The sequence below is a fragment of the Pseudoalteromonas sp. SG41-1 genome (assembly GCF_014164575.1).
Lineage (GTDB): Bacteria > Pseudomonadota > Gammaproteobacteria > Enterobacterales > Alteromonadaceae > Pseudoalteromonas > Pseudoalteromonas rhizosphaerae.
The window spans coordinates 1-57,671 of record NZ_JACJFL010000025.1 but is presented as its reverse complement, the minus strand read 5'-3'; the positions used below and the strand labels follow the sequence as shown (position 1 = coordinate 57,671).

General features: G+C 40.9%; 49 protein-coding genes. 15 read left to right on the top strand and 34 right to left on the bottom strand.

Annotated elements, in window-relative coordinates; translation table 11 throughout:
- Nucleotides 1-80 precede the first annotated feature (80 nt).
- From H5203_RS14125 to H5203_RS14105, 5 genes are read right to left on the bottom strand one after another with little or no spacing between them, the layout of a single operon-like run.
- Nucleotides 81-302, bottom strand: a complete 222-nt coding sequence (locus tag H5203_RS14125) for a DUF3955 domain-containing protein (protein WP_145238621.1) — start codon at nt 300-302, stop codon at nt 81-83.
- An 11-nt stretch (nt 303-313) separates the two neighbouring features.
- On the bottom strand, nt 314-1,216 hold the full coding sequence (locus tag H5203_RS14120; RefSeq protein WP_310736488.1) for a polysaccharide deacetylase family protein: 903 nt from the start codon (nt 1,214-1,216) through the stop codon (nt 314-316).
- Between the two features lie 48 nt (nt 1,217-1,264).
- Entirely contained in the window at nt 1,265-1,804 is a 540-nt protein-coding gene (locus H5203_RS14115) for a YbhB/YbcL family Raf kinase inhibitor-like protein (protein WP_145238615.1), read from the bottom strand.
- A 31-nt stretch (nt 1,805-1,835) separates the two neighbouring features.
- A complete protein-coding gene (locus H5203_RS14110; RefSeq protein WP_145238611.1) occupies nt 1,836-2,936 on the bottom strand; it encodes an alkene reductase in 1,101 nt (366 codons plus the stop codon).
- 39 nt (nt 2,937-2,975) lie between these two features.
- Nucleotides 2,976-3,380, bottom strand: a complete 405-nt coding sequence (locus H5203_RS14105) for a lactoylglutathione lyase (RefSeq protein ID WP_182819882.1) — start codon at nt 3,378-3,380, stop codon at nt 2,976-2,978.
- A 115-nt stretch (nt 3,381-3,495) separates the two neighbouring features.
- On the opposite strand from H5203_RS14105, the gene H5203_RS14100 reads away from it, so the two are divergent.
- The gene (locus tag H5203_RS14100) at nt 3,496-4,386 is read left to right on the top strand and encodes a LysR family transcriptional regulator (RefSeq protein ID WP_054202525.1); all 891 of its coding nucleotides are present in this window, start codon (nt 3,496-3,498) and stop codon (nt 4,384-4,386) included.
- An 86-nt stretch (nt 4,387-4,472) separates the two neighbouring features.
- Here the strand turns inward: H5203_RS14100 and tldD are convergent, their stop codons facing one another.
- The 9 genes from tldD to H5203_RS14055 all read right to left on the bottom strand — a co-directional run bounded on the left by tldD (nt 4,473) and on the right by H5203_RS14055 (nt 17,141).
- Nucleotides 4,473-5,912, bottom strand: a complete 1,440-nt coding sequence (gene tldD, locus H5203_RS14095; protein WP_182757934.1) for a metalloprotease TldD — start codon at nt 5,910-5,912, stop codon at nt 4,473-4,475.
- Nucleotides 5,909-6,718 (bottom strand): carbon-nitrogen hydrolase family protein, encoded by an 810-nt coding sequence (locus tag H5203_RS14090; protein WP_145238760.1) that lies wholly within the window; start codon nt 6,716-6,718, stop codon nt 5,909-5,911. The genes tldD and H5203_RS14090 overlap by 4 nt, the downstream gene beginning before the upstream one ends.
- A gap of 20 nt (nt 6,719-6,738) precedes the next feature.
- Nucleotides 6,739-10,584, bottom strand: coding sequence for a YhdP family protein (locus H5203_RS14085; RefSeq protein ID WP_182819881.1), 3,846 nt, complete (start codon nt 10,582-10,584; stop codon nt 6,739-6,741).
- A complete protein-coding gene (rng, locus tag H5203_RS14080; protein ID WP_145238597.1) occupies nt 10,584-12,056 on the bottom strand; it encodes a ribonuclease G in 1,473 nt (490 codons plus the stop codon). The genes H5203_RS14085 and rng overlap by 1 nt, the downstream gene beginning before the upstream one ends.
- A 1-nt stretch (nt 12,057) precedes the next feature.
- Nucleotides 12,058-12,627, bottom strand: a complete 570-nt coding sequence (locus tag H5203_RS14075) for a nucleoside triphosphate pyrophosphatase (RefSeq protein WP_145238593.1) — start codon at nt 12,625-12,627, stop codon at nt 12,058-12,060.
- Nucleotides 12,627-13,106: a rod shape-determining protein MreD gene (gene mreD, locus H5203_RS14070; RefSeq protein ID WP_145238590.1), complete on the bottom strand. Its 480-nt coding sequence runs from the start codon at nt 13,104-13,106 to the stop codon at nt 12,627-12,629. Before mreD ends, H5203_RS14075 begins: the two co-directional genes overlap by 1 nt.
- Complete coding sequence (gene mreC / locus H5203_RS14065; protein ID WP_182717725.1) at nt 13,099-13,941, bottom strand: rod shape-determining protein MreC; 843 nt, start codon at nt 13,939-13,941, stop codon at nt 13,099-13,101. Before mreC ends, mreD begins: the two co-directional genes overlap by 8 nt.
- The gene (locus H5203_RS14060; RefSeq protein ID WP_145238587.1) at nt 13,941-14,984 is read right to left on the bottom strand and encodes a rod shape-determining protein; all 1,044 of its coding nucleotides are present in this window, start codon (nt 14,982-14,984) and stop codon (nt 13,941-13,943) included. Before H5203_RS14060 ends, mreC begins: the two co-directional genes overlap by 1 nt.
- Before the next feature lie 138 nt (nt 14,985-15,122).
- Nucleotides 15,123-17,141, bottom strand: coding sequence for a formylglycine-generating enzyme family protein (locus H5203_RS14055; protein WP_145238584.1), 2,019 nt, complete (start codon nt 17,139-17,141; stop codon nt 15,123-15,125).
- Nucleotides 17,142-17,421: 280 nt separating this feature from the next.
- On the opposite strand from H5203_RS14055, the gene H5203_RS14050 reads away from it, so the two are divergent.
- Entirely contained in the window at nt 17,422-18,276 is an 855-nt protein-coding gene (locus H5203_RS14050) for a 1-aminocyclopropane-1-carboxylate deaminase/D-cysteine desulfhydrase (RefSeq protein WP_182757987.1), read from the top strand.
- Here the strand turns inward: H5203_RS14050 and H5203_RS23140 are convergent.
- The 3 genes from H5203_RS23140 to H5203_RS14035 all read right to left on the bottom strand — a co-directional run bounded on the left by H5203_RS23140 (nt 18,273) and on the right by H5203_RS14035 (nt 22,503).
- Nucleotides 18,273-20,087, bottom strand: a complete 1,815-nt coding sequence (locus tag H5203_RS23140; protein WP_182819880.1) for an EAL domain-containing protein — start codon at nt 20,085-20,087, stop codon at nt 18,273-18,275. The two genes, H5203_RS14050 and H5203_RS23140, sit on opposite strands and share 4 nt — an antisense overlap.
- Before the next feature lie 302 nt (nt 20,088-20,389).
- Nucleotides 20,390-21,115: a single-stranded DNA-binding protein gene (gene ssb, locus H5203_RS14040; RefSeq protein ID WP_182735083.1), complete on the bottom strand. Its 726-nt coding sequence runs from the start codon at nt 21,113-21,115 to the stop codon at nt 20,390-20,392.
- Between the two features lie 20 nt (nt 21,116-21,135).
- Nucleotides 21,136-22,503, bottom strand: coding sequence for an MFS transporter (locus tag H5203_RS14035; RefSeq protein WP_182757931.1), 1,368 nt, complete (start codon nt 22,501-22,503; stop codon nt 21,136-21,138).
- Between the two features lie 164 nt (nt 22,504-22,667).
- Here H5203_RS14035 and uvrA point away from each other — a divergent pair, with 164 nt between their 5' ends.
- The 3 genes from uvrA (at nt 22,668) to H5203_RS14020 (ending at nt 27,568) form a co-directional block, all read left to right on the top strand.
- Nucleotides 22,668-25,493: an excinuclease ABC subunit UvrA gene (uvrA, locus tag H5203_RS14030; protein ID WP_145238566.1), complete on the top strand. Its 2,826-nt coding sequence runs from the start codon at nt 22,668-22,670 to the stop codon at nt 25,491-25,493.
- A gap of 30 nt (nt 25,494-25,523) precedes the next feature.
- The gene (locus H5203_RS14025) at nt 25,524-26,582 is read left to right on the top strand and encodes a hypothetical protein (protein ID WP_182819879.1); all 1,059 of its coding nucleotides are present in this window, start codon (nt 25,524-25,526) and stop codon (nt 26,580-26,582) included.
- 713 nt (nt 26,583-27,295) lie between these two features.
- Nucleotides 27,296-27,568 (top strand): hypothetical protein, encoded by a 273-nt coding sequence (locus tag H5203_RS14020; protein ID WP_182759957.1) that lies wholly within the window; start codon nt 27,296-27,298, stop codon nt 27,566-27,568.
- Nucleotides 27,569-27,817: 249 nt separating this feature from the next.
- Here the strand turns inward: H5203_RS14020 and H5203_RS14015 are convergent, their stop codons facing one another.
- Entirely contained in the window at nt 27,818-29,959 is a 2,142-nt protein-coding gene (locus H5203_RS14015) for a winged helix-turn-helix domain-containing protein (RefSeq protein WP_182757928.1), read from the bottom strand.
- A gap of 283 nt (nt 29,960-30,242) precedes the next feature.
- On the opposite strand from H5203_RS14015, the gene H5203_RS14010 reads away from it, so the two are divergent.
- Together H5203_RS14010 and H5203_RS14005 are read left to right on the top strand one after the other, a co-directional pair.
- On the top strand, nt 30,243-30,593 hold the full coding sequence (locus H5203_RS14010; protein WP_182819878.1) for a hypothetical protein: 351 nt from the start codon (nt 30,243-30,245) through the stop codon (nt 30,591-30,593).
- Nucleotides 30,594-30,628: 35 nt separating this feature from the next.
- Nucleotides 30,629-31,549: a TraB/GumN family protein gene (locus H5203_RS14005; RefSeq protein WP_182819877.1), complete on the top strand. Its 921-nt coding sequence runs from the start codon at nt 30,629-30,631 to the stop codon at nt 31,547-31,549.
- 125 nt (nt 31,550-31,674) lie between these two features.
- Here H5203_RS14005 and trpS read toward each other — a convergent pair whose 3' ends face one another.
- The 3 genes from trpS to rpe are packed head-to-tail and all read right to left on the bottom strand — an operon-like array spanning nt 31,675 to nt 34,078.
- Nucleotides 31,675-32,679, bottom strand: coding sequence for a tryptophan--tRNA ligase (gene trpS, locus H5203_RS14000; protein WP_145238557.1), 1,005 nt, complete (start codon nt 32,677-32,679; stop codon nt 31,675-31,677).
- 50 nt (nt 32,680-32,729) lie between these two features.
- A complete protein-coding gene (locus H5203_RS13995; protein WP_182819876.1) occupies nt 32,730-33,395 on the bottom strand; it encodes an HAD-IA family hydrolase in 666 nt (221 codons plus the stop codon).
- Nucleotides 33,395-34,078 carry a ribulose-phosphate 3-epimerase gene (rpe, locus tag H5203_RS13990; RefSeq protein ID WP_182819875.1) on the bottom strand — a complete coding sequence of 228 codons (684 nt, stop codon included), beginning with the start codon at nt 34,076-34,078 and terminating at the stop codon, nt 33,395-33,397. Before rpe ends, H5203_RS13995 begins: the two co-directional genes overlap by 1 nt.
- Nucleotides 34,079-34,362: 284 nt before the next feature.
- On the opposite strand from rpe, the gene H5203_RS13985 reads away from it, so the two are divergent.
- A complete protein-coding gene (locus H5203_RS13985; protein WP_145238548.1) occupies nt 34,363-34,656 on the top strand; it encodes a hypothetical protein in 294 nt (97 codons plus the stop codon).
- Between the two features lie 4 nt (nt 34,657-34,660).
- Complete coding sequence (locus tag H5203_RS13980; protein ID WP_145238545.1) at nt 34,661-34,846, top strand: DUF2970 domain-containing protein; 186 nt, start codon at nt 34,661-34,663, stop codon at nt 34,844-34,846.
- Here H5203_RS13980 and H5203_RS13975 read toward each other — a convergent pair.
- The 9 genes from H5203_RS13975 to H5203_RS13935 form a co-directional block, all read right to left on the bottom strand.
- Nucleotides 34,809-35,660 carry a Dam family site-specific DNA-(adenine-N6)-methyltransferase gene (locus H5203_RS13975; RefSeq protein ID WP_149982636.1) on the bottom strand — a complete coding sequence of 284 codons (852 nt, stop codon included), beginning with the start codon at nt 35,658-35,660 and terminating at the stop codon, nt 34,809-34,811. The two genes, H5203_RS13980 and H5203_RS13975, sit on opposite strands and share 38 nt — an antisense overlap.
- Before the next feature lie 53 nt (nt 35,661-35,713).
- Complete coding sequence (locus H5203_RS13970; RefSeq protein ID WP_182735075.1) at nt 35,714-37,054, bottom strand: AAA family ATPase; 1,341 nt, start codon at nt 37,052-37,054, stop codon at nt 35,714-35,716.
- Complete coding sequence (aroB, locus tag H5203_RS13965) at nt 37,054-38,124, bottom strand: 3-dehydroquinate synthase (RefSeq protein ID WP_182819874.1); 1,071 nt, start codon at nt 38,122-38,124, stop codon at nt 37,054-37,056. Before aroB ends, H5203_RS13970 begins: the two co-directional genes overlap by 1 nt.
- 25 nt (nt 38,125-38,149) lie before the next feature.
- Nucleotides 38,150-38,668: a shikimate kinase AroK gene (gene aroK / locus H5203_RS13960; RefSeq protein WP_008466255.1), complete on the bottom strand. Its 519-nt coding sequence runs from the start codon at nt 38,666-38,668 to the stop codon at nt 38,150-38,152.
- A 184-nt stretch (nt 38,669-38,852) separates the two neighbouring features.
- On the bottom strand, nt 38,853-40,937 hold the full coding sequence (locus tag H5203_RS13955; protein WP_182731698.1) for a type IV pilus secretin PilQ: 2,085 nt from the start codon (nt 40,935-40,937) through the stop codon (nt 38,853-38,855).
- Nucleotides 40,924-41,460, bottom strand: a complete 537-nt coding sequence (locus tag H5203_RS13950; protein ID WP_145238529.1) for a pilus assembly protein PilP — start codon at nt 41,458-41,460, stop codon at nt 40,924-40,926. The genes H5203_RS13955 and H5203_RS13950 overlap by 14 nt, the downstream gene beginning before the upstream one ends.
- A complete protein-coding gene (locus H5203_RS13945) occupies nt 41,457-42,077 on the bottom strand; it encodes a type 4a pilus biogenesis protein PilO (RefSeq protein ID WP_145238526.1) in 621 nt (206 codons plus the stop codon). The genes H5203_RS13950 and H5203_RS13945 overlap by 4 nt, the downstream gene beginning before the upstream one ends.
- Nucleotides 42,077-42,640 carry a PilN domain-containing protein gene (locus H5203_RS13940; RefSeq protein ID WP_145238523.1) on the bottom strand — a complete coding sequence of 188 codons (564 nt, stop codon included), beginning with the start codon at nt 42,638-42,640 and terminating at the stop codon, nt 42,077-42,079. Before H5203_RS13940 ends, H5203_RS13945 begins: the two co-directional genes overlap by 1 nt.
- Nucleotides 42,628-43,707, bottom strand: coding sequence for a pilus assembly protein PilM (locus H5203_RS13935; RefSeq protein WP_145238520.1), 1,080 nt, complete (start codon nt 43,705-43,707; stop codon nt 42,628-42,630). Before H5203_RS13935 ends, H5203_RS13940 begins: the two co-directional genes overlap by 13 nt.
- Before the next feature lie 132 nt (nt 43,708-43,839).
- Between H5203_RS13935 and H5203_RS13930 the strand changes: the two genes are divergently transcribed.
- On the top strand, nt 43,840-46,335 hold the full coding sequence (locus H5203_RS13930; RefSeq protein ID WP_182757924.1) for a penicillin-binding protein 1A: 2,496 nt from the start codon (nt 43,840-43,842) through the stop codon (nt 46,333-46,335).
- A gap of 81 nt (nt 46,336-46,416) precedes the next feature.
- On the opposite strand, the gene metL is transcribed toward H5203_RS13930, so the two are convergent.
- The gene (gene metL, locus H5203_RS13925; protein ID WP_145238514.1) at nt 46,417-48,762 is read right to left on the bottom strand and encodes a bifunctional aspartate kinase/homoserine dehydrogenase II; all 2,346 of its coding nucleotides are present in this window, start codon (nt 48,760-48,762) and stop codon (nt 46,417-46,419) included.
- 6 nt (nt 48,763-48,768) lie between these two features.
- Entirely contained in the window at nt 48,769-50,031 is a 1,263-nt protein-coding gene (metB, locus tag H5203_RS13920) for a cystathionine gamma-synthase (protein ID WP_145238511.1), read from the bottom strand.
- Between the two features lie 235 nt (nt 50,032-50,266).
- Here metB and metJ point away from each other — a divergent pair, with 235 nt between their 5' ends.
- Nucleotides 50,267-50,587, top strand: coding sequence for a met regulon transcriptional regulator MetJ (gene metJ / locus H5203_RS13915; RefSeq protein WP_016709540.1), 321 nt, complete (start codon nt 50,267-50,269; stop codon nt 50,585-50,587).
- A 109-nt stretch (nt 50,588-50,696) separates the two neighbouring features.
- Here metJ and H5203_RS13910 read toward each other — a convergent pair whose 3' ends face one another.
- Nucleotides 50,697-51,938: a malic enzyme-like NAD(P)-binding protein gene (locus H5203_RS13910; RefSeq protein WP_145238508.1), complete on the bottom strand. Its 1,242-nt coding sequence runs from the start codon at nt 51,936-51,938 to the stop codon at nt 50,697-50,699.
- A 564-nt stretch (nt 51,939-52,502) separates the two neighbouring features.
- A complete protein-coding gene (rpmE, locus tag H5203_RS13905; protein WP_145238505.1) occupies nt 52,503-52,715 on the bottom strand; it encodes a 50S ribosomal protein L31 in 213 nt (70 codons plus the stop codon).
- Nucleotides 52,716-52,948: 233 nt separating this feature from the next.
- Between rpmE and priA the strand changes: the two genes are divergently transcribed.
- From priA to hslU, 4 genes are all read left to right on the top strand, one after another.
- A complete protein-coding gene (gene priA, locus H5203_RS13900) occupies nt 52,949-55,135 on the top strand; it encodes a primosomal protein N' (protein WP_182819873.1) in 2,187 nt (728 codons plus the stop codon).
- Between the two features lie 21 nt (nt 55,136-55,156).
- Nucleotides 55,157-55,687, top strand: coding sequence for an SPOR domain-containing protein (locus tag H5203_RS13895; protein ID WP_149982624.1), 531 nt, complete (start codon nt 55,157-55,159; stop codon nt 55,685-55,687).
- An 80-nt stretch (nt 55,688-55,767) separates the two neighbouring features.
- Nucleotides 55,768-56,286, top strand: coding sequence for an ATP-dependent protease subunit HslV (gene hslV / locus H5203_RS13890; protein ID WP_145238496.1), 519 nt, complete (start codon nt 55,768-55,770; stop codon nt 56,284-56,286).
- A gap of 11 nt (nt 56,287-56,297) precedes the next feature.
- Nucleotides 56,298-57,626, top strand: coding sequence for an HslU--HslV peptidase ATPase subunit (gene hslU, locus H5203_RS13885; RefSeq protein ID WP_145238493.1), 1,329 nt, complete (start codon nt 56,298-56,300; stop codon nt 57,624-57,626).
- Nucleotides 57,627-57,671: the final 45 nt, after the last annotated feature.

The following is a 57,671-nucleotide window of genomic DNA, read 5'->3' as shown; positions in this document are numbered from 1 at the left end:
TAAAGTATCAGGGGTTATTCAAGTACCTACTTTGTAGCACTTTTTAAATAAAGTGAACAATATAAGTGTAACTAGATGTTTTACCTTTTAATTATCACTTTCCTTCCTTGTAACTTCATGATTAAAAATACAATTACAGAAAGTACAAAAAAAAGCCAAGATAATGGTATTAAGAAAAACGCTTCCACTAACATGCCATTCTCATCAATGTAACCACCTTGTAAATAGAAACTAATAGCGCACAATAGACTCAAAAACAAACAACCAACCACATATTTATAACGTTTAATAAATGACCACATATCAGGCTCCTCTATTTAAATGTACGTGCTGGATTAGTAGGCACATTATTTTGCTTCATTATCCAACGGGCTATGTTATCTTTTCGCATGAACTTAACACCAGTATGCTGTTTTGCATACTGGATAAAATCATCAAGCGCTTTTACTCGTGCAGGCGTTCCTGCAATACGGTCATGAGCACTAATCGACATCATTCGTCTTCTGTGTTTTCCTTCAGCGTATAACACGTCAAACTCATCTTTTAACTCTTGTAAGTAGGCTTGGGCCGTCATTGCAGTGCTTCCTGAATAGCGCACAATGTCGTTATTACGAAAAGTATAAGGTACAACCACAAAAGGCTTATTATTTACTGGTGTAAAAGAAGGCTCATCACGCGATAGATCATCAATATGATAAATAAACCCCAGCTCTTGCAAAAGCGTAAGTGTATTTTTTGAGTGTCTCATCCAAAATGCATTAAAGCCAACCGGCCGCATGCCTGTCACTTTTTCGATAATATCTGCACTTTTAATATATGAAGCGCGCTCTTGTTCAACACTCATAGAATATTGTGGTGTCCATGTTTGGCCGTGACCCGATGCTTCATGCCCTCGTGAAACCACTTCTTTAGCAAGTGCTGGATTTAATTCCACAGCCCTACCCACCATATGAGAAGTAACTTTAATATTATGTTTATCCCATAGATCAAGTAATCGTGGGATCCCTTCATTCATCCCATACTGATACCAAGTAGGCGAAATCGTATCGTGATAACCCTGCTCTATTTGAGGAAACGGCCCTGCATCAGAGCTATCTTGTGCTGTTGCTTCAAATTGCATTGAAATAGAAATCACTAATTGTGCATCATCAGGCCAATAACCTGATTTATCAGATAATGGGGCCGCATTTAACAACTTACTGCTGCACAGTGCCATTAAAAGAGTGAGTAAAGGTAAAGCCTTCATTTTTATCTCCTTAACTAATTAACGCGGTCCTGCCGTTACTGTGATCTCGGCTGTTTGCAAAGAATGCTGGTGTAAGAAAAACCCTGTAAGTGCACTTGTTGCCCCTTGTGGAACAGCTAATTTTTCTACATCCAATGCATACACTTTATAGGTGTAGCTATGCTTGCGCCCTTCTGGTGGACATGGCCCAAGGTATCCGGGCTTCCCCATATCTGTATTACCTTCAATGGCTCCTTTGGGCAAAGTCGTTGAAGATAGTGAGTTACTAGTAAGAGGAATATCATGTACTACCCAGTGCCAAAAACCACTGCCAGTTGGTGCGTCATTGTCATACACTGTCACGGCAAAGCTTTTGGCTTTCTTAGGCGCATTTTGCCATTTAAGTTGTGGCCTAACATTACTCCCCTGACAACCAAAGCTATTCCAATATTGCTCACTCTTTATTGCCTGCCCTGACTGTAAATCAGGGCTCGATAAACTAAATTCAGCCGCAAAACTGGCACTACTAAACAGCCCGCTGATCAGTAAAGTAACTACTGAGTTTGAAAAATTAACCATTTTTAGCCCTTATATTTTCAGTTAAAAAAAGTTACTTTTGATACGCTGGGTAATCGGTATAACCTTTGGCTGTACCGCCAAACAATGTACTCCCATCGGTAATGGTGTTTAGTGGCAGTTGCTCTTGAATACGATACGGTAAGTCTGGGTTGGCAATAAAACGACGACCGAATGCAATGTAATCGGCAAGACCTTGTTCAATAAGCTGCGCACCTGAATGCTCGGTATAATTACCGGCAACAATAATCGCGCCACTAAAATACTGACGAAGTGCGGCTCTAAACTCTGGTGTTACACTGGGTGCATCGTCCCAGTCCGCTTCGGCAAGATGAATATACGCAATACCAATTTGCTCAAATTGCTTTGCTGCTAATAAAATAGTGTCAATTGCTTCACTATCACCCATACCACGCTGAGTGATAAAAGGCGCTAATCTAATACCCACTTTATGAGCTCCAATGGCATTACTAATTGCGCCAATAATTTCACAGGCAAAACGAATACGGTTTTCTTGGCTACCGCCATATTCATCTGTGCGTTTATTCGCTGAACGTCTTAAAAACTGATCAATTAAATACCCGTTACCTCCATGTATTTCAACGCCATCGAAACCAGCCTCAATCGCGTTAATTGCCGCTTGCTTATAATCATTTACTATTTCTTTAATTTCTTTAACACTTAGTGCTCGAGGGGTTGGGCAGTCAAGCATCCGTCCTTCTCCATCATCGCCTACCACCCAAACTTGTGCATCTGGAGCAAGTGCAGATGGGGCAACTGGCGTTCCATCATGATGAAATGAAGAGTGCGACATTCTACCAACGTGCCAAAGTTGTAAAAATATTTTACCGCCTTCTTTGTGCACAGCTTGTGTTACTTGCTTCCAACCTTCGATTTGTTCTTGCGTGTAAATACCTGGCGTAAATGAGTAACCTTTGCCCTGAGCAGAAATTTGTGTTGCTTCAGAAATAATCAGCCCTGCAGTAGCACGCTGGGCATAATAAGTGGCCATCAGTTCAGTAGGAATATCGCCCGGTTGCGCAGTTCGCGAACGGGTCATAGGTGCCATCACAATTCTATTTTGCGTGACCATGCCACCGAGTGTTTTAGCTTCAAATAAGGATTCTATAGACATAACTAACTCTCTTATAAATAATGTTTATCTGGATTTAATTTAAATTTCATCACTACTAAATAGCATTTCGACCTTTATCTCTTCTGGTCCAGATATAAATACTTGCTGCTCTAATAGCTCTGGCACGGTTCGCTCAAAGTAGCTTATACCTGTTTGCGCTAAGCGACTTTTCAATCCTTGATAACCTATGCTACGAATCGCAATGTGATCTACCACTCCTCGGCCTTGGGTTTTGCTGTTTAATGCTGATAAGTAACCCTGTTGCGCTTTATTACCCGTGGCATTAACCAAATGAATCAAAGCAACATTATCACTGCCGTATAACCATGCCCCCTCGAAAGGGAAAGGCGGACGATACCCTTCAACTAGCCCAACTGAATTTATAAAGAACTGTCGCATCGCCTGGTAATCACAACTAGAAATTAATACATGATCTAAACGCATAAACTTTCTCTGTTGATAATGAGTACAACCAGTTTAACTATTTACTTAAATTTGATAATTGAGTTAATATCAAAAACACTATTCATTAATACTGAATTATAAAGAATGAGGAACGATGGCTAAGATTGATGATATGCAGCTTTTTGTTCATGTGGTGCGCTCTGGCGGGCTTGCTGCAGCTGGGCGAAAAATTGGTTTATCGCCTGCGAGTATGACGGCACGTATCAACCAGCTTGAAAATCACTATCAAACCCGACTCTTAATACGTAATACTCGAAGTATTAAATTAACCGAGGCTGGAGAGCACTTTTTTCAAGGCTGTTTAAGAGTGATTGCTGAAATTGATGCCGCAGAGCAAAGTATTCAGCTTAGTAAAAACACTCTTTCGGGTAGTCTCAAAGTAACCGCCCCCTCTGACTTTGGTAAACAGTTTGTTGCCCCTGCAATAGCTAAATTTGTAGCACTGAATCCACAAGTAAAACCACACCTACATTTAACCGATGGCTTAGTTAATCTAGTTGAAGAAGGCATTGATATTGCTATTCGCTTTGGAAACTTACCCGATAGTAATTTGATTAGCCGAATGATCAAAGCCAATAAACGTGTGTTATGTGCTTCAGCTGAATATTTAAAAATACATGGCCAACCTTTACAACCAAGCGATTTATTAAATCATCGCTGCTTAGTAATGGAGAGACTTGGTCAATCGATGCATGATTGGCATTTTAAAGACGAGGTAATTCGCGTACCTGTAGCTATGAGTAGCAGTGATGGTGCAGTGATCAGACAGTGGGCAATTAACGGTGCAGGTATTGCTCTAAAATCAATGGTAGATATTAATGATGATCTGACTAAGGGTAATTTAGTGACGCTACTTGATGACTATATTCTCGGTTTTAGTAATAAAGATAAACAGCAAGTTGGCTTACAGTTTCTTTACCCATCAAGGCAATTTCAGCCACGACAAGTTGCCGCATTTATGGATTTTTTTCAGCAGCAAATTTAACCTCAAAACAATAAGCAGCCGACAAAATAAAACCTTGAGAGTTTGCACTTTCAAGGTTTTATTTATAGCGTTTGGCAGTTATAAAGTTAAGCAGTACCACCTACCGTTAACTGATCAATTTTCAGGCTTGGCTGGCCAACGCCTACTGGTACACTTTGGCCGTCTTTACCACATACTCCTACGCCTTTATCAAGCGCTAAATCATTACCTACCATAGAGATTTGTTGCATAACCTCAGGGCCATTACCAATTAATGTTGCCCCTTTAATTGGCTGAGTAATTTTACCATTTTCAATTAAGTAAGCTTCTGAGGCACTAAACACAAACTTACCTGAGGTGATATCCACTTGGCCGCCACCAAAGTTTGGGGCGAAGATACCTTTTTTAACTGTGCTAATAATATCGGCTTGGCTGTGCTCGCCGCCTAACATATAAGTATTGGTCATACGCGGCATAGGTAAATGCGCGTATGACTCACGGCGCGCATTACCAGTTGGGTTAACGCCCATCAAACGCGCATTCATTTTATCTTGCATGTAGCCTTTTAAAATACCGTTTTCGATAAGTACGTTGTACGCTGCAGGCGTACCTTCGTCATCCACATTAAGTGAACCACGGCGATCGGCAATGGTGCCGTCATCAACTACAGTACACAGCTCTGATGCGACTTTTTGGCCCACTTTACCGCTAAATGCCGAGGCTCCTTTACGGTTAAAGTCGCCTTCTAGGCCATGACCTACGGCTTCATGCAGTAAGACTCCTGGCCAACCTGCGCCAAGTACCACTTCCATCGTGCCCGCTGGAGCGTCAATAGCTTCAAGGTTTACTTTTGCTTGGCGTACGGCTTCTTCTGCGTATTCCATCCAACGGGGTTTACCATCCACCAGTTCTTTAAAGTAACCATAATCTAAACGTGCGCCACCACCTGCGCCACCGCGTTCACGGCGGCCGTCTTTTTCAAGTAATACCGAGCAATTTAAACGGATCAATGGGCGGATATCGGTGGCAAATGTACCATCGCTGGCCGCAATCAATACTTCTTCATACACCGCAGACATAGAGCTAATAACTTGCTCTGCGTCAGGAGCAAGCTCACGAATATAATTTTCAAGCTCACGTAATAAATTTACTTTGTCGGTATCACTCATGCTTTGAATCGGCTGCAGTGGTGCAAACTGCTGTTTTGCTGCTACATCACTAAATACCTGAATGGCTTTACTTTCACCTGCTTCGGCAATACTGCGCGCAGCGGTTGCGGCTTTGTTAAGTGCTTCTAAATTAATTGCATCAGAGTACGAAAAACCGGTTTTTTCGCCACTAACTGCGCGTACGCCGACGCCGCGTTCAACGTTGTACGAGCCTTCTTTTACTAAGCCATCTTCAAGCACCCATGATTCATGGTGGCTAGATTGAAAGTAAAGATCCGCGTAATCAACTTTATGCTGATGAATAAAACCAAGCGTTTTTTCGAGTTCTTCTCGATTTAGCTGGCTGTCGTGTAATAAATGCTGTTCAACCGTGTTCATAATAAATGCTCTCTAAATCGTTGGTGAGATTGCACTGGCATATCTCGACGAATGGCGTGTAAGCGGTTTAGATCTGGCTGACAACCAATAAACCCAATGCCATTTGCAAGCTCGCTGAGGACGTCGCCCCAAGGAGAAATAATAATACTGTGGCCGTATGTCGCGCGACCATTTTCGTGTTGCCCTACTTGCGCAGCAGCAATCACATAACTTTGCGTCTCTATCGCTCTGGCCGTTAATAACGGTTGCCAATGAGCTGCACCTGTTATGGTAGTAAATGCGCTAGGCACTAAAATAACCTCTGCCCCGGCTCGTTGCAAAGCACTAAATAAGCCACTAAAGCGTAGATCATAACATACTGTAAGACCTATTTTACCAAACGGTGAATCGACCACCACAATGTCACTGCCCGCTTCGGTGAAGTTAGACTCGCGATACGCACCAGTCCCATCAGCAACATCAACGTCAAATAAATGCATTTTATTGTACTGGGCCAGCACTTCACCTTGCTCATTAAACAGCAAAGACGCTGCAAAGTATTTGTCATGCTCTGTGGCAATAGGCACAGTACCTGCTGCTAGCCAAATATCATGTTGGCGACATAACTCACTTAATTGTTGTTGATAAACATCACTTTGCTTTGCTACAACAAGTGTTTCATGACCGCTATTAGCAAACACTAAGAAGCTTTCAGGTAAACACACCAGTAACGGCCGAGTTGCAGGAAGCGTGGTTAACTGTTGCCTAAGTTGATTCATGTTGTCATCAGCACACAGCCCGGAGCACATTTGTAGAGCGACTATCATAGCTTGCATCGTTTAAGGCCTTATTGGGTGACTGTAACAGCGGCATCTTTGAGTATTAACTCACTGGAGGCGGCGGCTTGAGGTTGGTTTTGTGCAGCTTGCGGAAGAGTCACTTCACGACTTTTACGATCTACTTCTTTCACTACAGGATCAGTCATGCTGCCAGTCACTTTAAAATTAATCTCAGAAATAACGCGCGCAGAGTGGAGTACTTTATCTATCGCCAATGCTGCAAGCCCAGTTACCGGATTGACCATCCACGCGACAATCACCGGAATACTTGAGGTCACTTGTGGTGCAACCGCTAAATCGTAATCAATTTCCATGGTATTGAGGTTAGTATGGCCTTTAACCGTCAGATCGGCAGGTACTCCATCCATTTTCGTATCTTGCGTGTAAGCGATGCCTTTATCTACCTGCATGGTACCTTGCAGACTGTTATAAAAAAAACCTTTCGAAAATACATCTCTAAAATCGAGTTTTAACTTACGCACTAATGAATCCAGGCTCAGCAACGAAAATACCCTTGCGCCGCCATCGCTTACCTCAGCTAAATGCCCTTCGCCTAAACGCCAATCTAAATTACCGTTGAGGCTGGCAATATCAAATAAATAAGGCGCATCTTGCCACGCAAGCGTAAATTTAATATCTGCGGGTGAATCTTTAACTGTGGTGGTTATATCAAATTCATCAAATAGTTCACCAATGTCATCACTTTGCATATTACCGCTAAATTGACTTATGCCATCTTGCCAATGCCCTTTAGCACGTAACACATGCTCGCCTTTATCAACCACCAGCTCAGATATGGTGAGCTTATGACCATCGCCATAAAGCGATGCGCTGACTTTATCTAATTGATAGCTTGCCACTTTACAATCAGCACACTCAAATTCAATGGCCGGTATGTCACTCAACCAAGTGTAATCTTGAGATGTTTCAGATGGCTGTAATTCGTCTGTTGTTGGGGTAAAGTTAACACGTAAATAATCACTGGCAATATGAATCGGCCGACTTGATTTATCTAGCGGAATAAGTACTTGCGAGCGTAATTCTTTGGCGTTTAGCCGTAAGCTCATGTCACTTGGGGTCGGCGCTAAACGCATTTCAAAATCATTAAATGCAATATCACCAATGGTTAATTGCTGAATGTTACCCACCACTTCTTTTAATGGCGGTAGTACGCTCTGCTCAGCTGATTCTATTTGACTGATGGTGATGATCTGCTGGATCAAGCCAAGCCAAGGTAATAGATCTGTTTGCTCTAAATCAATTGCAACACTTAAGTCTTGCTGGTTTAAACCCAGATCATGCTCGCCTAAAATAAACTGTGCATTGGTTAGTTTGCCAACGTTATTCGCTAAGATGCCATTAAAATATAAGTTGTTATTAATATTAGCGGTGATCAAATTAGAAATATTATCACCTTGAATAACAGCCGTTAGCGGCCATACTTGATCGGCACTTTTAGTGTATGGTGCGGGCAGCTCACTACTGAGCCCTTCGAGTTGTGAGCTGACATTAGCGCGATAATCAAAGCCGTCCGTTAAAAAGTTTAGAGCAAGATTAATAGCCACTTCACTTTCACCATGCAAGTAACCTTTTAGTAAGTCTTGACCATGAGAAATTAACGTATCAGCATTTAACTGTACTTTTATATCAACGTCAGCACGATAGTTTGGGCCAATATTTTTACCATTAAAGTTAACTTTCAGCGGCATTCCTAACCAACTTGCGTTAGCATTTTCTAAAGTGATCTGATCATCATTAAAATAGAGCTGACCTGTAACACCTTCAAGCTGAAGCCCAGGTTGTGCTAAATACACTGGCAGATCTTTTAAATTAACCATGCCTTTAGCTGTTACATCTAACTCATTTAAATCAACAAGTAGCTCAATATCAGCGCTGGCAGCGCCGTTACCTTGGATCACCTCAAATACATTTGCTAGTGGCTCAGCAATTGGCGTTGCTTTAAAAAACGGCAGTAATGTTTCCATCTCAGCACGTTTATTAATTTTTACGCTCAGTAAATCTGCGTTCATTAGATCTGCAATACTGACATGCACGGCATCATCGATCGCTAAGTTAACAAGCCGCCCATGCTCAGAGTAAATATCCATACGCTGATTTTCAAAATGTAATTTTGCACTCGCTTGAGTTACTGCAGGCCAATCAGGGGCAAATTGATAATTGGCGTTATCTACCTGCGCTAATACTTCAAACTGTCCTGAATTATCGGCAAACGGAAAGCCCGTTAACGGCCCAGAAAACAGCACTTGTGTTTGCGTAAGTTCACCACCTTTAATAGCCCCAGTTAAGTAATCAACTAAATTTTTAGTCATCACAGGGCGTGGGAAATAATGGCTGGCAACACTGGCATCTGGTGCAAATGCTTCTGCATATAAATCAAGCCGAGGCTGTTCGTCTAAGCTAAGCTTCATTTCGGCTGCAACAGTGACCTCATCATTATCAAGCCACATATTATCACTGCTGATCTGCCAACCTTGCTCACTATTGGCTAAATCAATTTGCATATTCAGTTGGTTATATTTGATTGGCTGGCTAAAAGTATCAGCGGTAAGTAACTCGCTATTTTCGCCAAACAGATTAATACGACCACTATCTTGATTTAACAAACCATCGACAAGTAAGCCCTGCACACCGGGCACACCTTGCTCTGCAAGCCAGCCCAATTGCTGGGCTTCAAACCATAATTGCCATTGCTGTGTTGATGTAAATTGCACATAAGCGCGCTTAACTTGACCACTGGGTTGACGACTTAACAGCGGCTCTAATTCAGCAAAATCACTTAACTGGGCTAACCTTGTAACCAAATCAAAATCGAGTTCTTGCAACCAAATTTGTTGTTGCTTGTTATCCAGCTGTGCTTCAAATTGAAAGTCAGGCCAATGCTGTTGATCGTTTGAGAGCCGCACCCCTGAACTTTTTAACCGCCAACCTTGCTGCCAAGGGTAAAGGCTAAAACCCCCTTCACTTAAACTAAATTGATGACTTTTTGTATCTTGCTGCCAATTAATAAAGCTTGGCAACCATTTAACTGTGACATCTTTGATCAGGCCTTTTTCAATACTCAACCATGATTCTAAGTTAATGTCAGAATTGAGCTGCTCTTTACTAGCATTAATATACTGAGCCAGCCATTTCGACACATCAACATTATTTGCTTGCACATAAATATCACCCAGCATGGTTTCTAGCGTCGATCCGGTTAATGCCAAGCGAGCATCAAATGTACCCACTGAAATCCCGGGCAATGCTAAAGTACCACTAGCTAAGTGTTGTTCGTATTGATTTTGCCAAACGATGTCTTCAAGCATCACCCGACGCTCTTTGCCATCTGCCAAGATAAAATTAAGACTACTATTTTCAACCGCAAAATGACCGGTTTTACCTAAGAATAAGCCTTCAATCAGCTCTTTTTGTTCAAACGATACCTCACTGCTGTTTGACTGCAACATAGTCGGCATATCAACATCAGCATGGAAACCGTTGATCACAAAGTAGTTAGATTTTAACTGTCGTGTTTTGATGGTTTCCCAGACGTTTAATTCAAGGCTAGCTTTAGCGATAGTCAGTGCGATGGGTGAGCTTTTATTATCTTCAAAGGTGATATCTTCCAAGACAATAGAAGGGCCTTGGCCATGCCAGCTGGCAGAAATAGCCCCAATTGATAAATTAACCGCAAACTTATCATATAGATAACTTTCAAGGTCACCTTTATAGTCATTGGCATACGGCAGGGTATATTTTAAAACCGAAACAACAACGGCAAGCAGTACCAGCGTTATGGCGAACACTTGCCATAACTTACGGATACAAAAAAAACAGACCGTCTTTGCTTTCATTACATCATAACCACATCAAACTGCTCTTGACTGTAGAGGCTTTCGGTTTGAATGCTCACTTGCTTACCAATAAATAACTCTAGTTCTGCAAGATTATGATACTCGTCATTAAGTAATGCCTCACTTACCGCGGGAGCTGCATAAACCATAAATTTATCAGCCGCGTAAGCACGGTTTACTCGAACAATTTCACGCAGTATTTCATAGCATACGGTTTCAACGGTTTTTTGTGAACCGCGCCCAGAGCAGGCCGGACATACATCACATAAAATATGCTCAAGACTTTCTCGAGTACGTTTGCGGGTCATTTCCACTAAGCCTAATGCCGATAAACCATTAATATTTGATTTAACGCGATCTTTACCCAGTGCAGACTCAAGTGAATGCAATACCCTGCGCTTATGCTCTTCGCTAACCATGTCAATAAAGTCAATAATGATAATACCGCCCAAGTTACGCAACCTAAGCTGACGGGCAATCGCAGAAGTAGCTTCTACGTTGGTGTTAAAAATAGTTTCTTCGAGATTTCGATGGCCAACAAAGGCACCGGTATTAACATCGACCGTGGTCATCGCTTCGGTTTGGTCGATAATTAAATAGCCACCTGACTTTAACGTCACTTTACGATGTAAGGCTTTTTGTATTTCACTTTCAACATCAAACAAATCAAAAATTGGTCGCTCGCCTGGGTAATACTCTAAAGCATCGGAAAGGATTGGTACAAACTCTGCGGTAAAGGTTTTTAGCTCTTCATAGGTTAGCTTTGAGTCAACCCGAATACGTTCCATGTCTTCCCCTACGTAATCTCGTAGAGTTCGAAATGCTAAGGTTAAATCTTCATGCAAAATACTTTCTTTGCTGGTTTTCTTACGTTTAGTGACGATTTTTTTCCATAGTTTTTTTAAAAACTCGGCATCGTGACGCAACTCAGCTTCGCTGGCACCTTCAGCTGCAGTACGAACTATAAAGCTGCCGTCTTCATCGCCATACTCACCTACAATGCTTTTCAATCGCGCGCGTTCTTCTTCGGTTTCTATACGCTGACTCACACCAACATGGGTGGCATCTGGCATAAACACTAAATAACGAGAAGGGATGGTGATGTCAGTTGTTAAACGTGCGCCTTTAGTACCCAGTGGATCTTTTACCACTTGCACCATAATGTATTGACCTTGGCGCACTAACTCGCGAATATCTTGTACTTTTTTGATTGGTTGCTCGTCAACACCTTCAACAATAGAGGCGCTATTTACAATATCAGACGCGTGTAAAAAAGCCGCTTTATCTAAACCAATATCAACAAACGCAGCTTGCATACCCGGTAACACTCGGCTTATTTTACCTAAATAAATATTACCGACGATACCTAAATTGCCAATACGCTCTAGTTGAATTTCTTGTAATACACCGTTTTCAATCAGGGCAACACGGCTTTCACTCGGGGTGACGTTGATCAGTAATTCTATACTCATGTTACCTACTTAGGAATTCGCTTAATAATTTTTCGCATTCATATAAAGGTAAGCCTACTACCGCAAAATAGCTACCGGAAATATTAGTAACAAAGCGCCCACCGAGTCCTTGTATACCATAGCCACCGGCTTTGTCTTGTGGTTCACCAGTTTGCCAATATGCTGCTAATTCTTGTTCTGAGAGTGTTTTAAAACTCACTTGCGTGGTTACTACACAACTCATGACCTTGTGTTCAGTAGCAAATGCAATTGCCGTTAACACTTGATGACTGCGCCCAGATAAACGTTTTAGGGTTGCCATAAAGTCAGTTTTATCACGGGGTTTACCTAGTGACTGATTATCTATGACCACTACGGTATCACTGCCGAGTACGGGGCGATCTGTATACCCCATAGCAACACCGGTTTGAGCTTTTAGACGCGCTAAACGCTCAACAAGTTCAAGGGGAGTTTCGTCTGCTAGCTGGCTTTCATCAGCATCAACACTAAATTGTGAAAATTCGATACCAAGTTGAGTTAGTAATTCTTTGCGCCGAGGAGAAGCTGACGCTAAATAAATGGCAGTTTGCATTACCTGATCCTGAAATGACGGCGATATTTACGTAGCAATAAGAAAATCCAAGGCCAACTTAACATGCCAGTCACGACCGGCCATAAATACTGCGGGTTGAAATAAACGTCCATTAAAAAGTGATTAAGCCAAAATTGCATTAAGTGATATAGGGTTAAAAATAAGCCCACGAGTATCGCTTGCTGCCAAATTGAAAAATTACGAATTTTTTGAAAGTTACTTGCGGTTACAAAAATACAAATTGAGTAAGTGAGTGAATTAATTCCCAGCGGTGACCCTGTGGCTAAATCAATCAGCAAGCCAACTACCCAAGCCGTACCAATATTTAATCGATGTGGAACAGCTAAAGACCAGTACATTAATACTAATAACACCCAGTCAGGGCGAAAGGGTTCAAACGAAAAAGGCAATGGCATCAAAGCCATGATCAACGCAAAGAAAATACTCACGGTGATCAATAAGAAGTAACGACTATTCATTGCTGATAGTTTCCTGCTGATTACGCCATAAGATCACTAATAAGCGAATACGATCTAACTGAGCTATCGGCTCGGCGTATACTTGAGCAAACGGGCGGCCCTCATCGCGATTAATTTCAGTTACCACAGCAACCGGGTAGCCCTCAGGAAAAGTGCCTCCAAGTCCTGATGTCACTAGCACATCACCAATCCGTACATCTAAACTATGGGGTACATGGGAGAGTTTAACTAAATTAATTTTACCAATCCCTTCAACCACGGTACGCACATCATTACGTAAAATACGTACTGGTGTGGCATGGGTTGTGTCGGTCATCAGTAACACCCGAGACGTCGTTGAGCCTACTTTGGTAAGTTGTCCGACGACCCCCATCTCATCAATCACCGCTTGGCCTTCACTGATGCCATCTATCGTGCCACGATTGATCACCACTTGATGGCTATAAGGATTTGAATGAACAGAGAGAACTTGAGCAATAATTTTACGATTTGACTGCTTAGCAGAAGAACCAAGTAACGCGCGTAGCTTTTGATTTTCTTTGTTTAAGAATTGATATTGCTGAAGCTGTTCGCTTTGCAGTAATTGTTTTTTCTTGAGGGCTTCGTTTTCAGTTAATAATTGATCGCGCGTGTGTAAGCTTTTAGCCCCGAGGCTAAATACTTCATAAGGTAAATTGGCTAAATACAATAACGGACTAACTAAGGTGTTTAAACTAGTGCGTACTGTGGTGCCACCTTGCGTATAACGATCGCCTACGATCAACACGATACTCAAAAGCACTGCGACAAAAAGTCGCAGCTGCAAAGAAATGGCACGCCCGAACATTAACTTCATTAGTCGTAACTAAATACATCACCACCATGCATATCAATCATCTCAAGTGCCTTACCGCCGCCACGCGCAACGCACGTTAATGGATCATCAGCAACCACAACAGGAATGCCGGTCTCTTCCATTAATAAACGGTCTAAATCTTTAAGTAATGCACCACCACCTGTTAATACCATGCCTTTGGCTGATATATCTGACGCCAGCTCTGGTGGCGATTGCTCAAGGGCAACCATTACCGCACTAACAATCCCCATTAATGGCTCTTGCAAGGCTTCTAATATTTCATGTGAATTAAGCGTAAATGAACGCGGAACACCTTCGGCAAGGTTACGGCCACGTACTTCAATCTCAATTGGCTCATCTGTTTTAAACGCAGAACCAATTTGATGTTTAATGTTTTCAGCCGTTGCTTCACCAATTAAACTACCAAAATTACGACGTACATAGTTGATAATTGCTTCATCAAACTTATCCCCACCAATACGAACAGATGATGAGTACACCACGCCGTTTAGTGAAATAATTGCAACTTCAGTGGTACCACCGCCGATATCTACAACCATTGAACCTGTTGCTTCTGATACCGGTAAACCTGCACCGATTGCCGCAGCCATTGGCTCTTCAATTAAATAAACTTCACGCGCACCTGCGCCCATAGCCGACTCACGAATTGCGCGTTTTTCTACTTGCGTAGCACCGCATGGTACGCAAATAAGCACACGCGGACTTGGACGTAAAAAGTTATTGTTATGCACTTGTTTAATAAAGTGTTGTAACATTTTTTCAGTTACATAAAAATCAGCAATTACACCGTCTTTCATTGGCCGAATGGCTTTGATATTACCAGGCGTTCGACCAAGCATTTGCTTTGCTTCAGTCCCTACTGAGGCTACACTTTTAGGTCCACCAGCGCGTTCTTGACGGATCGCAACTACTGATGGTTCATTAAGGACAATGCCTTCGTCTTTAACATAAATAAGGGTGTTGGCTGTACCCAAGTCGATCGATAGATCGTTTGAAAAAATACCACGGAGCTTTTTAAACATGAGGCTGGATGACCTTTGAAAAATATTCTTATATTAGCTTATGCAACTTTACCATGCTGAATCAGTTCGGCAATAAAAGTGCAGCTACCTTTGTTAATTGGGTAAAAAAGGAAGCTATGCTTCCTTTTTAAATTAATTTTATCGTTCGCGTACTAGACGAAAACCAATATAGTTTGCACGAAAATCTGGCGCTAAAATCAAACGAGTTGAAGCACGAGCTAAGCTAGGCGCGAAATTCCACGCACCACCACGGACAGTAACATCCGCTTGTTCAGCTGACTTATGAGTCCATTCCCATACATTTCCTACTGTGTCGTAGAGACCAAACGCATTAGGTGCAAACGAGCCTGTTGGCGATGCACTTTTATTTGACCACTCACTACCACACCAACCACAATTGGCTAAATTTTTACCTATCTCATTCCCCCACGGGTATTCAGTTTTAGTACCAGCGCGTGCTGCATACTCCCACTCAACCTCATTAGGTAAACGATATTGTTGACCTGTTTGACCAGACAACCAATCAGCGTATGCTTTCGCATCGTTGTAGGTTAAGCACACTGCTGGAAAATCACTGCCTTGCTCAAAACCTGGATTACGCCAATTTAAATTTGCTTCCCAGACCGGTTCGCCATTTAAATAATAAGCACAGCCACGATTACGCTCAGCTTCAGTTTTATAGTTAGTGTTGCTGACGAACTTTTGATAAGCACCGACTGTCACTTCTTTATTTTGCATCGCAAATGAGTTTGCAATGGTTTTTTCAACAACTGGACGCTCATTTGCAAGTCCATTGCCATTGATATCACCCATTTCAAACTTACCTGCGGGAATAACTACCACGTCAGCGGCAGCATTGCCTATAGCTGCACTAGTTACTGATGTCGTATTACGTTGCTCGCTGGTGTATGTCGGTGCAGCAATCGACTCAGGCTTTTTTACCAACTTAGCATGAATCGTCTGCGGCTTTCGTAAATCAACACGCACGCGATAAGGTTTATAACCCTGCTTGCGAACTTCAACATCATGAATACCACTTGGTAAAGTCGTTGCTAAACGTGTTGAACCAAAACTTACGCCATCAATAAACACTTCGTCGTCGTATACGTTTGAACGCAGTGTAAATTCAATCATTTTATTACTATCAACGACTTGTGTATTAACCGTTGGCATTGGTTTGACTGAATAATCACGTATTGGTTGTTCACTCAAGCGTGACACCGAAACGTTGGCATTATCCTGACCATCACTGAATGTTAACTGACTATCAGTAAAAGTAGTGTCATACCGAGTTTGATAGGTTGCCGTTAGCGGCGTGCCGTACTCTGAACAATAGCGATTATCAACACTCAATAAATTACATAAGCGGCTGCTATTCACATCACCGCGCATAGTGACGCTTAAGTTAACGTTATAATTGCCTTGACCGCTAAAAGCACTATTAACTACATGGCTACTTAAAACCTGTACTTGTGCACCAGCCATATTACGTTTGGGTTCAACTAGGCGCTCTTCAGTTAAGTTAGCAAAAATTTGGTCTACAAAACGCTTGGTTGCTTTTTGTAAGCCCATTTGCTGGCCTCGTTGCTCACAGGCTGCCAATGTTTCTGTTCGTTTACAGTTGATAGTGTGATTAACTTCTAGCGTCCCTTCGCGGGTAAACTCATTGCGTAAGCGCTCAACTCGGGCTGTTGTTAATTGTTCTTTTAAGCTTTCGAGTGTATTTAACTGAGTATGTTTTGCTACGCGAATTTGTTCAATGTCTTTGCGGTGGGATGCAATTGCCGCCAACTGCATCGCGATATCGTCTTTATTTTGCTTATGATCAACCACAGCTTGCTGATATCGCGCCTGTGCAGCACTTATATCAATAGTGGGATCATCAATTAAACGACGATACATTTCATTCATGGCATCAAGTGCTTGATTTTTTTCTTTGTCCAGCTCAGTCGAACGAGTGCGTAATAAATCAAGTTGACTTTGTAACTGACTTTCTTCTTTTAAATGTTTTTCAAGTATCTGTGTAGCGTTATCGTATTCAGCTTGTTTAATACTGATCTCAGATTCAATTCCAGTAACTGTGGCTGTATCTTGTGCAAATGCACTCGATGCAAACAAACTAGCTGAAATTAACAGAGATAAAGGAGCAATTCGCATATATTCCATTCCCAAAAAGCGGCAATTATTTGGTCATTATTTATTTTTTATAATTAAACTCTTATGCTATGTACTTGCAAGGCAAAACACAAGCTTTGTTCAAAAATTATCTGAGTTTACAACTATTACCGTACTTCATGCCAGTAAATTACCATCACATAGTATGAAAATAGCCCCTTTTCTTGTTCATGGCTAATTTGTTAAACTTATGGCCCATTTATTTTAAGTTGCAACTGTGAATTTAATCCCTGAGTCTCCACTGCAAAAAATCACTTGTTCGATGCTGAGTGAACAAAGAATATCTTTATCGATAAAACGTGACGATCTTCTGCATCCGTTAATAAGCGGCAATAAATGGCGAAAATTAAAATATAACTTAACTGCAATGAAAACAGAGGGTAAAACAGAATTAGTTACTTTTGGCGGTGCTTTTTCAAATCATATTCATGCCTGTGCTGCTGCAGGAAAGCAATTCAACTTAAAAACCCACGGCATTATTCGCGGCCCTGAACTTGATCGACACAACCCCACCTTACAGTTTGCTAAGCAATGCGGTATGCAGCTTCACCCTGTAACACGTATAGAATACCGAGAGCGAAATACTCCAGATTACCTAGCTCAGTTACAAGCATATTTCCCCAATGCATATATATTACCGGAAGGTGGCACTAATAAAGCCGCCTTGCTAGGTTGTAGAGAACTCGCTCAATCATTACCTCACACTGATTATGTTTTATGCCCAACCGGTAGTGGCGGCACATTAGCAGGACTGATTGAAGGCTGCGATAAGACCACTCAGGTTTTAGGGGTTGCGGTATTAAAGCAAGCAGATTATCTAGTGGATGAAATCAAATCTCTTAGTGCAATTGCTACGCAGCAGCAAAACTGGCAATTACTCACCGCGTTTCATGATGGTGGCTATGGTAAATTTAGCCCTAAACTTTGGCAGTTTTGCCAAATGATGCAAACCCAACATAAATTACCACTTGAGCCTATTTATTCAGGAAAAATGATGTATGCATTATGGCAATTAATCGCACAAGGCTACTTTCCAGCAGGTAGCAGGATCGTTGCGATTCATACCGGCGGTCTGCAAGGCTTAGATGGACTGCGTTACCGCCAGTTAATAGATTAATTAACCATTACATTAGTAAACTCTTGCAAAGGCTCCGTAAAATAAAATCCTTGCGCGCCAATGACGCCCTGTTTTTTAAGCATATTGAGCTCTTGCTGCGTCTCAACACCAACACCGTATACGGGTAAGTTCACTCGCTCTGCACTGGCTACAATTTGGCGCACCACTTTTTGCTGCGTTACATTTTTATCAATGTCGTGGATTAAATCATAGCTAAGCTTGAGTCCTTTGATCCCTTTGTAAGGCGCTAATAAAGCGATTTTATCGTGCGATGAAACATTATCAATTGATACTGAGCTCCCCACTGATTTAATTGTACTAAAAGCAAAATTCAATCGCTGTTGATGTTGATAAAAATCCACCTCCGATATCTCAAACTGTAGCTTATCAGCGCCTTTTACATTTTTCATCCTCTGCCCAAACCAGCGCCAATAGTCATTAGAAAACCAATTAAATGCGTGTAAGTTAATACTCACAGTTAACGCACTTGTTTCACTTTCTAATAACTTAACAACTTGATCCAATACTGTTTTATCCAATAAAACAATCGCTGAATCATTTTTTAGTTGAGGAATAAATTGCTTAGCAGAAAGCATCCCTAAAGACTTATGACGAACCCGGATCAAAGCTTCATGCTGTAAAATATCACCACTGGCGAACTCAAATAGCGGCTGAAAAAACAACATAAATTTCTTTTTGCTAATGTAATCAGCTAAGTTCTCATCGCTATTTGCCAGCACCGTTGAACGCGTATGGTTAAACGGTACCCGATGAGTATGCTGCCATGGACTTTGTTTTGCTAATGCGAGTGCTGATTTAGTTAACTGATAAACCACAGTTTGATCGGCACCATCGCGGTAATTACATACGCCTATTTTAATTTCTTTACGAGACAAATCACCGCGATAAAGCAAAGAAGCCTGATAAATAATTTGATGCAAGCGCTTAGTGTAAGCATCGATATCAGGTTGAGGTATATTCTCCAAGGTAATTGCCAGACCTCCTGAAGATAACAACTTAACTGATACCCGAGATAACTCTTTAAAACCTTTGATTACAATAAGTTTAAAGTGGCTTTCTAAATCAACGTTATCTGGAAATGGCCGTGTCCAATAAAGTAAAGCAAAAAGGTGGTTATGATTATTTTGGATACCGTACATTGCGGTAATTGCAACATCGTCTGCGGAACTTAATTTACGCTTGGCTGTAAGTACTTTTGTACTATTAATTGCAATATCATTTAGTGCTAATTTAACCACATCTTTAGGCGCTTGTTGGCTGCTTGATACTTTACTACCAGTTAATAATGCAATTGAATCTACGCCATCGCGCTGTTTAAATAGCAGACGCCACCAGCGATAACTCCAAATAGCAGCGCCAATCATCACTAGATTTAATAAAATAAATAGCGGACTTTCTACAACCCAAAAAGGCAAATGATAAAGCTTTAAACTAACTGTTTTATAGTTAAAGATATCACTATCTTGGGTCATAAAAGCAGAAAAGTGAAACGACTCATGGGCTGATTCAAGCATAAAACCATGACTTTGAGCAAGTGCGGCAATGATCTCTTTATCTGCAATTGGCTTTAGTTTGAGGCTATAGACTTGCTTAGCTAATTGACTCCCAGTGATGTGTACTTTTTGATGCAATATCTCCCCTAACAAGAGATTAAATACTGTTAGTAAAAGCATAAAAGCAATCACATAAATACTTAGCATCCGTACTTGTGCATTTTTAAATTGAGTCACCATGGCTGTTACGCTATTTGTATGAATAGCTAAAGTGTTGTTCAAGATCTTTATAAACACAAGGCTACAGCATGATTAAAGATGGTTTTAAATGCTATAAATATAGTAACAAAGCCAAAACTGACGCTTTTTTAGAGACCTAGGACAGTACACGTTCTAAATAAAAATAACTCTCACTCCATAGCATTTGATAGCTGTTAACTAAAAAACTCCAACATAAAAGAAAAATAGCGGTCAGCTCCCTCTATTCACCAGCTCTTACTATTTTGTAATATTCAGACTACAGCACACTATAAAAACAAAAAAGCCGCTTAAAAGCGGCTTTTCAGTGTTTTTTTAAACATTTTTATTTTTGTCTTTGGTTAGAACGGGATATCGTCATCAAAATCGATAGGTGGTTCCATTGGATTTGATGCGCCGCCTTGCGGAGCACTTTGTGGCTTAGGTGCAAAACCACCTTGCGCTTGTCCACCACCTTGTGGAGCATAGCCGCCACCTTGGTATTGATTACTTTGCTGTGGTGCTGCCGCTGGTTGCTGACGAGCTGCTGGCGCTTGTTGTGGCGCTGGTGCATACCCACCGCTTTGCTGTGGTGCACTTTGCTGCTGAGCATACCCACCACCTTGTTGTGGTGCGCTTTGCTGCGGTGCGCTCTGTTGTTGGCCGTAACCACCTTGAGATTGACCACCGTGGCTTTGCTGTTGGCCACCTTGGTAACCGCCACTTTGTTGGTCGCCACCACGGGCACCTAACATTTGCATTTGACCAGTGAAACCATCCACTACGATTTCAGTGGTGAACTTCTCTTGGCCTTGTTGGTCAGTCCATTTACGGGTTTGAAGTTTGCCTTCAACGTAAATTTGTGAACCTTTACGGCAATATTCACCAACAATTTCAGCTAACTTGCCAAAAAACACAACACGGTGCCATTCTGTTTTATCAACCATTTGACCGGTGTTTTTGTCTTTATAGCTATCTGACGTAGCTAGAGTAATATTCGCTACACCATTGCCGTTAGGCATATAACGTACTTCTGGATCTTGACCTAAATTACCAACCAAGATTACTTTGTTCACACCGCGTGCCATGGACCTTTCTCCTATAAACGTTATATTAAACCAGCCACTTTGCGGGCTTGGTCTAGGTCAAATTCTTTATCATCAATCTTTAAATAACTGCGATTTTCATCACAGACTACTGTTGCTTCAATTACGCCTGGTAAAGCAACTAAACGAGAAGCAAGGGTTTGCGCTTGCTGCTCGTTACTTAATTCTGTCATTAAGCTTATCATTTTACTGCGTGGCGGGACTTGCATATTCCACGCAAGGTTAAGCCATATTACCCCAACAACTGCGGCTGCGGCAAACACTGCTTGCGGCGTTGTTGATTGCGCAACGTAACCGCCTAAAATACCACCTAAAAATGCACCAAAAAATTGTCCTGACGAAAACACTCCCATCGCCGAGCCTTTTTGGCTAGCAGGTGCTAAGCGCGATACTAATGCCGGCATTGTCGCTTCTAAAAAGTTAAAGGCAACAAAATACGCCAGCATACACATCGCCATGCCGATGATTGAGTCAACACCAATTGCCATTGCCAACATACTTAGAGCGAGCACTGCGATAGAGCCAACAAATGCCTGTTTCTCTTTTTCTTTGCGGATCGCAATGATCATCACTGGCGCCATTAATAAAAATGCCAGTAATAAAACGGGAATATATACTTGCCAATGCGCTTGTGCTGCTAAACCTTTGGCAATTAACTGCCCTGGTAAGGCGACAAAAATCGTCGTCAAGGTCAAATGTAATAGCATCACCCCTAAATCTAAACGCGCTAATTGCGGGTGCTTAATGAGTTTTTTAATATCGCTAACGCTTGCTAAGGTATCGCCTTTGGGGGCTTTACTAACCGCTTTGGGGACCAAAAACAACACAATAAAAATACCTGCAACAGCCAAAATAGCAGTTAACCAGAACACTCCAGCAAGACCCCACGCTGCGGCAACCATTGGACCAAGTAACATAGCAATAGCAAAGCTCATGCCTATGCTCATACCAATCACGGCCATCACTTTTGGTCGTTGCTCATCGCGGCTCAAATCAGAAGCAAAAGCTAATAACGAGCTGGCAATTGCGCCCATCCCTTGTAATGCTCGCCCTAAAGTGACCATTTGCATTGAATCAGCCGTGGCAGCAATCACCGAACCGATGGCAAAAACAGTTAAACCGCCAACAATGACTTTTTTACGGCCAATTTTATCCGATAACCACCCCATGGGAATTTGTAACACAGCTTGTGTTAAACCATAGGCGCCAATCGCAAAACCAATCCATATCGGTGAAAATCCTGATAATTCTTGCCCATAAATCGCCAATACTGGCATCAACATAAATAGGCCAAGCATACGAAATGCAAACACACTCGCTAAGGAAACTGCGGCGCGTTTTTCTCGTGAATTGAGTGAAGAAGCTGTCATGATTCGCGTGTTCTTGCTGTCTATTAAAATTTGAGCAGGGATTCTACCACAAGCTTACAGAGAAATAATCGTCCCAATGCGATGATTTTTCATTGATCAAGGATTAATCTTCGCACGTATTATGAGATACTCAGTAAATCAATTTGGTAATGAAACGAGATAGCATGGAAAACATTGAAGTCCGAGGCGCCCGCACGCACAATTTAAAAGACATCAGCCTAACCATTCCCCGTGATAAATTAATTGTTATCACCGGTCTATCTGGTTCGGGTAAATCGTCTTTAGCATTTGATACCTTATATGCAGAAGGGCAGCGTCGGTATGTAGAATCTTTATCGGCCTATGCCAGACAATTTTTATCTTTAATGGAAAAACCTGATGTTGATCATATTGAAGGGTTGTCGCCGGCAATTTCAATTGAACAAAAATCAACGTCACATAATCCCCGCTCCACCGTTGGCACCATTACCGAAATATATGATTACCTGCGCTTAATGTTTGCCCGTGTCGGTGAACCGCGTTGCCCTACTCACGATTTGCCACTCGCTGCACAAACTGTTAGCCAAATGGTCGACACTGTGCTGGCGTTCCCAGAGGGCAGCAAGCTGATGTTGCTAGCCCCTGTTGTGAAAGAGCGCAAAGGTGAGCACGTTAAGTTGTTAGAGCAACTAGCCAGCCAAGGTTATATTCGCGCCCGTATTGACGGGGAAGTATGCGACCTTTCTGATCCACCGACTTTAGAACTACATAAAAAACACACTATTGAAGTCGTGGTCGATCGTTTTAAAGTGAAAGATGGCTTACAACAGCGTTTAGCCGAATCGTTTGAAACCGCGTTAGAGCTGTCAGCAGGTGTAGCAACTATTGCATCGATGGATGACGCAAACGCCGAAGAGCTGCTGCTCTCCGCCAACTTCGCTTGCCCAACATGTGGCTACGCCATGACCGAACTTGAACCTCGGTTATTCTCATTTAATAATCCGGCAGGCGCATGCCAAAGTTGTGATGGTTTAGGGGTTCGTCAGTATTTCGACCCAAATCGAGTGATTCAAAACCCAGAGCTTAGTTTATCTGGCGGCGCCATAAAAGGCTGGGATAAACGCAGTTTTTACTATTTCCAGATGCTACAAGCCGTTGCTGAGCACTATAAATTTGATTTAGAAATGCCATTTCAGGAACTATCTAAAGATGCTAAAAAAATCATTTTAGACGGTTCTGGCGATACAAAAATTGCTTTTAACTACCGCAACGACCGTGGCGATCTGATCACTCGTAACCATGAGTTTGAAGGCGTGTTAAATAACATGAACCGCCGCTATCGTGAAACAGAATCAAATTCCGTGCGCGAAGAGCTGGCTAAATATCAAACCAGCCAAGCTTGCCCAAGTTGTAAAGGGTCGCGCCTTCGCCAAGAAGCGCGCAGTGTATTTATCGGTCAGACTAACTTACCCGCTATTACCAGTATGAGTATTGGTGAAGCGATGAGCTTTTTTGAGCAACTAAGCTTAACGGGCCAAAAAGGCCAGATAGCTGAGAAAATCTTAAAAGAAATTCGCGACCGTTTATCGTTTTTGATCAACGTAGGGCTAAATTATCTCTCTTTAGAACGCAGTGCTGATACTTTATCTGGCGGTGAGGCTCAACGTATTCGCTTAGCCAGCCAAATTGGCGCAGGCTTAGTAGGCGTAATGTATGTACTTGATGAACCATCGATTGGTTTGCATCAACGTGATAATGACCGTTTACTGCAAACGCTAATCCATCTACGCGACTTAGGTAATACCGTGATTGTGGTAGAGCATGACGAAGATGCCATACGTGCCGCCGATCATATTATTGATATTGGTCCTGGAGCTGGTGTGCATGGCGGTTATATCATTGCCCAAGGTACTCGCGATGACATTTTAGCTAGCGAAGAGTCAGTAACAGGGCAATTTTTATCTGGCCGACGCAAAATTGAAGTTCCCAAAGAGCGTCATAAAATCAACGATAAGTGGTTAGAGCTGTTTGGCGCTAGCGGTAATAACTTAAAAAATGTCGATTTAAAAATACCTTTTGGTTTAATGACATGTATTACTGGCGTATCAGGCTCTGGTAAGTCAACACTTATCAACGACACCTTATTTAAACTTGCTCATACCGAACTAAACGGAGCAACCACCGCCGAAGCCGCACCGTACAAAGCAATTAGTGGCCTTGAGCATTTTGATAAAGTTATCGACATTGACCAAAGCCCGATTGGCCGTACCCCACGCTCAAACCCAGCCACATATACCGGTATTTTTACTGGCATTCGTGAACTGTTTGTGGGCACGCAAGAATCTCGCTCTCGTGGTTACAAAGTCGGTCGCTTTAGCTTTAATGTAAAAGGTGGCCGCTGTGAAGCTTGCCAAGGCGATGGCGTGATCAAAGTCGAAATGCACTTTTTACCTGATGTATATGTGCCATGTGATGTCTGTAAAGGGCAACGTTATAACCGTGAAACGTTAGAAGTGCAGTATAAAGGCAAAAACATCCATCAAGTATTAGAAATGACGGTGGAAGACGCACACGACTATTTTGATAAAATACCCGCCATTGCGCGTAAACTAAAAACCTTAATGGATGTGGGCTTGTCTTATATTCGCTTAGGCCAAGCCGCGACAACGCTCTCTGGTGGTGAAGCTCAACGGGTTAAACTCGCCCGCGAGTTATCTAAACGTGACACAGGTAAAACCTTATACATTTTAGATGAACCAACCACAGGCTTGCACTTTGCTGATATTGAACAATTATTAGTAGTACTGCATCGCCTGCGTGACCACGGTAATACGATTGTGGTTATTGAGCATAATCTTGATGTAATAAAAACAGCCGATTGGATCATTGATCTAGGTCCCGAAGGTGGTGCCGGCGGCGGTGAGATCCTCATTGCAGGCACGCCGGATGAAGTAGCCGAATGTGAGCGTTCACATACTGGCCACTATTTAAAACCCCTATTATCAAAATAGGGTTTTCGCTTTATGTACTAAGGTTGGCCGGTGTTAAGATACATAAAAATTGCCAGATGGCGTGCAAACAAACAGCTGAGGCAACAACAGCAAAATTTGCAACCTCATAAACTGCGCTTTTATGAGCAAGGTAGAGCTATTTGGTTTAATCTTAACACCGGGCAAAAGCTCTACTTATTGGCGTTAATCTGCCTAATCATCTTTCAAAGTGGTTGGCTATGCGCCAGTATCACTATCGTAGCGCTTACTATTGAGTTTTGGCCAAAGTTCAATAAGCTCTGGCATTCACTTGCTGGCAAAGCACTTATACTTATTTTCTATGCCAGTATCGCCAACTTTGTACTGGCCAATGCCAGTGGCATTGTAAATAATGTAACTCATGTTTCAGCAACACATTTTAATTACACCCACAATTTTGCCACGCTACTTTATTTACCACCCTGGGCGTTGGGCATCTCTCTATCGACATTACTATTATTACAATTGATATTGCCGTTCTATATTTTTATGCTCTTAATCATCAAACCGTTTGGTTCACAGCGGGTAAAGTTTATTAGCCAAAGCTATTCACCTTTACTTACAGCTTCTATACGGTTTTTTTTATCAACGATTGTAATAATCAATCTAATGTCTTTTGTTGATGACAAAGATACCGGTGCCGTTTTTGATGACATAGTAAGCAACTTCGTCAGCAGCAAGCAGCTCTCAAGTCGAGCACTAACAGAGCAACAAGAAGTTGAAGTTGTAGAAGAGCTCAGCCAAAAAATACATGGGCAACTACCAAGTGAAAATATTACCCAAACACCTCCCACACTGCCAGTAACTCCGACGGAAGAAGATGAAACCACTCAATCCGTACGATTATTCTTTAACACAAAAGGTTACTTTGAACGCAGCAAACGGTTAATTGCTATGTTTGCTTACACCTACGAAGCAGACCAATACTCCCGTTGCAAAAAATCTGACGACAGTAAAGCGATTGAGATTAACGACTACGAAATTGTTGAAATTGCACCAGATAACAGCAAACCTTACGGTTACAGCTTTACGGTAAAAGCCTGCCAATCGCCGGGCATTAAAGCGCCATAGCTGGCTACGGGCTACGGGCTACGGAAAATACTAAAGTCAGTTAATTAAAGTCAAACCTGTTTTTAAATTATGCACGCCATTAATAAAAGGTTGAGTTGCTCATTAGATGTTCACGGCATAACTCAGGGATCGCCATAACGCTTTCGGCTTGCTTCAAAATAGTGAGGCTCTGACTGTCTGTAAAATATGCTTTCCCATAATTTTATCCTTTATTTACAATAAGATAAAATTCTACGTTTGGCTTCTATTATTTTTCGGTGGAATTACACTTGCTTATATACTTACTTAATTATTGGCGAGCAATAATTACTTAAGACTTACTGGTAAAGCGCATCAATAACTTAACGGGTCTTATTCTCGCTCAATACTGCCAGCTTTAACAACAATAGCGGTGTTCAATAAATTGCCAAGGTCCGATTTGATAATTCATATTGGATTCTGGACTTTTAATATTCTTAAACCCTAACACCGTCAAGAGTTTCAATATAACGTTACCTTTAAATCTTATATATGAATATAAGATTTAAAGGTAACGACATGTTTTATAATATTAAAAATACTCAGAATGTTATTTATAAATCCCTTATAAGTAGATAAGCGACTTACAAAAAATTTAGAGCTATTCTTTTCACCGTCAACAGTAAACCAGCCAGTTAAACATATTAGCAGACGTTCACTTGCTGACTCACTTTACAATTAAAAAGGGTTTTATTATGAAAAAATTAATCAAAAAAGCATTACCTGTAATTCTGATCATAGCAACATTCTGTTCATCTTCAGCCATGGCTGCTGGTAACCCTGAACTTATTATGCAACAGTTAAGCAGCGTCCATATTTCTAAAGTCGTGATGCAAAATCCACAGCAAAAAGAGCTTCGGTTTGAAAACTCACTAAACACTAAGCTAAACGTAAAGCTAGAAAAATCAATGCGAGAAATTCAAAAACAGATTGACAATAAATTAACGGATCAATTAGATAAAAAGTAACGCCTTTAGTTATTTGCTGCGCCCGAAATATAACGGCGCAGCCAGAATTCAACACCACGGACAAAAACGCTCACCTGACACTAACCGGTTGTGGGTACTAAATCGATAAGGTTTTCTTGCGTGAATCATAAAAAACATCCTTTATATTATTGAATATAGAGTAATAGTGGTTGATGCTATGATTCTTGCCCGCTCCATTGTTAGTTGTTTTGCAGATAATGTTTTACTTTTTTTGCATAGTTATCTTAACTACTCATTCCAACTAATTTGCATTATTTGCATGTCTTTGTATTTTGAGCCCGTAAATAAAATTTCGTCATCACCGCTTATAAAAAAAGCAATTGGTCGAAAGTCCATATGCATATCTTGTATGGTGTTATCTTGTAAGTTAAGTCGAGCAACTCTTGAAATCGCATCTGAATAATATAAATAGTTACCCCGAATAGCATAGCCAATCGCTTTACTAGCATCTTTAGATAACTCCCAACTTTGCCTATCAGATAGTCGAATTAACTTATTATTGGTAATTACGTAACTACTACCATCGCTATCTGAAATTAGTTTATTGGGTTTAATATCGTCTAATAATGTGGTGTCGCGAGTTAATAAATTAAGTTTGGCAAGTATATTTTTTGAATCACCTTGTTCAATATAAAGGATACCTTCATTATTTTTTGACCATACATAGCTTACTATTTTACGCCCTTTAAACTCTGCTATTGAGTAGAGCTTTTCAGCTATAACATCATAAAATGCAATGCTTTTATTTATTCTCAACAAAATACGTTGCTGATTAGGAGATACACTCAATCCTCCCATTGCAAACGTAGATGAGCCATCGTGGGTAAAATGACTAAGCTGCTTTATCAGTCCATTTTGAGATAGCCATAACTGACTACTACCAGAGCGTTCTGATACAAAAACCTGTGCAGGCCCCTCTTTGTTAACGACTTCAACAATGTTGTAATCATCTTTTTCACTTTTATAGAGTGCTTCATATTTAGGAGTATCACTAAATAAACCGGTAACTTTGGTTAATGAGTAAGTTTGCGTTTTATTTGCAGAATAAAATAGGCTATTAGCTGATTGAACCGCTATGTAATAGGGCGATATTTCAGGCGTAACTTGCACTGTATTTTTAAGAATACTCTTTTCATCAAATAAAACGGTTGTGAGCTGTGATCCTTCAGAAACAATCACGCCTTTATCATTTAAAAGCCAGTCAAAAGCAAAGCTAATGGTATTTTTCTGTGCTTGAAATAAACGCTTAGTCTCACGAGTTTCAAAGTTATAAGTAAATACAGAGAATGGCTGACCTTTTTGATTGAGTATATACGCTAACTTATTACCAGAATGAGATAAACGAGGTATGCTGATGCCATACATTATACCTGGCGGTGGGATGATAATTGACTCCTTTTGCGATTCTAAGTCAAATTGATATAAACCAGACCCATCTTGTTCATTCTTATACTCGGTGTAATAAATATGTTCCCCATTTTCGTCTACTTGTGCATAGCCAGTGTATCTAAGATCGCATTTTTTAATTAACTTTGTTTCCCCAACAATCGGAAATTCACTCAGATCAACTAATACCATTTCACAAAGCTGTTGCTTTAGGTTTGTAGCCTGTAATAACACATAAGGCTGGTTTAACTGCCACGATAAAACGGACACCTGAAAACCAGGATAAGTGAGTTCAACCTCTCTTTGATCGGAAAGACGCTTAACAAATGCATGATTAATATCTGTTTCTGGCTCAATATTGGTATAGGCTAAATATTTCCGATCTGAGGATAGTTCGGGGTGTACTTCACTTCCTAAGTTCCACGTACTTGCTACCTTTTTTATCGTTACCTGTTTAATAGACTCTCCCTCTGGCTTGCTAATAAATACTAAACTGAACCATGCTAAAAAGCACAAGCAAACAATACCGGCTAAAGCAAAAATAAGGGGCTTTTGAGTGCTCTTTTTTTGAATAGCTTGATTGGGCTTTATCGTCGAAATATCATCACCTTTTTCAACAGCAACCGATATGATACTTGCAGGTTGTTGAGTTTTATCAAGTTCAAGCTCTTGTGTTAAACGCTCAGGTATAACCGTTAAACTGTAACCTTTACGATAATGTGTTTTTAAAAGAGGAGCTTTTTCAATCGGATGCGCTAGCTGCTTTCTCAGCTCTGAGATAGCACGGTTAATTGCATTATCATCTACAAATTTTTGCTGCCATACACTCTCTATGAGCTCTTGACGAGATACGATTTGTTGAGGCTTATTTATAAAATGAAGTACTAACTTTACTAATAGAGGATCTAACTCCCTTTCTATACTATTTGAAGTAATCACACAGCGATTACTAATAAATTGCCAAGGTCCGATTTGATAATTCATAGTCTTTAAGTATTTTTTATTTTGCCAAACCCTACCACATGTACATTATGTTTTATAGTAACTGTATTTATAAACCTTATATTAGCAGATAAGGTTTAACATCAAAATATTGATTTTAAAGAATAAAACAAAGTGAAAACCTTATACATTAATTGCTCACAACTAGATAAGCGACTCTATGAAAATTCACCGATATTCTTTAAAACGTCATCAACAAGCCGCTTAGCCAAAATCGTTTTGCATACTAATTTGGCAGCGCTTAAAAAACATAAAAGGTTTGATTATGAATAACGCAATTAAAAAAGTACTACCCGCTCTACTATTAGCAACTGCATTTAATACTGCATTCGTTATCGCTGCTGAAAGTAAAACGCAGGCGATTCAATCAAAATCAGCACAGTGCATGATTGGCGAAACAATAACGAATGCTCAACCACTCAATAAGCAAACAACTTCCTCTGATGCGGTTACAACAAGCAACATAAATACTCAAACCTTACTCTCTACCATAGATGAGAAAATAGCTGCTGATTTTGACTCATCCATAAATAAAATTAACTCACAAATTGATAAGAACCTTTCACGAGTAACGTCATCAATTACAGCCTACATAACTTCTGTTTTGACTAAGTAATAAAAACTTTAAACAGCTTAAATTAAGGAATTGCTATGAACACATTTACCAAAAAAATAGTATCAGCAAGTGTTTTACTTAGTAGTAGCCTAATAGCAACAACAGCACAAGCACAAAGCTCTGTGTGGCAGGTTAACAAAGGCAGTGACTCGTTATTTATTGGTGGTACGGTACATATTTTACCTAAATCAGAAATGCCGCTTCCTGCAGAGTTTAATCACGCTTATAAGCAAGCAGATACTATTGTTTTAGAAGCGCCAATTCCAGACCCATCAGATGCGAACGCACAAATGCAAATGTTAGCAGCGCTATCATATGCTAATAACGAAACGTTAAGCCAAAAGTTAAACCCGCAAGTAAAGCTTTTATTGGAAAATAAACTTACTGAATTTGGCGCTAACCTAACCAAGTTAGATGGTTTTCGCCCTGCTATGGTAAGTATTGTTTTAATGTCGATGGAGTTGCAAAAACAAAACTTAATGGGTGAAGGCGTTGATGCGTACTTTACCAAAAAAGCGACGATAGATAATAAAACAAAGAACTATCTGGAAACTATGGAGTTTCAGTTAGAGCTTTTCAAAACAATGGGACAGAACAACGAAAATAATTTTATTAAAAATAATTTAGCCGAGTTAAATAATTACGGTGTAATGTTTAAAGTGCTGGTATCTGCATGGCGTCAAGGTGATACAGACACACTGAATAAAGTGGCTATTGAAACAATGCAAAAAAATGATCCGCATACTTATCAGCAGTTAATAACAGATAGAAATAATGCTTGGTTAGCTAAAGTAGAAGAGATGTTTAATAACGATAAAAGTGAATTTGTACTTGTTGGAGTTGCACACCTTGCAGGCAAAGATAGCTTACTTACATTACTTGAAAATAAAGGTTACACCGTTTCTTTGGTTAATATTGACGATAGCACTGAAATGACAAGCAAAAGGACTGAGTAATGGATAAAACAGACAAGCAAGCTATGTCATTACTGTTTATATTTGGATCTTTAATATTAATTAGTATTCTATAAAAAATGCCGCTATTTAAGCGGCATTTTTTATTTAAGCGGACAAGCAACCTTTTACGGACGTGGAATAAATCCTAACGCGTTGTAAACAGACTTTAAGGTTATCTCTGCACGGGCGCTGGCTTTTTCAGCACCGGTTTTCATGATGTTGTTGAGCAATGCTTGATCTTCACGGATCTCTTTAAAGCGCGCTTGGATTGGCTCGATCATGCTTACTACTGCGTCAGCGGTGTCTTTTTTCAGATGGCCATACATTTTGTCTTCGTATTCAGGCACTAACTCTTCAATTGAGCGCTTGGTTGCAACAGACATAAGTGTTAGTAAGTTTGATACGCCTGGTTTTTCAGTGCGATCAAAATAAATACGCGCTTGCTCGTCTGAATCGGTTACTGCTTTTTTAAGCTTTTTCTCGATCTTTTTTGGTTCGTCTAACATCATGATAAAACCATTTGGGTTTTCATCTGATTTAGACATTTTTTTCAGTGGATCTTGCAGGCTCATTACTCGCGCACCAAACTCTGGAATGTAAGGTTCTGGGATCGTGAAAACTTCACCATATAAGTTATTAAAGCGCGTTGCGATATCGCGTGTTAGTTCAAGGTGCTGCTTTTGATCATCACCTACTGGTACTTGCGCCGCTTGATAAAGTAAAATATCAGCTGCTTGTAATACCGGATAAGCAAACAAACCAACGTTTACGTTGCTGGTGTTCTTTGCTGACTTATCTTTAAACTGGGTCATACGGTTAAGCTCACCCATTTGCGCATAACAGTTTAGTACCCAACCTAGCTGTGCATGTTCAGGCACTTGCGACTGCACAAATAAAGCAGCTTTATCTGGATCAATACCACATGCAACATACAAAGCTATACCATCTAATACACGGGTTTTTAAAAGCTCTGGATCTTGGCGTAACGTAATCGCGTGCAAATCAGCTAACATAAAGTGACTATCATACTCTTCCTGTAGCTTTACCCACTGGTTAATAGCGCCAACATAGTTGCCTATTGTCATTCCACCGGTTGGCTGCATGCCACTTAACACTACTGGTTTACTCATGATGTTCCTTTATATTACAAAAATAAAAAATGCTAAAATTAAAAAATCGCTTAACGCTGGGTAAGAACAGGTATTATATCTAAGAAATTCTCACAGAGGTACTGTGGATTCAAATCAGCAAGATTTTCACCTTGGTTATAACCATAATTAACGGCAAGTACGTCTATATGTGCCGCTTGCGCCGCTAAGATATCACTTTTTGAGTCACCAATCATAATTGCTTGACTCACTGGTACATTTAATTGCTGACAAGCAAATAAAAGAGGCTCTGGTGAAGGCTTTTTGGCCATGTCATCACCACACACTATCACCTCAAAATGACTTCTTAAAGCGAGCTTATCAAGTAGCTTTTCAGTAAAGCAGCGGGCTTTGTTAGTGATCAACGCTTTTGGTATACCACGTAACGCCGCAAGGCCTGTTTCTACGTGTTGATAAAGCACACTGTATTCACCTACTTGTTGCTCATAATGACCATAAAAAAGCGCAATTGCTTTATCTGCTAATGCTGGATCTAGGTGTTCACTGACTTTCATGTCGCCACTGAGGCCTCGCTTAACCAGCATTTCAATGCCTTTACCAACCCAGCTTTGTACCAACCCCTGACTTACAATTGGAAAAGCTAAATCAGATAAAGTCAGATTCATCGCTATATATAAATCATAAACACTATCAACTAAAGTACCATCAAGATCAAATAAAGCGGCTTCATACTTCATTATTTTACACCCTCTAACTGAGCACGCATTTGTTCAATTACTTGTTGGTAATCTGGCTGATTAAAAATAGCAGAGCCGGCAACAAACATGTCAGCTCCGGCTTGAGCCGCCGCCGCAATATTATCGACTTTAATACCACCATCTACTTCTAAACGAATAGCACGACCTGAATCATCAATTATTTTCCGTGCTTGGCGTAGTTTTTCCAAAGTATGAGGAATAAAACTTTGACCGCCAAAACCTGGATTAACCGACATGAGTAAAATTACATCAAGCTTATCAATCACATGTTCTAAATAGCTTAAACTCGTCGCAGGGTTAAAAACTAAACCAGCTTGGCAACCATGATCTTTGATCAGCTGTAAAGTGCGATCAATATGTTCACTCGCTTCGGGATGAAAAGTAATGATTGAAGCGCCAGCATCAACAAATTGCGGTATTAAACTATCGACCGGTTTAACCATTAAATGCACATCAATAGGCGCCGTAATACCATAATCACGCAGCGCTTTGCACACCATAGGCCCAATTGTTAAGTTTGGCACATAGTGATTATCCATCACATCAAAATGAACTACATCTGCACCAGAAGCTAAAACACGCTCAACATCTTCGCCCAAACGGGCAAAATCAGCAGATAAAATAGACGGGGCGATAAGGTACTTTTGTAGTGTTTCTAACATAAACAATCCTTAGTGATATTAAAAATGCGCAAAATAGCAGGGCCGATAATTGCCATAATGTAACCTAAATCAAGCTATTCCCCAAGAATCCCAGCTAATTAAAGCTTTAACTCTATTTGAAGTTTTGCAACGGTTATATTTTAAACAGCTAAATATAAACATTATTTTTACCTTAACCTTTTAATTTTATTAATTTTTTATATTTGTTAAGGATAAATTAAGTTTGTTATTTGAGCATTTTTTATGTATGCTCTAGTGAGTAACACTATTATGGACTTAGTAAAATGCGTGCTTTTAAAATCGGGATCTTAACTGCGGCTGCTATAACTATCGGTACACTAAGCTATTTTTCAAAAAGTGATAATACACTTATCGCAGCTAACGATTGCGAATGTAGCTCAGGCCATTTAAAAATTAATAATGCAGTGCAATGTATGAAGGTCGAACAAGAATCAAGTTGGATGTCATGGATCACTGGTGATAGTCGCAGTGCACAATTTCATTATTTAGATTTACTTGAATTATTAACCAGCTCAGACGAACCACAAAAAGCACGTTCACTTAGTCCTAGGTTCTAGTAAAGTGCGGCAACTGATCAGCGCTATACAAAGTGTTGTTGCGGCATTTTTTGGTGTGCAATCTGAGCACAAGCGTCACGCTGACTTTAAACAACACTCGCCTACCAGTATTATTATCATAGCTATTATTTTATTTATATTTTTTGTAACCGCTATCTATGGCGTGGTGACTTGGGTGCTAAGTACATAGCCATCAACTCATTGACTTTATTGCGCGAACCACCTTTTGGACTAATCGTCCGCTTAACTTGAATTTCAGCTAACGTTGCTTGGCTATATATTTTACGTGTCCATACAGTGTCATGATTCGAGATCAATACCGGTGTTTTGTTTTCAAATGCCGCTTGCTCAGCTAAATTAGCTAGATTCGCCTGATCATCTAAATTAAAGCCACCCTTAGCATAAGAGGTAAACGACGCCGTTTTACTCAAAGGAACATAAGGTGGATCGCAATAGATCACTGCGTTATCGGGTACTAATTTAAATACATCGTCATAACCTAAACAAGTAAACGTGGCTTGTTGCGCTTTTTCGGCAAAAAAGTACATTTCTTTTTCAGGAAAATACGGACGTTTATACTTACCGAACGGAACATTAAAAATTCCTTTCAGGTTATAGCGGCATAAACCGTTGTAGCCGTGGCGATTCATATATAAAAATAAGATCGCTCGCTCGTAAATGTCATTACTTTGATTAAACTGTACGCGATAATCATAATATGCGTCAGGCTGGTTGTTTAAATCAACAAACAGCTTTTTAGCATCGCTGATGAATTCATCTGGAGAGTTTTTTAATTCGTTATACAAGTTAATGAGATCAGCATTAATATCATTAAGAATATAATCTTTAAAATCTGTGTTTAAAAATACCGAGCCAGCACCAACAAACGGTTCAACTAAGGTATCAGCGTGTTTGCTCGCTTCATTTAAGCGCGCGCTAATATCTTCAACTAAGCTGTATTTTCCGCCAGCCCATTTAAGGAAGGCTCTGGTCTTTTTCTGCATCGGCTCTTTACTTCAAACTGGTGTGCCGCGATTTTACACTAAACAGTGTAAATTTACTGATCTAGTAACGCGATTTCTTGTTTTATTTTACTGATTTTTTTATAAAACGGCTGATTTTTACGCACCGCTTCAGGTAGGCTTGCTAGCACTTCGCGAGCAGCATTTAAGTTATCAAAGCTGCCATAGGTTACCACCCACCAAATTTTATCGTTGCGGCGTGTTTGATAGACTTTACCAAGTACTTGCAGCGACTGTTTAGCAACAAACTGCTCGGCGATTGTTTGCTGAGTTACCGCTAGTAACTGGATCACGACCTTACTATCCGGCTGTTGTAGATACCAAGCATTATCTGCTGGCATAATTTGCTGCGCTTGAGGAACAGGCTCTACCACAGTGGGTTCTTCAGCCAAGCTAGTCGTGATATCAACAGGCTCTGCAACTGGCGCTAAACTATCGAGTATTGCCGCAACATTATTTTCCTGAGTAGGATTATCAATAAGCGGCTTGTCTTGCTCTGGTTGAGCTTGTTGATCAGCTGATTGAGCATCTGCAGCTTCTACTTGTGAGGAATCTATTGTCACCGCTGGTTCTGTTACAGCTTGCTTTAAAGTATCGACTGCGATTGCCGTCGCCACTGGAGTTTCAGGTTGTGGCTGATAAAAATCATACCACCAACGGGTCATATCAGATTTATATAAAAAGCCAATGATGAGTAACATAATAATCACTAGCAGCGTTATTAAATGTACTCGCCAAGATACTTTATCAGTGACTACAACCTTAGCTGTATGCTGTGTTGGTTGCCACGCTAACAATAAACTCGGATTACCGTGTGCTTCGCGCAAAAAGGTTTGAAATACCGGGTCTTCATCATAAGGTAAATCATTAAAATAGCACTTCATCAACTGTTTACTTTCTGCTATTGAAAGTGCTTCAAGATGAATTTCAACAGCGCTTTTAAATTGCCCCACTGATTGCGATGCCAGTAAGACATATAAAGTAGTAGGACTATGCTTGGTAAGCGCTGTTAACTCTTCGACCATTTCTTCAGATAAATGCCGTCCACCATCTAACACCCATAAACATGGACCACAGTTTTGCTGTTTAGCTAGTTGGTAGAAATTTTCTGACAGGCTTAGGTTTTGATCAATTAACGGCGAGCGGAAGCTTTGTTCCAGTAACTCACTCATCAATTGCATATCACTCATACGCGCACTTAGCTGCACAAATGACTTATTAAAATCACTGTATTTATCAGTAATGAAGGTTTCGAGAAGATAACTTTTACCAAGTCCAGAAGGACCCAGTAAGACAATTAAATTTTGCCCATATTCAAACTGTAGGGCAATCCGATCAACCAAAGCCGCACGGCTAGGTAAGATTTGCGATTGCATTAGCGCCCTATTAAATCTCGGACCTGTTGATCTGAGACATCATCAACCAACGCGCATTGACCAAACTGAGTAGGAAGAATAAAACGGATCGTGCCTTTTTTATTCTTTTTATCTTTACGCATATGATGAAGGAAATGTTCAGCAGTCATCACATCAGGGATCTCACTAGGCAAATTATATTGCGCTATTAAGGTAACGATCCTTGCAACTTCTTGTGCACTTAAATCACCACGAGTATGAGCTAGCTGTGCTGCTAATACCATGCCAGTAGCAACAGCTTCACCATGTAGCCATTGGCCGTATCCCATTTGCGCTTCGATAGCATGTGCAAAGGTATGGCCTAAATTAAGTAACGCTCGTAGTCCTACTTCTTTTTCATCCTGAGCGACAATCAGTGCTTTAATTTCACAACAACGAAAAATCACATGCTGAATGGTTTCTTCATCCAAAGCCTGTAATTGCGCGGTGTTGTTTTCTAGAAAAGTAAATAATTCTGTATCGTAAATTAAGCCATATTTAATAACTTCAGCCATACCGGCTGCAAATTCACGAGCAGGAAGTGTATGCAATGATTGAGTATCAATAAACACGGCTTGCGGCTGATAAAAAGCCCCAATCATGTTTTTACCCAAAGGATGGTTAACCGCCGTTTTACCGCCAACTGATGAATCAACTTGCGATAATAAGGTAGTGGGTACTTGAATAAACGGTACTCCGCGTTGATAGCAGGCCGCAACAAAACCAGTCAGATCACCGACCACACCACCACCAAGGGCGATTAAGCAAGTATCTCTGCCGCAATTGTTTTCAAGCAAAAAAGCCGAAATTTTCTCAAACCATTCCAGTGATTTATATTGCTCACCATCAGGAATAATAAAACTTAGCGGATTTAAATCAGCTAATAACGCCATTGCATCGCTTAAGTACAAAGGTGCAATGGTGTCATTAGTGATAATGATAGGTCGACAATCACCAATATGATGATGCAGCCTGTCAGTCTGTTGAAGAGCAGATTGACCAATATAAATAGGATAACTTCGCTCGTCTAAATTAACTGTTAATTCAAGCATCGCTAGTATCCTTTCTTATTGGTATTTAAAAATCTAATTTCTCGATGATTTGATTAGCGACAACTTTAGCGCTTTGCTCATCAGTGCGTACAACAAAATCAGCTACTTCTTTATACAACGGTTCGCGTTCTTCAGCTAAGCGCTCTAATACATCACGAGGTGCTTCTTCTGTTTGCAGTAATGGGCGACGCTTGTCGCGCTGCGTGCGTGCAACTTGCTTTTCGATAGGTGTCTCTAGGTATACAACAATACCACGAGCCGAAAGCTTGTTTCGTACTTCTTTACTCATCACAGAACCACCACCAGTTGCAAGTACAATACCTTGCATTTCTGTTAGATCGCCAATGACAGATTCTTCACGAAGTCGAAAGCCTTCTTCACCTTCAAGATCGAACACCCAGGCAATATCTGCACCGGTACGGCGTTCGATTTCTTGATCAGAATCGACAAATTCAAGGTGCAATTGATCTGCAATGTGACGACCAATTGTGCTTTTGCCAGCCCCCATAGGGCCAACTAGAAATATATTACGTTTTTCAGCCATATCTTTTAGTACAAACGAACTCTAAAATTTGAAATAAAACCCCGCCTAACGACCTGGCCCCAAAATTAAGGAGGGGATTATCTCAGTAATTGATTGGGTATTTCAAGTCAATTAGAACAAAAAGCCAATTAACGAGCAATTAAAGTCAATAATTGCCCATTGTGTAAGAATAAATCAGTGTAAATTACTCTATTTGGATTTTCGGAGTAACGAAAATCAGCAATTCTTTCTTTTCATTGAACTCACTAGTGCTTCTAAACAGCACTCCTAGGTAAGGAATATCACCTAATAATGGTACTTTTTTAACTGAGTTAATGATTTGCTGCTGGAATATACCACCAAGTACCACGGTTTGACCATTCTCAACCAGTACTTGGGTTTGAATTTCTTGGGTATCAATTGCAACTGCAGGACCAGTTCCAGTTTGTACCGTATCACCTCGGGTATCTTGGGTAATGATTAAATCCAAGATAACTTTATTATCTGGGGTGATGTGTGGTGTTACCTCAAGACTCAATACTGCCTTTTTAAAGCTAACAGTTGTAGCACCACTTGAAGCAGATTCAACATACGGTATTTCGGTACCTTGTTCAATACGTGCTTTTTTCTGGTTGGCAGTCGTAATGCGCGGACTTGCGATAATTTCACCACGGTTTTCTTCTTCAAGCGCGGTTAGCTCTAAATCAAGTAACGTGCCATTTGCTAATTTAGCAACGTGCATACCAATACTGCCAGCGGCACCTGTGATAGGCAAGTTTACATTAAGGCGATCAGAAATACTTGGAATGGTGCCGTTAGAAATCGTATTAGCACCTTCTAAGGTACCTGAAATACCATCAGTGCCTTGTTGATCACTAAACCCCCAACGTACTCCTAAGTCTTCTTTTACGTTATCACGTACAGTAACCATACGTGCCTCAATAATAACTTGTCTAACCGCTATATCCAAAGTTTCGACCATACGGCGAACACTTGCAATGCTTTTAACGGTGTCTTTAATTAACAAGGTATTGGTACGTTTATCAACGGATACACTGCCGCGAGCACTAATAATGCTGTTAGTGTCGGTTTTCAGTAAATCAGCAAACTCTTCCGCTTTAGCATAATTCAAACGAATATATTCACTATAAAGCGGCTCTAAATCTTCAACTTGTTGTTTGGCTTTTAGATCTTTCGCTTCGCGGGCGGCAAGCTCTTCAGATGGTGCAACCATTAATATAGAGCCATCCATACGCTTATCTAAACCTTTAACGCGTAATACCACGTCAAGAGCTTGATCCCAAGGCACACCATCTAAACGCAGAGTTATGTTGCCACTGACTGAGTCACTGGTTACTAGGTTGAAATCATTATAGCCGGCAATAATTTGTAATACGGCACGCACTGAGATGTCTTGAAAGTTTAGCGTCATTGGCCGACCTTGATACTCTTTACCACCTTCTAAATATGAACGTTGCGAGTCATCTTTTTCAACTGTAAGAGTAAGGATATTTTCAATTTGCTGATAAGTAAATTTAAACGCTGCATTAGGAGTTATTACCACCCTGCTCATATTATTTTCTTTAAATGTCTCAATTGAGCTGACCACAGTGCCAAAATCTAGCACATCTAGCTCATATAATAAGTCATCTAAAATATCGGTATGATGAAATTCAGCAATAATTTTACCGCCACTTTCATGCACATCAATCGCAGCTTGAGTGTCTTGCAAGAATACTAATACTCGTGCTTCACCTTTTTCACCACGACGAAAATCTATAGACTGGATTGAGTTAATGTAATTGCCAGTCACTTCTTTGGCGGTATTAGCATCTTCTTGTGACGTGATAGGATTATCGGAAACGTGTAATGAAACAAGATTATTATTAACCGTTGTTTGGTAAATTTTTAAACGCTCTAAATGAACAGTGACAATCAAGTTACCATCAGCAGCTACACTATTAACTTTTTCAATACCGCCTTGGTTGATTTGTACTTCACTTATACCTTGTTCAACATCAGTGGCATTAAAGCGCATTTCAATACGGGCTGGGTTATTAAATACCTGAACTTTTGGTTCTTCACTCAGCTCCTCATCAAATACCAGCTGTAACTGTGTTTCTCCAGCTATTAATGGGCTATAACGAATGTCATACAATAACGGAGTTGCCATTGCTGATTGCGTGATAAAAAGGGCAATAACAACAAACAAAGCCTGATGAATGCGATTACTCCAAGATACTCCCTTATGCATTTTAATTTTACCTTTTTTATTTTTAACTAGTGCCATTGGAGCCCGCCTCTAACATTTCAAGCTTCGTAAGACGTTCTTTCCAACAACCAGACCCGTCGGGTATTAATTCTAACAATTCTATATAATCACTTTTAACATCTTGTACAACACCATGATATAAACCAATATGATTACCCACAGTCACTCGGTGCAAAGTATCATCTGCAGCTTTAATTAATGCCCATGTTTGGCCACCAGAACCCAGTGTGCCTTTCATTGCCAGATTATCCAACGGATATTTCTCTAAAACTTCACGCGTACGATCAGGATCAGGATGTAAACAGTTTTTAACTTGGATCATGTTATTTTGAATAATTTCTGGCTGCGGCGCAACAAAAGGACTACGTAGTTGCTGTGCATTGTATTCAAAGTGCTCAAATTGGATCAGTTTTGGAATGGCCTCAACTTTAGGTGTAGTGCTGGCTTTTACCTGATCAATAAACTCTTTTTGCTCAGAGGTATCATCGTTACATGCGCTCACCAAAATACAGCCGAGTAAAACCAAGGCTAATTTTTTCATTTTTTAGCCCCTACTTTTTTCACGCCGCCTTCGTAGCGGTAAGTTTTGGCGACCACGCTAAATGTCAGCTTGCCTGAATCTGAACTAGTAATTGAAAAGTCATGCAAACTTACGATACGAGGAAGTTGCGCTACTTTGCCAACAAAATCACCAAACTCATGGTAGCTACCTATTACTTCAATTTTAATCGGCAACTCAGTATAAAACTCTTTTTCCACTTCTGGTAACCAGCCAATTTTAAGAAAGGTTAAGCCACTGGTCGTGCCCACATAAGATAAATCATCAAGTAAGCCTGGTGTTTCGTTTGAAGTCGGTAAGCGCTTTAGCAATAAAGAAAACTTTTCTTCCATTTCAACCATTTGTTGACGGTAAATTTCTAGATTACTCGCTAGTGAGTATTTCACTCGATAGGTACTGCGTAACTCAACTTCTTTACTAACCGCATTATGGTAGCTATCTATTTCATCTGAAACCAATAAGCTGTAACTGAAAAACAATACGAGGGCCGCTACAAAAGTGCAGCAAATAATCTTGACAACTATTGGCCAGTCGCCAATGTTTTCAAGCTCAATTTCGTTCCATTCAATCTCTGTTAACGCTTTGATATCAAGGTTCATTATTTAACCTCTCCAATCTTATCAAAGGGTTTTACATAAAATTCCATATTAAAATCACTCAATAAACGAGACGATTTTTCACCAGCAATAATACCTTGCATTATCGGCTTTTCGAGCAGATAGGAATTTTGTACTTGGCGTAACATATTTGACAAGTAATTATTTGATTCGCTACGACCAACCACATGAATTGCACTACCACGACGCTCTAACTTAGTTAGATACACCCCCGTTGGTACAATTTTGGCAACTTCATCCATAATTTGCGTACCCAAGTTTCGACTACTTTGCAGTTCTTCGATTAAGCGCATACGTTGCTGCAAGTTTTCTTTCTTTTTGTCTAATTCACGTATTTCACTAATACGTTTATCTAATTGGCCAATTTCAGCTGAAAGGTAATTATTTTTAATATTTTGACCATCTCGTAAACTACCGTAATAACTACTGAGTAAATACATACTGATAAAACTGCCAAGCACCACAAAAAACAAAACAGTGGCAAACTTATTCTGTGATTGTTTGCGCTGCTGTTCGCGCCAAGGCAGTAGATTTATATGTGGCATGATGAAAAACTCCTTAATGCCAAACCCGTCGCTATTGCAAATTGAGTACGATGACGCTGTAACACATTGCGATCGACATGATGGGAAATATCCATATTTTCAAAAGGCTCTGCCACTATGGTATGGATGCCTAGTTCTTCGATTAGCAGTCGATCGAGGCCATCAATCATCGCTGTGCCACCAGTGAGCACAATGTAATCGATTTGATCTTTGCCACTGGTAGTTAAAAACATCTGCACTGCGCGGCGTACTTGCTGTAATAATGAGGTTTGAAATGGTGCCAATACTTCAAACGTGTAGTTAGGCGGAAGATCGCCTGTAGTTTTACCTATTTCAGCTTCATCAAAACTTTTATTATAATAAGCTACTATGCTGTTAGTGTATTGATCGCCACCAAATACTTGGTCTCGGGTGTAAATCGTTTCACCGCCAAGTACCACACTTACCAACATAAGTACCGCGCCAATATCGACCACTGCTACACACTTATTAAATGCATCGCTTGGTAATTGCTGATAATACACATCCATTGCGCGACTCAGGGCATAGCTTTCTACATCAACTACTTTTGCTATTAAGCCAGCTGATTCTAATGCACCAACACGAGCTTCAACACTTTCGGTACGCGCAGCTGAAAGCAACACATTCATTTTGGAAGGATCGGCTTCGTTGGTACTGAGCTTTTCAAAGTCTAGGCTAACTTCATCTAAAGGATAGGGAATAAGGCTGTCAGCTTCGATTTCTATTTGCGACTCAAGCTCTGCATCTGAAAGCGTAACATCCATAAAAATTACTTTCGTAATGACGGTTTGTCCCGATACTGCAACTGCTGCCGAACGAATTGACTTTGGTAACTTACGCTTTAATTTAGTAATGATATTACCAATCGCCTCAATATCTTGAATATTGCGCTCAGCCATTGTACCTTTTGGCATTGGCTCAATTGCTAACGCTTCGAGCCTATAGCCACTGTCCGTTTCATTCAGTAACACTGCTTTTATAGCATGTGAACCGATATCTATCCCTACCATCATCGATGAAGACTTACTCAATAGTTGACTTAGCATGTTCGCAACTTGGCCTTTGTTTTAAGAATAAACAAGTTATAATTTTTATATGAAAAAATACTATTCATTTTTTAATCAATATATACTAGCAGTCTCCGATTCTAATTGGGAGTCCATTTAGGGAAAATATAAGTGATTTTATTAAAACGAACTTTACAATTTTTTATCATCTGCGCGTTTTTAGGGCTCATTACCTTAGTAAGCCTTTATTATTACGTTAAATCTGATATCCCCAGTGTGCAAGTTTTAAAAGACGTGCAATTACAAACTCCTATGCAAGTCTTTTCGAAAGATGGTTTGTTAATCAACCAGTTCGGTGAAAAACGCCGCATTCCAGTGACTATAGAAGAGATCCCACAACCACTCATAAATGCTATTTTAGCCACTGAAGATAACCGTTTTTATGACCATATAGGTATAGATCCTATAGGTATTTTACGTTCAGCGCTCGTATTAATTTCAACTGGTGAGAAAAAACAAGGCGCAAGTACTATAACAATGCAGTTAGCTCGTAACTTCTTCTTAACACGTGAAAAGGCCTATATTCGTAAAGTAAAAGAGATCTTCATTGCGTTACACATTGAGAACTTACTTACCAAGGATGAAATACTCGCTTTATACCTAAATAAAATAGAGTTAGGTAATCGTGCTTTTGGTATCGGAGCCGCTGCACAAGTCTATTATGGTAAGCAACTAAACGAGTTAACTTTAGCGCAAATGGCAATGATTGCAGGCTTACCAAAAGCGCCTTCAGCTTTAAATCCGATCAGAAACCCAGTTCGCGCCAAGGCACGCCGTAATGTGGTACTCAGACGTATGCTTGATGAAGGTTATATCTCTCAAGCAGACTACAACCAGAGCTCTCAAGAACCAATTACGGCAAAATTTCATGGTGCCGAAATAGACTTATATGCGCCTTATATATCTGAAATGGTGCGTGCAGAAATGGTCGCTCGTTATGGCTACGAAAAAGCATATAATACCGGCTTTAAAGTTTACACCAGTGTTGAATCTGACGTACAAGCCGCAGCGCAAAAAGCACTCGTTGATAATCTCCATGCATACGATATGCGCCATGGCTATCGTGGCCCAGAGCAGCAACTGTGGGATTTTGAAACGCAACCTGCCCTAAGCTCTAGTGAAATTTTAGCAAAGCTTGAGCCGGTAAAAGAAATTGCCCCGCTATTAACGGCAGCAGTTTTGTCTGTAGGAGAGCAAACGGCAACAGTGTTATTAAAAAGTGGTGAGCAAGTCACTCTAGACTGGGATAATCTCAAATGGGCGCGCAAATACATTACGCGTTACCGTCAAGGTTTCCCACCAAAAACAGCTGCTGACATACTCAATCCAGGTGAGCAAATTTGGCTACGTAAAAATGACGATGGCAGTTATCTACTCAGCCAATTACCTGAAGCCTCAAGTGCATTAGTATCGCTGGATCCGAATGATGGTCGCATTAAAGCAATTGTTGGCGGTTATAGCTTTGAACAAAGCCAATATAACCGAGCCGTGCAAGCAAAACGTCAGGTCGGCTCTAACATTAAGCCGTTTATTTATTCTGCGGCGCTGAATAATGGTTATACCTTAGCGTCTATTTTAAATGATGCGCCAATCAATCAATGGGACAAGAGCCTAGGGGTTGCATGGCGACCAAAAAACAGCCCTGCGGTATATAACGGCCCAATCCGTATTCGTCGTGCTTTAGCACAATCGAAAAACGTTATTTCGGTGCGCTTACTGCGCGGTGTAGGCTTGCAGCGCACAGCTGATCACCTATTAAAATTTGGCTTTCAAAATAATGATATCAATCGCAGTGAATCGCTAGCTTTAGGTAGTGCGTCAATCACTCCTTTAGAGCTTGCCCGTGGCATGAGCACATTTGCCAATGGCGGTCATTTGATCACCCCTTATTTCATTAATGAGATTCAAGACTCAGCAGGTAATGTGTTATTTAAAACAAAACCATTATTAGCGTGTGATCCTGTTACGCCTCAGCTAACAATGACTCAATTTGAGTCCACTACAGGGTTAAATACCAGCCAAACAGCAAATCATTGTGCGCCGCGCATCATATCTAAACAAAACGCGTTTTTGATAGCTGATGCGATGAATAGCGCAATTTGGGGAGGCGGTAGTTGGGCCCATAAAACGGGTTGGAGTGGAACCGGTTGGCGTGCTCAGGTATTAGATCGTCGCGATCTTTCCGGTAAAACGGGTACTACTAATGACTCTGTCGATACTTGGTTTAGCGGCTTTAACCGTAATGTTATGACCTCGGTCTGGGTTGGATTTGATAATCCAGGTAACCCGCTTGGTCGCTCGACGTATAACAACAACATGGATAATACCCAGATCTCTGGTGCAGAATCTGGTGCTAAAACAGCTCAACCGGCATGGATTGACTTTATGCGAGTAGCACTCAAAGATAAGCCAGAAGCACCAATCGAGCCACCTGAAGGATTAGTGTCGGTACGAATCGATTTAGCAACGGGACTCTTGAGTCAAAAGAACGATTACACTAGTCGCTTTGAATACTTTGAAAAAGGCACCTCGCCCACTAAGTATGTGATGCAGCATGTAGAAAACGTTTTTGAAGAAGAAACTAAAACAGAAGAAGAGCTGTTTTAATATTACTATGTCGCGATATAAAATCGCTGCTACATAAAAAAAGCGCCAATCGGCGCTTTTTTTATTTTACAAACTCAGAGCTCATTTTAAGTTTTGTATTAACCAATATAAATCAGAATGCACGCCTGCTGCGGTAACTTCTTTGCCTGCACCAGGACCTTGGATCACCAACGCATTATCGTTATACCACTGACTGTTGATAACAAAAATATTATCACCTGGAGTTAAGTTAGCTAAGGCATCACCCTGTGTTGCATAAGCTAAACCGACTTTAGCGGTTACTTTGCCATCAGCAATTGTTAACGCACCGGTATAACGCAGTACTTTGTTTTCTTTGGCGGCTAACTGCGCTTTTTCAGCAATAAAGTCATCAAGCAACTGCTTATTAGCTAAAAAAGACTGCCAATCACCTTGCGCTAGTTGCTCTGGCATCAACGGTGTTAAGCCAATCTCATCAAGCTCTAAGGTGAGCCCTAATTCACGAGCTAAAATTAATAGCTTACGCTGCATATCACGCCCTGATAAATCTTCCCGTGGATCAGGCTCGGTGTAACCCATTTGCTGCGCTTGCAACACTAAATCGGAAAACGCTACACTGCCATCATAACTGCTACACAACCACGATAAAGTGCCTGAGAACACGCCTTCAATATGGGTAATACTGTCGCCACTGTTTTGTAAATCAGCTAACGCAAAATTAATTGGTAAACCCGCACCAACACTGGTGTTATAACGCCATAATAAGTTACGTTCAGCTAAATTACGGCGTAAATTTTGATACCAGTCATTATTTGCAGTGCCCGCATATTTATTAGCACTGATCAGGTGACAATCTAAATTTACAAACGCCGGGTAAAGCTTACTAAACGCTTCACTAGCAGTAATATCAATCAGCACTTTATGTTCGTAATCGAGTTCGCTGATACGTGTAAGTAAATCAGCTTCTTGGTAATCTATTGCTTCGTTTTGCCACTGCGACTGCCATTGCTCAAGCACGATACCACTTGGGCTGAACAACATAGAGCGCGAGCGTAATAAACCAACCAGCTTAACGCTGAAGTGTTGCTGCAAACGATTAAGCTGCTGACTTAGTTGCTCAATAAATACTTCACCAACATTACCAAGGCCAGCAACAATAATGGCAAGCTCTTGGCCTTTGTTAATCAGCTTATCATGCAATAAGGTCAACACATCACTATCAATAGATTGATCCGTTAGTAGTAATATGTAGTCTGCATCTTGATGGCTAAAGCGCGGCACTAAACTTTGCTCACTAAGCACTTGCGTTGCTTGTTCAAATAATTGCGCTACATCATTTCGTGGCGCCACAACAGCGCAACCATGTAAGTTCGACTCAATAATATTAGCGCGCCCTTGCAAATGACTCACCACCTGGTGAGTCGCTGCTGCCGGCACTAGTAAGTAGGTATCGCCGTTTTTAATAAAATGATGCAAGCTGTGTTGAATAAGCTGACTTAATTCGCCAATTTCACCGCCACGCAGCTGATCAATACGCAGTAAATCAATATTTTCTAAGGTAGTGATAAAACGCTTAGCTTTGCTGTAACCTTCTTTGACAATTTCTGTCGCGCTAGCTTCGCTGTCGTAACTACTGCGAACGACTAATTTGATATCAGTATTTTTTAATGGCGAGAGAGTTTTAGCATGTAACACTGGGTTGCCCAAACGCGCCAGTAAGTTTGCTTGGCCACGGCATACTTTAGAATACTTAATCGCTTTTTTTACTTTACGAGGGTCGGTACTAAACACCCCTTGGGTATCAGTCCAAATTGATACCTGACTAGCATGACAATAACTGCTTAACAAAGTCGCGCTGTAATCACTGCCATTGCGCCCCAAAGTAACTGTATTTGCTTGGCAATCAGCGGCTATAAAACCAGTAACAATATTAATGCAATTGGCTGAAATTAACTCGGCACAGGCTTGTTGATTTTTTTGATGTAATAATTGCCCATCATTAAGGGTAAACAATTGACGAGCATCAACATCTTGAGCTGCAACATTTAACTGTTTTAAATAGCTAGCCAATAATCGTGCCGACCAAACTTCACCGTGAGCAAGCAATGCGGCTTCCTGTAAGCTTTGCTGTTGAGTTTGCTGTGCAATTAAGGCTAGCTCTTGTTCTAATACGTTTAATGCCGTATGTCGCGCTGCTGGACTCAATAACTGCTCGATCAAAGTACGTTGATGATTATCAAGCTGCAATAAAATATCACTCACTGCCTGTTGATCACCTTGCTGGTAACTCTGCCATAGCGTAACTAACGTATTAGTAGTTTTACCGGCTGCGGATACCACCACACAATCACCGGCTTCCGTATGGGCTAGAATAATATTTGCTACGGCCTGATAACGCTCTGCAGAACTAAGGCTAGAACCACCAAATTTATGAACTATATTTACCATTTTTTATTACCACAAAGCCGTATGTGCAGGAGTCAGTTTAAATGAGCTTGATTGCTCATCATCTTGTTGTTGAACAGAGGAAGCGATTACTTTTGCGCCGTGCTGAGCTTGACCTGGTTTCACTTTATTGAATACACGATCTAAGTCAGCGATTAAATCTTTTACATCTTCAATGCCCACCGAAATACGGATCAGGGTATCACCTACTCCCGCAGCAAGACGAGCAGTTGCCTCCATACCTGCGTGGGTCATAGTTGCAGGGTGACAAATCAAACTCTCAACCCCACCTAATGACTCAGCTAAGCTAAATTCTTCTAAGCTGGTCAAAAATTCTGCAGCATCATTAATATCACCTTTGATATCAAAGCTTACCATGCCACCAAAACCACGTTGCTGCTGTTTAGCGAGTTCATGCTGTGGATGAGATACTAATCCTGGGTAATATACTTGGCTTACATAAGGGGAGTTTTCTAGATATTGGGCAATAATAAAGGCATTTTCTTGATGCTGACGTAAACGAACATTCAAAGTACGTAAACCACGTAACGTTAAGTAGCTATCAAACGGGGCACCGGTAATGCCAATGTTATTAGCCCACCAAGCAAGCTCATCACCCAACTCTTGGGTAGCGGCGATCACCGCACCACCAACAACATCTGAGTGACCGTTAATATATTTAGTGGTCGAATGCACCACAATATCAACACCAAACTCAATTGGGTTTTGCAAAGCAGGTGATAAAAATGTGTTATCGGCACCAACCAATGCACCGCACTGCTTAGCAATCGTGGTGATCGCTTTAATATCGGTTAACCGTAAAATAGGATTACTCGGTGTTTCAATCCAAATTAGCTTTGGTTTTATCTCAAGAATTTTTTGATGATTTTCAGATTTAGTTAAATCTAAAACCACTAACTTTAATAAGCCACGCTTTTCAAGTGAGGTGAATAAGCGGTAACTACCGCCATAGCAATCATGTGGGATCACTAAGGTATCGTCACTGTTTAGCAGCTGAGTAGCTAAATGCACCGCAGCCATGCCCGTTGCAGTGATAATCCCCTTAGCGCCACCTTCAAGCTTAGCGAGCGTTTCAGCGAGTAAATCACGGTTTGGGTTGCCGCTACGGCCATAATCATATTGGCGCTTTTTATCAAAATCAGCAAATGAGTAGGTGGTCGATAAATGAATGGGAGGCACAACCGCGCCGTGATGTTTATCTGCATCAATACCATTGCGTACTGCAATGGTTGCTTTATTCTTTTGACTCATACCGTCACCTACAATTAAATGGATGTTTAGACGTCTAAAAGGTTAGAGGATCAAATTTAATAAGTCAAAGCATTTATGCGGTTTTAGCCGCAAGATTAGAAGTAAAAACATTTAAGCCGCTAGATGGCTAAAAAACAAGTATTTGACTATCTTTTTTAACACGATAGAATTTCGCCATCTTTGCGCTGCAAAAGGTCGCGCAAACAATTAACAACCTGAGGCAACGATACATCCTATGGCTAAATGGAATGGTGAATATATTCACCCATACGCAGAACACGGGAAAAAATCAGAACAAGTTAAAAAGATCACCGTTTCGATCCCGCTAAATGTATTAAAAGTTTTGACTGATGAGCGTACTCGTCGTCAAATTAATAATCTTCGCCATGCAACAAATAGCGAATTACTTTGTGAAGCATTTTTACACGCATTTACTGGCCAACCACTGCCAAACGATGAAGATTTACGTAAAGATAATCCAGAGAAAGTGCCTGAAGAAGTGAAAAAAATCATGCTTGAAATGGGTCTCGAAGTACCTGTACTCAACGAAGATTAAGTTATCATTTGTATATATTCCTGCTTCAGGAATGGGCTACAAAAAAACCTCAGTAACGTAAGTTACTGAGGTTTTTATTATTGTGCCATTACCAATTGCAGCTAAGCAGCTACTCCATGTAGTTTTCCGGCATATCAATTTGTGCAACACCAGAATCAATTGCCGCTTGCGCTACTGCTTTGGCAATGCGCGGTAATAAACGCGGATCCATCGGTTTTGGAATAATATACTGCGCACCAAATTCAAGTGTCTCAACACCCGCCGCTTTTAATACTTCCGCTGGTACTGGTTCTTTAGCAATGCTACGAATAGCGTCAACCGCAGCAATTTTCATTTCATCATTAATTTTGCTTGCACGCACATCTAGCGCACCACGGAAAATAAATGGGAAACACAGCACGTTGTTAACTTGGTTTGGATAATCTGAACGACCCGTTGCCATGATTAAATCATCGCGAGCACCATGAGCAAGCACTGGAGAGATTTCTGGATCTGGGTTTGAACAGGCAAACACTACAGGTCGATCAGCCATTAGCTTAAGATCGTCAGGAGAAAGTAAATTCGGGCCAGATACACCAACAAATACATCGGCATCAGCAATAACATCTTGCAGTGTGCGCTTATCTGTATTGTTAGCGAATAACTGTTTGTACTCGTTTAAATCATCACGACGAGTATGAATAACGCCTTTACGATCTAACATGTAAATATGTTCACGCAATGCGCCACACTTGATCAGTAGCTCCATACACGCAACCGCTGCGGCACCGGCTCCTAAACAAACGATAATCGCATCTTCGATTTCTTTGCCTTGTACTTCAAGTGCGTTGATCATACCAGCAGCCGTTACAATCGCGGTACCGTGTTGATCGTCGTGGAACACTGGAATGCTACAACGCTCGATCAATGCTTTTTCTATTTCAAAACACTCTGGCGCTTTAATGTCTTCTAAGTTAATACCGCCAAACGTATCAGCGATGTTAGCAACTGTATTGATGAAATCTTCGGTGGTATTGTGTTTCACCTCAATATCTATCGAATCTAGACCCGCAAAGCGTTTAAATAATAACGCTTTACCTTCCATAACCGGTTTTGAAGCCAATGGACCTAAGTTACCTAAACCTAAAATAGCGGTGCCGTTAGTAATAACCGCAACCATATTGCCTTTACCGGTGTATTTGTAGGCATTAGCGGGATCAGCAGCTATTTCACGTACCGGTTCTGCAACACCGGGGCTGTATGCGAGTGCAAGATCCTGTACGGTTTCAGCTGGCTTTGTAAGCTCAACGCTAATTTTTCCTGGAACGGGGTGCGAATGGTAATGTAAAGCTTGTTCACGAAAGTCTGACATAACGCGATTTTATCCTGCAAGTAAGTTAAGTTGAAAGTGAGAGTAAGCAGTTCTTATATCTTATAGGGAACGATACCTATATTATAATTAAATTCAAGCAATATCAGGTCTATCCTGTTATATGCTATATCCGTTAATTTTATGCGTTTTGTCAGCATTTTTTGCAAAAAAGCTTCAATTTTCGGCTATAAAAACGCCACAAAGCATCAAAAAACCCATCTTAAAATGCTCATTATGCAACGCTTTAAAGCAAAAATAATGACCTATGACTAAAAACCATCAAAGTAAGACGTTAACAACATTTAACCGCAAAAGATCTAACTTTACCGACAAAAACGTTTAATTTATCGCTTTAACGAGAATGACAATATAGCCAACAAATCACTATTTGTCTGTTATTTACTCGCTACACTGGATATAAAAGTGGGAAATAGTCACAACATAATGAATGCGTAAAGCTGGAGCACTAGAGCAAGAAATAAAGACTAAAAGGCGGTGTTTTTAATAAATAGCAGGCATAAAAAAAAGCACCCTAAGGTGCTTTTTCCGACAAAACAACAAGAATTACTTGCTGCTAAGTGAACCGAAACGCTTGTTAAAGCGATCAACACGGCCACCTGTGTCTAAAACTTTTTGCTTACCAGTGTAAAACGGGTGACACGCAGAACATACGTCTAAGTGAATGTCTTTACACAGAGTAGAACGAGTTTCGAATTTATTTCCACATGAACATGATGCTGAAATTACTTCGTACTTAGGGTGAATACCTTCTTTCATAGAAACCTCTAGTTAAGGCCGCATCGCTCTCCAAACCCGGAGTCTGGCACCATACGTCGTTAAAACAAATTATTTAGGACGCGTATTCTAAGCAACAACCCCACTTGCTACAAGCTTTAAATGTCGTTTTTGCTAATAAAATGAACAAAAGTTTTAAAGAAGATATTTGCAGGTAGGTTTTCAGCCATAATTTTAGTACATTAACTCCCTTATTCGTTCTTGTTTGGGTTGTTATGAGTTTTGTTGAAGTTGCTATAAAAGTACCGTTGCATCGCACCTTTGATTATCGCATTCCAGAGCAACTCGATGGTTTATCGGTGATGCCTAAAGTCGGTGCGCGGGTATGGGTGCCATTTGGTAATCAGCGCAAAGTTGCGGTAGTACTGGCGCTAAAAACCAACACCGATGTGCCGGTTAATAAACTCAAAGCAGTGCTTGAAGTGATTGATAATGAAGCCGTTTTATCAGAGCGACATATCGAATTATTGCGTTTTACTGCGCGCTATTATTGCTACCCACTAGGTGAAACAATTCATATCGCCCTGCCTGGCGCGCTGCGTCAAGGACTGTGCCCAGATAAAAGCAGTATTAGTATGGTGGCACTAACTGAAAAAGGCGCTAAATTACCGTCTTTAAAAGCAAAGAGCCAACTAAGCTTACTCAAACAACTGGCAGATTCGGGTAAATCATCACTTACAGAATTAAAAGCGCTGGGGTTTAGTAAAAAAACTATCGACAGCTTACTTAACAAGGAGCTGATCAGCCAAACGATTGAACACGACAACCAATGGCAACAACAACTTCCCACCGTAGGCACTAAGCCGACTCTAAATAAAGAGCAAGCAGTAGCCTGTACCACCATTAATCAAGCGGTCGGTTTCAATAGCTTTTTACTAGAAGGTGTCACTGGCAGTGGTAAAACCGAGGTTTACTTACAATGCCTTGAAGAGGTTTTAAAACGCGGTGAACAAGCACTCGTACTAGTGCCTGAAATTGGCCTTACGCCACAAACGGTTAATCGATTTCGTCGTCGCTTTCCTGATACGCCGATTATGCTGTGGCATTCAGCACTGACCGATAACGAACGCTTACAAACTTGGCGCTTTTGTGAAAAAGCCAGTTGCGCAATTGTGATTGGTACACGTTCGAGTATCTTTTTACCATTTTTAAAGCTTGGTATGATCATTGTTGATGAAGAACATGACGGTTCATTTAAACAACAAGATACCTTACGTTACCATGCCCGTGATTTAGCCGCATACCGCGCTTTTCAACATAAAATACCGCTGATCTTAGGCTCAGCAACCCCGGCGCTCGAAACCTTGCATAAGGCAATTCATAATAAATACCAACTACTGAGCCTAACACAACGTGCGCAAACCAGTACCGACAATAAATTTCAGCTGATTGATATGAAAGGCCAGCCGGATCAAGCTGGTATAGCTCATGCCAGTCTTGCCACTATGCGTCAGCATTTAAAACGAGGCAAACAAGTGATGGTATTTTTAAACCGTCGCGGTTTTTCGCCTACCCTGATTTGCCATGAATGTGGTTGGTTAAGTGAGTGCACACGTTGCAGCACTAGTGCGACTTTTCACAAAGCCATCGGCCAGATGATTTGCCATCACTGCGGTGAACAAGAACGCGTGCCGCATCAGTGTCCAGACTGTGGTAGTACACAAATATTTCCTAACGGCAAAGGCACCGAACAAATAGAAGAGTTTTTAACAACCGAGTTTCCTGATACCCCGATTAGCCGGATTGACCGCGACTCAACGCGTCGTAAAGGCAGTTTAGAAAAAGCCCTAGACGATATAAACCAAGGCGGTGCACGGATTTTAGTTGGCACCCAAATGCTTGCCAAAGGTCATCACTTTGCTGATGTGAGCTTAGTATTGATCCTTGATGTCGACGGCGGCTTGTACTCGTGCGACTTTCGCGCCACAGAGCATTTAGCACAATTGGTTACTCAGGTGGCTGGCCGTGCTGGGCGCAGTGGCGAACCGGGTCATGTATTATTGCAAACTCACTTTCCCGAGCATCCTTTATTACAAGATTTAGTCAATAATGGTTATCAAGATTTCGCCCGTTTTGCACTGCAAGAGCGCGATGACGCACAGCTACCACCAATAACTAATATGGCGATTGTCCGCGCCGAAGGTCACAACATAAAGCAAGTGGTCGATTTTTTAACAGATTTAGTTCCAGTCCAAGGTCTAACTGGTATACAATTGTTAGGTCCGATCCCTGCACCGCTCGAGCGAATTGCAGGGAAATATCGCTTTCAATTGCATATTCAAGCGCTCGAACGCCCTCTATTACACCAATATCTCGCGCAAATGGTAGACTACTTAAGTACCAGTAAATTAGCGCAAAAGGTGCGATGGAGCTTAGATGTAGATCCAATAGATATGATTTAAGGTTAGAAGCCCAATACCACCATGGCACAACACGATTTTATTAATAAAAAACCGGGCAACCGTAATAGCAAAAAAACAGCGCCACCGAAAAAACCATTCCCCGTTTTATTAGTACTGGTTACCGTGCTACTTGTTGGCGGTTTTAGTTTTGGTTTATGGTATGTCAAAACCAATGCAGATCCAAAGCTGGTTGAACAACAAGCAAACCCAACACCTGCAAAAGTGCAACAAGAGTTGCCTAAACCACGCCCTCCTGAATTCATAAAAGAAATCAAAGAGCATGAAATTCAAGTTGAAGTAAGAGAGCTTGAACAAAAAGGCCCTTATGTAATGCAATGCGGCTCATTCAGAACCCATGGCCAAGCAGAAACCTTAAAAGCTAAAATTGCATTTGCCGGATTAATCGCCGAAATTCGTGAAACAACCGGCACTAACGGTGTCTGGTATAAAGTGCGTTTAGGTCCTTATAAAACCAAACGTTTAGCCGAAAGTGATAAAAACAAACTAAAGCGTAGCAAAATAACTGGTTGCGGAATTTGGAATTGGACTTGATTTTAGCCCATTAACCCATATTAACTCATCATCAATCGCTTTTAACGAGTCGCCCCTGCGACTCGATGATGAGGAATAACATGACCACTATTGTAAGTGTACGTCGCGGCGATAAAGTCGTCATTGGTGGCGATGGCCAAGTTTCACTTGGTAACACCGTAATGAAGGGCAACGCCCGCAAAGTTCGACGCCTTTATAATGGCAAAGTTATCGCCGGTTTTGCTGGCGGCACTGCTGATGCCTTCACCCTGTTCGAACGTTTTGAAAGCAAGCTTGAAATGCACCAAGGCAATCTAACCAAAGCCGCTGTTGAAATGGCTAAAGATTGGCGTAGCGATCGCGCCTTGCGCAAACTCGAAGCATTACTTGCTGTTGCCGACTCCACAGCCTCACTGATAATTACTGGTAACGGTGATGTTGTGCAGCCTGAAAATGATTTAATTGCCATTGGTAGTGGTGGTAACTTTGCCCAATCAGCTGCAACTGCACTACTTGAAAACACCGATTTAAGCGCCCGCGAAATTGTTGAAAAAAGCCTGACAATTGCCGGCAATATTTGTGTATTCACAAATAACTTTCAAACCATCGAAGAATTGTAATAGGAACTGCTATGTCTGATATGACTCCCAGAGAAATCGTTCATGAACTTGACCTGCATATAATTGGTCAAGCAAAAGCAAAAAAAGCAGTGGCTATTGCCCTTCGTAATCGCTGGCGCCGCATGCAATTAGATGAAGATCTTCGCGCTGAAGTAACGCCGAAGAATATCCTGATGATCGGTCCAACCGGTGTTGGTAAAACTGAAATTGCCCGTCGTTTAGCAAAACTTGCCAACGCGCCTTTCATTAAAGTCGAAGCGACTAAGTTCACTGAAGTGGGCTATGTTGGTAAAGAAGTTGAAACCATCATTCGCGACTTGGTTGATGTATCAATCAAAATGACCCGTGAACAACAAACTAAAAAATTCAAACATCGCGCAGAAGAAGCTGCCGAAGAACGTATTTTAGATGCACTACTGACTCCAGCTAAAGATTCGTCTGGTGAAAGCCAACGCGATGAAGGCTCTTCAACGCGTCAGATTTTCCGTAAAAAATTACGCGAAGGTCAATTAGACGATAAAGAAATTGATATTGATTTAGCCCAAGCACAACCAAATGTTGAGATCATGGCACCACCTGGTATGGAAGAAATGACCAACCAGTTGCAAGGCATGTTCCAAAATATGGCGGGTGACAAGCGCACTAAACGCAAACTTAAAATTAAAGAAGCGTTTAAATTATTGGTTGAAGAAGAAGCCTCTAAATTAGTAAACCCTGAAGAGCTAAAAGAGCAAGCAATCTTCGCAGCCGAACAAAACGGTATTGTGTTTATCGACGAGATAGACAAAATCTGTAAGCGCGGAGAATCATCAGGTCCAGACGTAAGCCGTGAAGGCGTACAGCGTGACTTACTGCCACTGATTGAAGGCTCAACCGTGAGCACTAAGCATGGCATGGTGAAAACTGACCATATGTTGTTTATTGCCTCTGGCGCATTCCAAATGGCAAAACCATCTGACATGATCCCAGAACTACAAGGTCGCTTACCTATTCGTGTAGAGCTTGAAGCATTAACCGCTGACGACTTTAAACGTATTTTAACCGAACCACATGCCTCACTGACCGAGCAACAACATGCACTACTTAAAACAGAGCAAGTAAATGTTGAGTTTAGCGACGATGCCATTGAGCGCATTGCCAAAGCTGCATGGCAAGTAAATGAGAAAACCGAAAACATCGGTGCTCGTCGTCTACACACTGTGATGGAAAAACTAATGGAAGAAATTTCATATGATGCATCCGAGCAGGCAGGCAGCAGCATCGTGATTGACGCTGCTTATGTAGAGCAGCACTTAGGTGCGCTGGTTGAAGATGAAGACCTAAGCCGCTTTATTCTTTAATTTTAAAACTAGGATCTAGAACCTAGGCTCTAGATCCTAGTTTTA

What these genes read in the sequence shown, in the direction of transcription:
- H5203_RS14020 (WP_182759957.1), top strand. Translation starts at nt 27,296, where the DNA reads ATGAAAAAATTAATCAAAAAAGCATTACCTGTAATTCTGATCATAGCA.
- rpmE (WP_145238505.1), bottom strand. Translation starts at nt 52,715, where the DNA reads ATGAAAGAAGGTATTCACCCTAAGTACGAAGTAATTTCAGCATCATGT.
- ssb (WP_182735083.1), bottom strand. Translation starts at nt 21,115, where the DNA reads ATGGCACGCGGTGTGAACAAAGTAATCTTGGTTGGTAATTTAGGTCAA.
- H5203_RS14110 (WP_145238611.1), bottom strand. Translation starts at nt 2,936, where the DNA reads ATGTCTATAGAATCCTTATTTGAAGCTAAAACACTCGGTGGCATGGTC.
- H5203_RS13945 (WP_145238526.1), bottom strand. Translation starts at nt 42,077, where the DNA reads ATGAACCTTGATATCAAAGCGTTAACAGAGATTGAATGGAACGAAATT.
- hslU (WP_145238493.1), top strand. Translation starts at nt 56,298, where the DNA reads ATGTCTGATATGACTCCCAGAGAAATCGTTCATGAACTTGACCTGCAT.
- rng (WP_145238597.1), bottom strand. Translation starts at nt 12,056, where the DNA reads ATGAGTATAGAATTACTGATCAACGTCACCCCGAGTGAAAGCCGTGTT.
- hslV (WP_145238496.1), top strand. Translation starts at nt 55,768, where the DNA reads ATGACCACTATTGTAAGTGTACGTCGCGGCGATAAAGTCGTCATTGGT.
- metJ (WP_016709540.1), top strand. Translation starts at nt 50,267, where the DNA reads ATGGCTAAATGGAATGGTGAATATATTCACCCATACGCAGAACACGGG.
- H5203_RS13955 (WP_182731698.1), bottom strand. Translation starts at nt 40,937, where the DNA reads ATGGCACTAGTTAAAAATAAAAAAGGTAAAATTAAAATGCATAAGGGA.
- H5203_RS14010 (WP_182819878.1), top strand. Translation starts at nt 30,243, where the DNA reads ATGAATAACGCAATTAAAAAAGTACTACCCGCTCTACTATTAGCAACT.
- metB (WP_145238511.1), bottom strand. Translation starts at nt 50,031, where the DNA reads ATGAGTCAAAAGAATAAAGCAACCATTGCAGTACGCAATGGTATTGAT.
- H5203_RS14120 (WP_310736488.1), bottom strand. Translation starts at nt 1,216, where the DNA reads ATGGCACTGTGCAGCAGTAAGTTGTTAAATGCGGCCCCATTATCTGAT.
- mreC (WP_182717725.1), bottom strand. Translation starts at nt 13,941, where the DNA reads ATGAAGTTAATGTTCGGGCGTGCCATTTCTTTGCAGCTGCGACTTTTT.
- metL (WP_145238514.1), bottom strand. Translation starts at nt 48,762, where the DNA reads ATGGTAAATATAGTTCATAAATTTGGTGGTTCTAGCCTTAGTTCTGCA.
- H5203_RS13910 (WP_145238508.1), bottom strand. Translation starts at nt 51,938, where the DNA reads ATGTCAGACTTTCGTGAACAAGCTTTACATTACCATTCGCACCCCGTT.
- H5203_RS14125 (WP_145238621.1), bottom strand. Translation starts at nt 302, where the DNA reads ATGTGGTCATTTATTAAACGTTATAAATATGTGGTTGGTTGTTTGTTT.
- H5203_RS14005 (WP_182819877.1), top strand. Translation starts at nt 30,629, where the DNA reads ATGAACACATTTACCAAAAAAATAGTATCAGCAAGTGTTTTACTTAGT.
- H5203_RS13970 (WP_182735075.1), bottom strand. Translation starts at nt 37,054, where the DNA reads ATGCAATCGCAAATCTTACCTAGCCGTGCGGCTTTGGTTGATCGGATT.
- H5203_RS13895 (WP_149982624.1), top strand. Translation starts at nt 55,157, where the DNA reads ATGGCACAACACGATTTTATTAATAAAAAACCGGGCAACCGTAATAGC.
- uvrA (WP_145238566.1), top strand. Translation starts at nt 22,668, where the DNA reads ATGGAAAACATTGAAGTCCGAGGCGCCCGCACGCACAATTTAAAAGAC.
- H5203_RS14090 (WP_145238760.1), bottom strand. Translation starts at nt 6,718, where the DNA reads ATGATAGTCGCTCTACAAATGTGCTCCGGGCTGTGTGCTGATGACAAC.
- H5203_RS13995 (WP_182819876.1), bottom strand. Translation starts at nt 33,395, where the DNA reads ATGAAGTATGAAGCCGCTTTATTTGATCTTGATGGTACTTTAGTTGAT.
- H5203_RS14015 (WP_182757928.1), bottom strand. Translation starts at nt 29,959, where the DNA reads ATGAATTATCAAATCGGACCTTGGCAATTTATTAGTAATCGCTGTGTG.
- H5203_RS14075 (WP_145238593.1), bottom strand. Translation starts at nt 12,627, where the DNA reads ATGCAAACTGCCATTTATTTAGCGTCAGCTTCTCCTCGGCGCAAAGAA.
- H5203_RS14100 (WP_054202525.1), top strand. Translation starts at nt 3,496, where the DNA reads ATGGCTAAGATTGATGATATGCAGCTTTTTGTTCATGTGGTGCGCTCT.
- H5203_RS14105 (WP_182819882.1), bottom strand. Translation starts at nt 3,380, where the DNA reads ATGCGTTTAGATCATGTATTAATTTCTAGTTGTGATTACCAGGCGATG.
- H5203_RS14060 (WP_145238587.1), bottom strand. Translation starts at nt 14,984, where the DNA reads ATGTTTAAAAAGCTCCGTGGTATTTTTTCAAACGATCTATCGATCGAC.
- aroB (WP_182819874.1), bottom strand. Translation starts at nt 38,124, where the DNA reads ATGCTTGAATTAACAGTTAATTTAGACGAGCGAAGTTATCCTATTTAT.
- trpS (WP_145238557.1), bottom strand. Translation starts at nt 32,679, where the DNA reads ATGAGTAAACCAGTAGTGTTAAGTGGCATGCAGCCAACCGGTGGAATG.
- H5203_RS13975 (WP_149982636.1), bottom strand. Translation starts at nt 35,660, where the DNA reads ATGCAGAAAAAGACCAGAGCCTTCCTTAAATGGGCTGGCGGAAAATAC.
- H5203_RS14055 (WP_145238584.1), bottom strand. Translation starts at nt 17,141, where the DNA reads ATGCGAATTGCTCCTTTATCTCTGTTAATTTCAGCTAGTTTGTTTGCA.
- rpe (WP_182819875.1), bottom strand. Translation starts at nt 34,078, where the DNA reads ATGTTAGAAACACTACAAAAGTACCTTATCGCCCCGTCTATTTTATCT.
- H5203_RS14115 (WP_145238615.1), bottom strand. Translation starts at nt 1,804, where the DNA reads ATGGTTAATTTTTCAAACTCAGTAGTTACTTTACTGATCAGCGGGCTG.
- H5203_RS14085 (WP_182819881.1), bottom strand. Translation starts at nt 10,584, where the DNA reads ATGAAAGCAAAGACGGTCTGTTTTTTTTGTATCCGTAAGTTATGGCAA.
- H5203_RS13935 (WP_145238520.1), bottom strand. Translation starts at nt 43,707, where the DNA reads ATGCTAAGTCAACTATTGAGTAAGTCTTCATCGATGATGGTAGGGATA.
- aroK (WP_008466255.1), bottom strand. Translation starts at nt 38,668, where the DNA reads ATGGCTGAAAAACGTAATATATTTCTAGTTGGCCCTATGGGGGCTGGC.
- H5203_RS13985 (WP_145238548.1), top strand. Translation starts at nt 34,363, where the DNA reads ATGCGTGCTTTTAAAATCGGGATCTTAACTGCGGCTGCTATAACTATC.
- H5203_RS13940 (WP_145238523.1), bottom strand. Translation starts at nt 42,640, where the DNA reads ATGCCACATATAAATCTACTGCCTTGGCGCGAACAGCAGCGCAAACAA.
- H5203_RS13950 (WP_145238529.1), bottom strand. Translation starts at nt 41,460, where the DNA reads ATGAAAAAATTAGCCTTGGTTTTACTCGGCTGTATTTTGGTGAGCGCA.
- H5203_RS14035 (WP_182757931.1), bottom strand. Translation starts at nt 22,503, where the DNA reads ATGACAGCTTCTTCACTCAATTCACGAGAAAAACGCGCCGCAGTTTCC.
- mreD (WP_145238590.1), bottom strand. Translation starts at nt 13,106, where the DNA reads ATGAATAGTCGTTACTTCTTATTGATCACCGTGAGTATTTTCTTTGCG.
- priA (WP_182819873.1), top strand. Translation starts at nt 52,949, where the DNA reads ATGAGTTTTGTTGAAGTTGCTATAAAAGTACCGTTGCATCGCACCTTT.
- tldD (WP_182757934.1), bottom strand. Translation starts at nt 5,912, where the DNA reads ATGAACACGGTTGAACAGCATTTATTACACGACAGCCAGCTAAATCGA.
- H5203_RS14050 (WP_182757987.1), top strand. Translation starts at nt 17,422, where the DNA reads ATGCTGAGTGAACAAAGAATATCTTTATCGATAAAACGTGACGATCTT.